The sequence below is a fragment of the Mycobacterium sp. E2699 genome (assembly GCF_001666745.1).
GTDB lineage: Bacteria > Actinomycetota > Actinomycetes > Mycobacteriales > Mycobacteriaceae > Mycobacterium.
Genome location: NZ_LZJH01000024.1, coordinates 1 through 47,573, shown reverse-complemented (window position 1 = coordinate 47,573; position 47,573 = coordinate 1). Strand labels below are relative to the sequence as shown.

The window sequence follows — 47,573 nt, the reverse complement described above, 5'->3', positions numbered from 1 at the left end:
GGACGAGGCGGACGGTACCGGCGCCGCCGAGCTGGCGGTGCTGTCGCTGGACCCGTTCGGCCGGCCGGCGCCGGACCTGCCGTTCGGCGTCACCGACTACGCCACCGCCGTGCGGGTCCACGGCGACCAGATCGTCGGCGAACGTCACCCGGGTCCGGCGCTGGCCGGGCGCTCGGTGGACGAGGTGCTGGCCGATTGCGAAAGATCAGCGGCCGCAAGGGGATTGACGGGCGCGGACCGGGTGCTGTCCAGCGCTTCCTGGACGCGACCCGACGATCTGGTGGACGGCCTGCTGGCCATCCTGGCCGCCGGGGCATCGCTGGTGCAGGTGGCCAATCCCGACCCGGCGGCGCGGCCGCGCAGGATCGAGACGGAAAAGGTCACCCGGGTGGATTCGTGACGGTGCGGCCCCCGTCGACAAGTTAGCTAAGCCGATGCTAACTTTGCGGGGTTAACCCAGCTCCTGGTGGGGGCGGAAGCTTGAGCAACGACGACGCCGGCCCGGTGCGGTCGCGGGCCTATCCCGGTGGCCGCCCCTCATGACGGCGCCCATCTGGATGTCGGCGCCCCCGGAGGTGCATTCCGCATTGCTCAGCAGCGGCCCGGGGCCGGCGCCGTTGCTGGCGGCGGCGGAGGCGTGGAACACGTTGAGCGCCGAATACGCGTCGGTGGCCGGGGAACTCACCGCGGTGTCGGCCGGCGTGCTGGCCGGGCCGTGGCAGGGACCGAGCGCGGAGTCGTATGTGGCCGCACATGTTCCGTATCTGGCGTGGTTGACGCAGGCCAGCGCCAACGGCATCGCGACCGCGGCCCAGCTCGAGACCGCGGCCGCGGCCTACACCGCCGCGCTGGCGGCCATGCCCACGCTGGCCGAGCTGGCCACCAACCACATCGTCCACGGCGTGTTGGTGGCGACCAATTTCTTCGGGCTCAACACCATCCCGATCGCGCTCAACGAGGCCGACTACGTGCGGATGTGGATCCAGGCCGCCACCACCATGAGCGTCTACCAGGCGATCTCCGGCACGGCCGTTGCGGCGGCGCCACAAACCACCCCGGCGCCGGCGATCGTCAATCCGCTGTCGACATGGGTCAACTCCGTGGGCAGCGCGATCGACACCGTCGAGCAGCTCGGCCACGACGCGTCCACGCTGAACCTCGTCGACCTGCAGTCGGCGTTGGTGAACTCGATTCAAAACTTCAGCGTCGCGGCCTTCATGGAGGATCCGGTCGGGTACTCGCAGCAGGTCGTCGAATCGTTCGTGGGGCAGTTTCCGCTGCTGTCGGACCTCTATTTCGGGTTCGGCGGCGACCACGTCTTCGAATTCCTGGCGAACCCGGTGGGGTACGTGGAGAACATCGTCAACAAGTTCCTGGCGGATCCGCTGCTGTATCTGAGTAATCCGTTCTTACTGGTCCTGAGCCCCGACGATTTCGCCTCCATCGGCTACAGCGTGATTTCCCCCTTCATCGCGCCCGCCGCGCTGGCGGTTGCCCCGGTCGGCGCGAGCGGGCTCGCGGGGCTGGCTCAGGCGATCGTGCCGGCCGGCCTGCCGGAACCCGCCGTTGCCCCGGCGCCGGCACCGGTGGCGGCAGCGCCCGCCGCGTTGCCCCTCGCCGCGATGGCGCCGATTTCGGTCGCGCCGGCCACGGCCCCGGCACCGCCCCCGGCGCCGACGGTGAGCACCGTCGCCGGCTCCGCGCCGCCGGCGCCGCCCGCGGCGGGGGCTTCTCCGGTGCTCCCGTACGCCGTGGGGCCGCCCGGCGTCGACGCCGGTTCGGGACACAGCGGCAGCGCCGGCTCCGGTGTGACCGTCAAAAGAGAGGCGCCGCAGCCGGATACGGCCGCCGCGCCGGCGGCCGCCCGGAATCAGGCGCGGTCACGGCGGCGACGGCGCGCGCAGCGGCGCGGGTATGGCGACGAGTTCGCAACGATGAATGTCGAGCTCGATCCGGAGTGGGCCGCGCCGCCGGACGACGGCCCGGTTGCCGACACGCTGGCCTCCGCCCGCGGCGCGGGGACCATGGGGTTCGCCGGGACGGCGGCGGACGGCATCGCCGAGGCGGCGGGCTTGACCACCATTTCCGGGGACGAGTTCGGCGGCGGACCGAGGATGCCGATGCTGCCGGCCACCTGGGATCCCGACGCGCCCGGGCCGGGCCGGGCAGACGGCTGAGCGCGGCGCTATACCGGGCGCCGTCGCGGGCCGCGGCGCCCACCGGGTCGCGCGCGCCGGATCCGGTGGAAGGCGTCGAGCAGATCCAGTTCGCGGCCCAGCGCGTCGGCGAGCGCGTCGATGCGGGGAACGGCACGGCGGCAACCCGTCAATCCGAACGAGACCTGGTGATTGATGCTCGTGCAGGTGATGTTGAGCGCCTGGCCGTCGGCCACCACCGACAGCGGGTACAGCGCATCGAAGCGGGCGCCGTTCCAGTACAGCGGGTCCTCGGGCCCGCGAACGTTGGAGATCATCACGTTCGGCGGGCGCAGCGGACCGGCCGCGCGGCCCAGCGCGACGGCGAGGGCGAGCGGGGCGGCGCCGAGCGCGCTCATCGCCAGCACCTGCACCCGGTTGCGGCCGGTTAACGCCGCCTTTCCCTCGCGCATGCTGGCCTGCACGGCCGCCAGGCGCTCGGCGGGGTCGGCCAGGTGCGTGCCCAGGCAGCAGGCCAGCGTGCCGATCTTGTTGCCCGGCACCGGGTCTGGCGGGCCGACGGGCTCGTCGCCGCGCAGCGACACGGGCACGGTCGCCATCAGCGAGGTGCCGGGCAGCGCGTGGCGGGCGAGAAGGTAGCGGCGCAGCGCCCCTCCGCACATGGCGAGCACGACGTCGTTGAGGGTCGCGTCGGTGTGCTTGGCCACCAGCCGCAGCCGATCGATCGGGAAGCTGCGTCCGGCGAAGCATCGCGCGCCCTCGATCGCCACGGTGAACGGGGTGCGCGGTGCGGCCACGGTCAGCGGACCGCCGCGCCGCCGCACCGCCCGCCACGCCGTGTCGGCGAGCGCCGGCGGGACGCTCGCGAGGTCACGAGCCGCGCCCAGTGCCCGCCGGGCGGCGGCCAGGGGCCCGATGCCGGCGCCCGGCGCGCCTCCGGTCACCTCCCACAGGGCGGGCATGCCGCGCCGATCCGGGTCGGGGCCCACGGTCTGCCGCAGCAGCCGCATCGTCGAGACGCCGTCGGCCAGCGCATGGTGGATCTTCAGATACAGCGCGTACTGCCCCTCGCCGAGGCCCTCGATCACGTGCATCTGCCACAGCGGGCGGGACCGGTCCAGCGGTTCGGCGTGCAACTCGGAAACCCTGTCCCACAGAAGGTTTCGGGCAGGGCTTCGGGCGCCCGGCCGCCGCAGCGCACCGACCTGCACGTGGTAATCCAGGTCGACCGCGGCATCGGTGTGCCAATACCACCGGCCGAGAGAGCCCGCCGAGCGGCGCGGCCTGCGCCGCCACAGCGGCGCCACCCGATCACGATCCAGCGCGGCGGCGAACTCGTCGCGCACAAAGCCGGGGCGGGCGCCGTCCGGCGGGCTCAGCAGCGCGAGCGCGCCCACGTGCATCGGCCGGTTGGGCGTCTCGGCGACCAGGAACACCGCGTCTGCGGGCGAGACGAGAACAGCCATGAGCGGCAACACCTTTCGGTAAACCGAAATGTCCCGCCGCGCAGTTGTTCCCTCCCACGGAACATGGGATATCGATTGCCGCCACCTGCTGGACAGCCCGACCCGCCGAGAACCGGCGAGCGCTCGTCAACCATATGCTCAATGGCCGGGGCGGGCAATGGTCGGCGAAGACGCATGTTGATATCGCAATATTTCGATGTTAGCGTCGTGCGAGCATGGGGTGACGCGGCGGCGACAGGAGGGTCGAGGCGATGGCGGTGTACGGGCTCTTGGCGAAGGCGGCGGGGACCGTGGTCACCGGCCTGGTCGGCGTGACGGCCTACGAGGTGGTGCGCAAGGCCCTGGCCAAGGCGCCGCTGCACGAGACCGCGGTGTCGGCGGCCGAGCTGGGGCTGCGCGGGACCCGCAAGGCGGAGGAGGCCGCGGAGTCGGCGCGCCTCAAGCTCGCCGACGTCATGGCCGAGGCCCGCGAACGCATCGGCGAGGAGGCGCCCACGCCTTCGGTCGCCGAGGCCCACGATCACGACCACTGACCCGAAGGCTCTGCCTTGCACGTGATTTCGGACGCGGCCGGGCGCATGCGGGTGTCCGTCGACTGGGTGCGCGGGGACGCCCGGCGCGCCGTGGCGGTCGAGGAGGCGGTCGCCAAACAGGCCGGGGTGCGCGTCGTGCACGCCTACCCGCGCACCGGCTCGGTGGTCGTCTGGTACTCGCCGCGGCGCTGCGACCGCCCCGCCGTGCTGGACGCGATCGGCGGCGCCGCGCGGGTCGCCGCCGAGCTGATCCCGGCGCGCGCGCCGCATTCGTCGGAGATCCGCAACGCCGATGTCCTGCGCATGGTGATCGGCGGCGCGGCGCTGGCCCTGCTCGGCGTGCGCCGCTACGTGTTCGCCCGGCCGCCGCTGCTTTCCCCGAGCGGCCGGGTGTTCGCCACCGGCGTCACCGTCTTCACCGGCTATCCCTTCCTGCGCGGCGCGCTGCGCTCGCTGCGCTCGGGCCGGGCCGGCACCGACGCGCTGGTGTCGGCGGCCACCGTGGCGAGCCTGGTGTTGCGGGAGAACGTCGTCGCCCTGACGGTGCTGTGGCTGCTCAACATCGGCGAGTACCTGCAGGACCTGACCCTGCGCCGGACCCGGCGGGCCATCTCCGAGCTGCTGCGCGGCAGCCAGGACACGGCGTGGGTCCGCCTGCCCGACGGCCAAGAGATCCAGGTGCCCATCGACAGCGTGCAGGTCGGCGACGAGGTGGTGGTCCACGACCACGTCGCGATACCGGTGGACGGCGAGGTCGTCGACGGCGAGGCGATCGTCGACCAGTCCGCGATCACCGGCGAGAACCTGCCGGTCAGCGTCGCGGTCGACTCGCGGGTGCACGCCGGCTCGGTCGTGGTGCGCGGGCGCCTCGTGGTGCGCGCCCGCGCCGTCGGCAACCAGACCACCATCGGCCGCATCATCGCCCGCGTCGAGGAGGCCCAGCACGACCGGGCGCCGATCCAGACGGTCGGCGAAAATTTCTCGCGCCGTTTCGTTCCCACCTCGTTCGTCGTGTCCGCCCTCACCCTGGCCGTCACCGGCGACGTCCGCCGGGCGATGACCATGCTGCTGATCGCGTGCCCGTGCGCGGTGGGCCTGGCCACCCCGACCGCGATCAGCGCCGCGATCGGCAACGGCGCGCGCCGCGGCATCCTGATCAAGGGCGGCTCACACCTCGAACAGGCCGGCCAGGTGAACGCGATCGTGTTCGACAAGACCGGCACCCTGACCGTTGGGCGCCCGGTGGTCACCAACATCATTGCGCTGCATAAGGATTGGCAGCCGGAGCAGGTGCTGGCCTACGCGGCCAGCTCGGAGATCCACTCGCGACACCCGCTGGCCGAGGCGGTGATCCGCTCCACCGAGGAACGCCACATCAGCATCCCGCCGCACGAGGAGTGCGAGGTGCTGGTGGGGCTGGGCATGCGGACCTGGGCCGACGGCCGGACCCTGCTGCTGGGCAGCCCGTCGCTGTTGCGCGCCGAGAAGGTGCGGGTGTCCAAGAAGGCCTCGCAGTGGGTGGACAGGCTGCGCCGCCAGGCCGAGACGCCGCTGCTGCTCGCCGTGGACGGCACGCTGGTGGGGCTGATCAGCCTGCGCGACGAGGTGCGCCCGGAGGCGGCCGACGTGCTAGGGCAGTTGCGGGCCAACGGGATTCGCCGGGTCGTCATGCTGACCGGCGACCACCCCGACATCGCCGAGGTGGTCGCCGCCGAGCTCGGCATCGACGAGTGGCGCGCCGAGGTGATGCCGGAGGACAAGCTCGCCACGGTGCGCGAGCTGCAGGACGCGGGCTTCGTCGTCGGCATGGTCGGCGACGGCATCAACGACGCCCCGGCGCTGGCCGCCGCCGACATCGGGATCGCGATGGGCCTGGCCGGCACCGACGTGGCCGTCGAGACCGCCGACGTGGCGCTGGCCAACGACGACCTGCACCGCCTGCTCGACGTGCGCGACCTGGGCGCGCGGGCGGTGGACGTCATCCGCGAGAACTACGGCATGTCCATCGCCGTCAACACGGCCGGTCTGATCATCGGCGCGGGCGGCGCCCTGTCCCCCGTGCTCGCCGCGGTCCTGCACAACGCGTCGTCGGTGGCGGTGGTGGCCAACAGCTCCCGGCTGATCCGGTATCGCCTGGACCGATCGGCCGTCACACACCCAGCAGGCGTTTGAGCACCTTCCCGCCGGCGTTGCGCGGCAGCGCGTCGACGAACTCCACATCACGGGGAATCTTGAAGCGCGCCAACCGGTTCCGCACGTATTCCTTGACATCGTGCTCGGTCAGTGACGCGCCCGGTCGCGGCACGATGTAGGCGCGCAGCCGCTGCCCGAACTCCTCGTCGTCGACGCCGACGACCGCCGCGTCGAGGATGTCGGGATGGTGCGCGAGGGCCTCCTCGACCTCGCCGGGGTAGACGTTCTCGCCGCCGGAGACGATCATCTCGTCGTCGCGGCCATCGATGAACAGCCTGCCCGCCGCGTCGAAATGGCCGACGTCGCCGGTGGACATCAGGCCCTGGATCGATTCCTTGGTGCCGCCGCCCGTGTAGCCCTCGAAGGCGAGCACGTTGCCGACGAAGATCCGCCCCGGCGTCCCGGGCGCAGCCTCCCGCCCCTCGCCGGTGAAGACCTTGACGACCGACCCGGGCACCACCGCGCCGACGCAACCCGGCGCGACGGCCAGGTCGGCGGGCGTGGCGATGGTGGCGTAGGCGACCTCGGTCGAGCCGTACATGTTGTAGACCACGGGGCCGAGCGCTTCGAGCGCCCGGGTGGCGAGAGCGGCACCGAGCTGGGACCCGCCGACGAACACGATGCGCAGCGACGACAGGTCGTGCTCGGCGAGGGTCGACCAACCCAGGTCGAGGATGCGCCGCAGCATGACCGGCACGACGATCATCGCGGTGGCCCGGTGCGCGGCCACGCTCGCCACGGCCCGCTCGGCATCGAAGTGGCGGCGCAGCACCAGCGTCGAGCCCAGCACCATCGCGTACATCGCGTGGCTGAAACCCATCGAATGAAACAGCGGCACACAGCATTCGGTGACCTCGCGCCCGCGGAACGGCACCTTGCCGAGCAGGCCGCCGACCGGGATCAGCGAGTAGGGTTCGGAGCGCTTGGCGCCCTTGGGGACCCCGGTCGTTCCGCTGGTCGAGATGACGATCTTGGGCCGGCCACCCGAGCGGGGCGGCGGGCCGGGATCGCCGCGCTCGATCAGCGCGTCCAACGTGTCGGCACCCGGCGTGTCCGCCCAGGCCCGGATCCGGCCGAGCCGCGGATGGGCGTCCGCGACGGTGGCGGCGTAGTCGTCGTCGTACACCAGCAGGTCGGCGCCCTCGCGGGCAACCACCTCGGCGAGCTGCGTGGGGCCGAAGCCGGTGTTGAGCAGGAGTACACCGGCGCCGCACTTGGCGGCCGCGTAGACCGCCTCCAAGAAGCCCCGGTGGTTACCCGTCAGGATGGCCACGCTCGCGCCGGGGCCCAGCCCGCCCGCGCGCCACTCGTTGGCCAGCGCGTTGGTCCGCTCGTCCAGCTCGCCGAAGGTCAGCGGGCCGCGCTCGTCGATCAGCGCCAACCCGTCGCGGTCCCGGGCGGCAGCGATCACCGTCGCCGCGCCCAGCAGGCCGTAGGCCCCGAGCGCCCGCAGCACCGCCGCGAGCCGGTGGGGCGGGATCAGGCGCAGCCCCCCGGCCCGGGCGTACATCAGCAAGGACGAGGCTTCCAATCCGAGACGCCTGAGCATGTTCGCGGCCATTGCCCTGACCCTGCCGACCGATCGCGGCGTCGATAAGGGCGCAACGCCACCAACGGCGGGGTCTTTGGTCACCGTTATTGTGGCTAACGAGTGGACGGGAGAAGGGAAGACATGACACGCACCGACAACGACACCTGGGACCTCGCGACCAGCGTGGGGGCCACCGCGACGATGGTGGCCGCGGGCCGGGCCCGGGCGACCCGGGACGCGCTGATCGACGACCCGTTCGCGGAGCCGCTGGTGCGCGCCGTCGGCGTCGACTTCTTCACCCGCTGGGCCGCCGGCGAACTCGACTCCGCCGATGTCGATGTGCCCGGCGCCCCGTGGGGCATGCAGCGCATGACCGACATCCAGGCGGCGCGCACGCGCTACATCGACGCGTTCTTCGCCGCGGCTCAGCAAGACGGGGGCATCCGCCAGGTGGTCATCCTGGCCGCGGGGCTGGACGCGCGTGCCTACCGGCTGCCGTGGGCGTCGGGCACCACGGTGTTCGAGATCGACCAGCCGCAGGTCATCGAGTTCAAGGCCGCGACGATCGCCGACCTCGGCGCCACGCCCACCGCCGACGTGCGGGTCGTGCCGGTCGACCTGCGCCAGGACTGGCCGGCGGCGTTGCGGCGGGCCGGGTTCGACACGCACCGCCCCGCCGCGTGGGCCGCGGAGGGCCTGCTGGGGTTCCTGCCGGCCGACGCCCAGGATCGGTTGCTGGACAACGTCACCGAGCTCAGCGCCGACGGCAGCCGGCTGGTGGCCGAGGTGTTCCTCAACTCCGGGGCCAACCTGGAGGCGCTGAACGCCGCCACCCGGAAATGGCAGGAGAACGGCCTCGACGTCGAGTTGCAGAACCTGGGCTTCCCGGGCGACCGCAACGACGTCGCCGCCTACCTGGAGGGCCGCGGCTGGCGACCGGTTCGCACCTCGTTGAACCAGCTGTTGGGCGACAACGGGTTTCCGCTGCAATCCGCCGACGAGAACGACCCGTTCAACCGGAACTACTACTGCACCGCGGTGCTGCACAAGGCAGGCTGAAGGAAGGCCCCACGATGACCGACAGGCCGAACGCCAAGCCCGCCAAGCCACTTGACGGCTACCGCGTGCTCGACTTCACCCAGAACATCGCCGGCCCGCTGGCCGGGCAGGTGCTGGCCGACCTGGGCGCCGAGGTCATCAAGATCGAGGCGCCGGGCGGCGAGGCGGCCCGGCAGATCACCGTGGTGCTGCCCGGCCGCCCGCCGCTGCCCACGCTGTTCTGGCCCCACAACCGGGGCAAGAAGTCGGTGGCGGTCGATCTGACGTCCGAGGACAACAAGCAGCGGATACTGCGGCTGGCCGACACCGCCGACGTTGTCCTGGAAGGGTTTCGGCCCGGGGTCATGGAACGGATGGGCCTGGGCCCCGACGACCTGCGGGCGCGCAATCCGAGGCTGATCTACGCGCGCCTGTCGGCGTACGGCGGCAACGGGCCGCACGGCAGCAGGCCGGGCGTCGACCTCATGGTGGCCGCCGAGTCGGGCATGACCACCGGGATGCCGACTCCCACCGGCAAACCGCAGATCATCCCGTTCCAGCTGGTCGACGCCGCCAGCGGTCACGTGCTGGCCCAGGCGGTGCTGGCCGCTCTGCTCAACCGCGAGCGCCACGGGGTGGCCGACGTCGTCCGGGTCGCGATGTACGACGTCGCCGTCGGGCTGCAGGCCAGCCAGCTCACCATCCACCTGAACAAGCCCGAGCCGAAACCGGAAGCCGAACCAAGACCCAAGAAGCGCAAGGGGGTTGGCTTCGCCACCCAGCCGTCGGACGCCTTCAGGGCCGCCGACGGCTACCTGGTGATCAGCGCGTACGTGCCCAAGCACTGGGCGAAGCTGTGCCGGATCATCGGCCGGCCGGACCTGCTGGAGGACGAGCGGTTCATCGACCAGCGTTCGCGCGCAATGAATTACCCCGAATTGACCGAGGAACTCGAGGCGGCGCTGGCCGCCAGGACCGCGGCCGAATGGGTCGAGCTGCTGCAGGAGGGCGGCCTGATGGCGTGCCTGGCCTACACCTGGAAGCAGGTGGTCGACACCCCGCTGTTCGCCGAGAACGAGCTGGCGCTGCGGGTCGGCGGCGACTCCGACCCCATCACGGTGGTGCGCATGCCGGCGCGCTACTCGAGCTTCGACGCCGCGGCGACCGATCCCCCGCCCGCCCCGGGGCAGCACAACGCGGAATTCCTCACCGCGCCGGAGCCCGCGTCCTAGGACCAGGCTCCGTCACGACACGTAAACCTCTGCGATGACACGCCGAAAAGGCTTGCAATGGTTTATATCTCGCGGATCCGAGCCGCCGTGCCGCGGGCTACAGGCCCGGAAGCCGCACCACCTGGATGAAGAACTCGTCGATCTGCCGAACCGCGTTGATGAACTGGTCGAGGTCGACCGGCTTGGTGACGTAGGCGTTGGCATGCAGCTCGTAGCTGCGCAGGATGTCCTCCTCCGCCGACGAGGTAGTGAGCACGACGACCGGGATGCGGGACAGGTCGGGGTCCGACTTGACCTTCTCCAGCAGCTGGCGGCCGTCGTATTTCGGCAGGTTCAGGTCGAGCAGGATGAGGTCGGGCCGCGGCGCGCCCTCGTACGGGCCCCGCTGGTACAGGAAGTCCAGGCCCTCCTCGCCGTCGTGCGCGACGTGCAGGTTGTTCTTGAGTTTGTTGTGCTCGAACGCTTCCCGGGTGATGAGCTCGTCGCCCGGGTCATCCTCGACGAGCAGGATCTCGATTGCTCTGCCGGCGGAGGTCGCTGATGTCATTCGTGTGCTCCTTGTGACGTGGCCGGGCTTGTCGGGCCCGCACCCACCTGCGCGGGAACGGGCAGGGTGAACCGTAAGCGGGTCCCGTCGGTGTAGGACGTGTCGACCCAGATGGTGCCGCCGTGGTGCTCGACGATCTTCTTGCACAGCGCGAGGCCGACGCCGGTTCCCGAGTACACCTCGCGGCCGTGCAGGCGCTGGAAGATGACGAACACCTTCTCGGTGAACTCTTCGGCGATGCCAATGCCGTTGTCCGACACGGACAACAGCCATTCATCGCCGTGCTCGCCGGTGCGCCGTTCGCAGTCGACGACCACGCGCGGCCGGCGATCCTGGTGCCGGAACTTGATCGCGTTCCCGATCAGGTTCTGCCACAACATCGTGAGCAGCGTCGGATCCCCGATGATCTGCGGGAGGGGCCCGGGCGGCCGCACGATTTCCGCGTCGGCCTCCTCGACAGCGGCGGCGAGGTTGGCCAGGCCGGCCTCCAGCGCCACATCGAGCTCTACCTCGGTCTGCATGGTGCCCAGCCGGCCGACGCGGGAGAAGGTGAGCAGGTCGTTGATCAGCACCTGCATGCGCTTGGCCCCGTCGACGGCGAATCCGATGTATTCGATTCCGCGGCCGTCGAGCTGGTCGCCGTATCGCTTTTCCAGCAACTGGCAGAACGAGGCGACCTTGCGCAGCGGTTCCTGCAGGTCGTGCGACGCGACGTAGGCGAACTGCTCGAGTTCGGCGTTCGAGCGCCGCAACTCCGCCGCCTGCTCGTCCAGCAGCGCTCGGGCCGAGCGTGACACCTCGAGTTCCTCGACGAGCCGTTCCCGCATGTTCTCCACATCGACGGCCATGTTGCGGATGTCTCGGGGCCGCCTCGGCCGGGAAATGGTCTCGCCGAAGTTGCCCTCGGTGATCCGCCGGCACGCGGCGGTCAGCGCCGCGATCGGGCGGGTGACGGCGTTACGCATCAAGATGCCGAGCGCCGCGGCCGTGCCGAAGAACAGCAATACCATCGCGCCCAGCACCCGGTCCCGCCAGACTTCGGTGTACTGGAAGTCGTCGATTGCGCTGGTGCGCGCGGCCGCGAGGTTCGCGTTCTGCGTGTCGAAAAGGGTTCGCAGATGGTCGAATTCGGCCTTGCCGCGCTCAGCCGCCGGCCGGTTCGTGACGTTCCGGCCGTTCGGGGCCACGCTCTCGATCGACGGCTCGGCATAGGTCGCCCGCCACTTGGCGGCCGCCTTCTCGATCGCGTCGAGATCGGCCGTCAGGTCGGGGCGCCGGTCCAGCCGGTGCCGCATCTCCGCGGCGGCCGCCTGTTCCTCGTGTTGCCCGTCGTAATACGGGGTGAGGAACTGGCGATCGTCGGTGATCACATAACCGCGAATTCCCGTTTCCTGGTCCCGCAGCGCCGCCTGCAGCTGGCCGGCGGCCACCCGCGCCGGCCCGATGCCGTCGATCACCGCGCGGGACATCTGGTCGGTGCGGTGCAGCAACGCCCACCCGACGAGCGCGCCGGCGAGCACCATCACGCCCATCGTGAACAGCACCAGGAACTGCCAGCCGCGCACGGTGAGCCGTTCCAGGCGCAGCGGGTGCAGGACGGGGCTCACGCCGTCATCCGCCCGACGCGCAGCACGGCGATGTCGTCGGTGAGCCCGCCGCGCGGCTCGGCGAGTTGCTGGGCGCCGTCGATGAGCGCGTCGACGAACGCCGGGCCGGGCAGGTGCGCGTGCCTGCGCGCCAGCGCGAGCAGGCCGTCCTCCCCCAGACGTTGGTTGCCCTGCCCCGAATATCCCTCGAAGAGCCCGTCGGTCAGCAGCAGCAGCCCCTGGCCCGCCGGCAGTGCCAGCTCGTGCCGCGGCCAGTCGCCGGCGCGCAGGCCCAGCGCGGGCCCGGCCGGCGGCTCGATCCATTCGACCCCGGCGCCGTTCTGCAGCAACATCCCGGGATGACCGGCGCGCACCGCGGTGACGCGCGGGCTGTCGGGCTGGATCTCGAGGCTGAGCACCGTCGCGAAGATGCCCGTCCCGGTCCGTTCGGAGTGCAGCACCCGTTCGAGTTGGCGCATCAGTTCGACTCCGCGCACACCCGCGAAGGTGAGCGCGCGAAACGCGATGCGCAACGCCGCGCCCAGCGCCGCCTCGTGCGGTCCGTGGCCGGCGACGTCGCCGATCAGGACGTGCACCACCCGGTCGGGCGTCTGCACGACGTCGTAGAAGTCCCCGCACAACAACGCGTCCTCGCGGCTCGGCCGGTACCGGGCCACGATGTCGACGCCGGGCTCGTCGAGCAGCAGCGGCGAGGGCAGCAGGCCTCGTTCCAGCAGCGCGTTCTCGCGGGCCCGGAGCTGGCTGGCCCGCAGGTCGGCGGAGATGAGCTCGGCGCGTTTGCGCTCGATCGCGTAAAGCAGCGCCCGCCGCAGCATTTCGGGCTCGACGCGCCCCTTGACCAGGTAGTCCTGCGCCCCGGCCGCGACCGCGGAGGCGCCGAAGTATTCGTCGTTCAGCCCGGTGAGCACCACGATGGGAACGGTCGCGTCACGCTTGGCGATGCGGTCCAGCGCGTCCATCCCGCTGGCGTCGGGCAGGTGCAGGTCCAGCAGCACGCAATCGGGGCGGGCCGATGCGAGCTCGCGTTCCGCGTGCGCCATCGACTGCGCCCAGATCACCCGGATGTCGGCGACCGCGTCCGCGATCAAATCTTCCACGAGCACCGCGTCGGCGCGGTCGTCCTCGACCAGCAACAACGACAGTGACTGCCAATGCGTCGCCGGGATGACCGGAGCTCCTACCGGCATCAATTCCCGATCATCCGCGAATGCACCGGGGAAGCCACGTTTCTCAATACACCTCCAGGCGGCAAGACCCTTTGCTCTTTGTCGACCTTCCGGCTCGCCGGCCGGCGCACCGACATCGACTTTACGTAGCGGCCTTACCACCCCGAATGGTTTGCCGCGGCGAATCCTATTCGGTGTAGCTGTGAGCGCCCAACCGGGTGTCCCTTCCGACCGCTTCGACCTGCGGGGACGTCGGCGCGCACGGTAAGGGCCGCCGCGCCGGCGACCTCGCGAGGACTTAGGACCCTACGCCGGCGCGCCGTCCGGCGCGACGATTACATGCGGACAAACCCTCCTGAGCACCAAGGAGCTTCTCATGGCCGACAACGGACTGAGCGAACAATTCCGGAAGATCTCCGCCGCCGCCCACGAGGCCGACGACAAGATCCGCGCCGCGGGCCAGCAGGCTCGCGATCAGGTCGAGGCGGACGCTTCCCGAGCGCAAGACCGGGCGAAGCAGGCCGCCGACCATCTCAAGGACCGCGCCGAGGCCGCCCACGACAAGGCCTCCGAGCACTGGCAGGACCTGGCGGACAAGTGGAACGACCACATCGCCAAGATCCGCAAGGACCTCAGGAAGAAGAAAGAGGAACACGACGCCAAAGAGATGCGGGCCTATGCCGAGATGGCGGAAGGCTACGCCTACGACGCGATCGACTTCGCGCAGGCCGCGATCTACGAGGCCGAATACGCCGTGCTCGACGCCATTTCGGCGCGCGCTGCCGCGACCGCGATGGCCAACTGACGGACGGCCCGGTCAGCCCGGCCTCAGCACTCGGCGCCCTCGAGGAGCGTGAGCTCCCAGTCCAGCCATGCCGTCGCATAACGGATTCGCTTTTTCACGTCGTCGACGTGCGGCTTGACGGCCAGCCCCTCGACGATCTCCTCGGCCACGTGGCGGGAATGATCCGACACGCCTTCGGCACCGCAGCTACACGGCGACGTTCCATCGGGGCCCGGATTGCCGGCACGGTGATCGTCGATGATATGGCGGACCCGTTCCACCAGTCGTCGCTCGAAATGCTCCAACGGATCTGCCATGTGCCCTCCCGCCTGGTAGGTAGCCTCCATGCTGGCCCGCACCCGCACGCGGGTGATAGGGGCAAAAGCCATTTGAAGGGCCATTCGAAGACCCGTGCCGGATCACCCGCCCGAGCGGGCCTCCGTGCGCGCGTGCCCGGCCGCGGCCTGCGCGAGCCCCACCGAGACGGTCAGGATGCCGTCGCGGTAAGCGACCTTGATGTCGTCTTGGTTCGCGCCCGGCGGCAGGGTGACGGAACGAACGAACGAACCGTAGGAGAATTCCGATCGGCCGTTGGACTCGGCTCGTTGGCCACGCTGCGCCCTGATCGTCAGCACCCCGTCGCGCGTGGTGACATCGACGTCCTTGGCGGGATCGAGCCCGGGCAGTTCGGCCCTCACCTCGTAGCGGCCGTCGGCCATCCCGTCCTCGAGGCGGATCGGCTGCCCGCCGAACACCGGCGGCAGCGTGGACCACGACGGGAATCCGCCCAGCCACTGCGATACGTCGGGCCAGTGCGGGCCCGATTGCGACGCAAGGTGATTCGGCGGGGCCTTCGCCTCCTTCGCGGCGCGTGCCGCCGGGCTCTCCCAGGTGGCGACCGCCCAGATGACGAAGATGTCCAGCGCGATCACCACGATCGCCCAGACCGGGTAGTGCGGAAGCCACAGGAACTGCGTCACGATCGACAACGAGGCGATGATGATGGCGGCCACGCGCGCCCACGTCGTGCTCCAGAACAGTCCGACGGCGACCACCCCGACGAGCACCCCCACGATGATGTGGATCCAGCCCCAGGTGTTGGCGCTCAACTCGTAGACGTATCCCGGTCTCACGACGATCACCCCGTCGGGGCCCAACGCGGAAATCCCCTCGAAAATCGTCACCACCGCGGCGACCACCAGCACGGCGGCCGCCCCATAGGTTCCGATGCCGGCCACCACTTCTCGCGCCGAATAGTCCTTGTTTCTCGACTGCTGTGCCACGACTGCCTCCTAAGCCTGCCGTGCTGTGATGGTCGCGCAGATCGCCCCGCGGTATTAGGGCAGAAAGTCATTGATTCAGGGGGTTGGCACTGACTTCAGATCCGTGCGCCACCAGGCCTCGGCTATGCCCGATGGCCGGCGCGACCTTGCGCGGCAAGCGATTTCGAACGCTGACGACTGGAGTCGCCGGGGGATTCCCGTGCCGCGGCCGGCCGGTGCCGTCGGGCCCACAGTTGTTCGGGACCTTCGGCCCTTGGTGCGATCGTCGGCCGTCTCGCAGTCTGGAGGGGTGACGGCGATGACCGTGCGTGCCAGACGCTCGGTGCGCGACCTGTGGAAGCTCATGCTCGGGTGGGGCGTGTTGATACTCGTTTTGGGCATCCTGATGCTGGTCCGGCCGCACGCGTCCATCGTTTTCGCGGCGACGCTCCTGGCGTCCTTCCTGGTGCTGTCGGGCATCGCCGAGATGGTGCTGGCGGCCGTCGTCGATGCCTCGGCGGCCGGCCGCGCCCCGTTGTTCTTCACCGGAGCGCTGTCAATGGCCTTGGGTGTGCTGGCATTTCGGCATTTCGGTTATGCCTCCGCGGTGCTGTTGCTGGCCCTTGCGATCGGGGCGGTCTTCGTCTTCGAGGGCATTTCCGACATCGCGTTGGCCCTCGAGGACCCGTCGCTCCCCGACCGGGGGTGGTACATCGTCCTGGGCATCATCGAGGTGACTGCGGGCATCGTGATGCTCGCCTGGCCGTTCAGGTCCCTGGCCGCGGCGACGGTCGTCGCCGGGGTCTGCCTGGTGGCCATCGGGCTGGACAGGATCTGCTGGGCCCTGCTGGCCCGTCGAGCGCTGAGCCGCGTGCAGACCCACGCCGGACGGCTGGCCGCCAGCTCAGCCCCGAGCGCTCAGCGCAGCAGCGCCCGCGACATCACCACGCGCTGAATCTGATTGGTGCCCTCGTAGATCTGGGTGATCTTGGCGTCGCGCATCATCCGCTCGACCGGGAAATCGGTCGTGTAGCCCGCGCCACCGAACAGCTGCACCGCGTCCGTGGTCACCTCCATCGCCACGTCGGAGGCGAAGCACTTCGAGGCCGCGGAGATGAAGCCGAGATTGGATTCGCCGCGCTCGGCGCGCGCGGCCGCCTGGTACACCATCATCCGCGCGGCCTCGACCTTCATCGCCATGTCGGCCAGCATGAACTGCACGGCCTGGAAGCTGCTGATCGACTCCCCGAACTGCTTGCGGTCCTTGGTGTAGGCGATCGCGGCGTCGACCGCGCCCTGGGCGATGCCGACGGCCTGGGCGCCGATGGTGGGACGGGTGTGGTCCAGCGTCGCCAGCGCGGTCTTGAAGCCGGTGCCCGGCTCGCCGATGATCCGGTCGCCGGGGATGCGGCAGTTCTCGAAATACAGCTCGGTGGTCGGCGAGCCCTTGATGCCGAGCTTTTTTTCCTTGGGACCGACGGTGAACCCCTCGTCGTCGATGTGCACCATGAACGACGAGATGCCGTTGGCGCCCTTGTCCGGGTCGGTCACCGCCATCACGGTGTACCAGCTCGACTTGCCGCCGTTGGTGATCCAGGCCTTGGCGCCGTTGAGGATCCAGTCATCCCCGTCGGCCTTGGCCCGGGTCCGCATCGACGCCGCGTCGCTGCCGGCCTCGCGCTCGGACAGCGCGTAGGACGCCAGCGCGCTGCCGTCGGCGATCGAGGGCAGCACCTGCTTCTTGAGCTCCTCGGAGCCCCGCAGGATCAGGCCCATCGTGCCGAGCTTGTTCACCGCCGGGATCAACGACGCCGAGGCGTCCACCCGCGCGACCTCCTCGATCACGATGCAGGCCGCCACCGAATCCGCGCCCTGCCCGCCGTACTCCTCCGGCACGTGCACGGCGTTGAACCCCGAGGCGTTCAGCGCGTCGAGCGCCTCCTGCGGGAACCGCGAGTTCTCATCGACGTCCGCGGCGTGCGGGGCGATCTCCTTCTCCGCCAGCGCCCGGATCGCCGCCCGCAGCTCCCGGTGCTCCTCGGGCAGTTGGAACAAATCGAACGACGGGTTTCCGGCCCATCCAGCCATCTCGGCCTCCTCGTACTCTTCCCGTTACTGGCCGGTAACTTTACCCTGACGCTCTTGCAGCGCCGCATCCTTGGCGCGCACCGTCTCGGCCAGCCGCTCCTGGAACGCCACGATCCGCGCCCGCAGCGCCGCGTCCGACGCCGCCAGGATGCGGACGGCCAGCAGCCCCGCGTTGCGGGCGCCGCCGATGGAGACCGTGGCCACCGGAACGCCGGCCGGCATCTGCACGATCGACAGCAGCGAGTCCAGGCCGTCGAGGCGGGCCAGCGGTACCGGCACCCCGATCACCGGCAGCGGCGTCGCGGAAGCGACCATTCCGGGCAGGTGGGCGGCTCCGCCGGCGCCCGCGATGATCACCTGAAGGCCCCGTTCGGCCGCGCCGCGGGCGTAGTCGAACATCGCCTGGGGCGTGCGATGCGCCGAGACCACCCGGACCTCGGCCGGGATGTCGAACTCGGCGAGCGCCTCGGCCGCGTCGGACATCACCGACCAGTCGCTGTCGCTGCCCATGATCACCCCGACGCGAGGCGGCTCGGTCATATTGCGCCGCTCCTCTCCCCGGCAAGCGGGTGGGGTCCCCGCAGGGCTGGGGAGTGCTCCCACATCGCTTCGTCCCCCTCGGCGCTCCGCGCCCGGGGGTGCCCCCACTGCATCGTCGGCGGCGCTAGTCATGCGGATCCCATCCGTCCGTCCACTGCCCGTGTGACAACCAGTGTGCCGCCCGCGCGGCGCGTTCGCGCAGCTCGGCCACCTGGGTAGCGGACCCGACGAAATTGATGTGCCCCACCTTGCGCCCCGGCCTTTCGGCCTTGCCGTAGAGGTGCACCCTGGCGTCGGGCATCCGGGCGAACAGGTGGTGCAGCCGCTCGTCGATCGCCATCGCGGGCCGCTGCGGGGCGCCGAGCACGTTGGCCATCACGGTCAGCGGCGCGATGGCGTCGGTGTCGCCGAGCGGGTAGTCCAGCACCGCGCGCAGGTGCTGTTCGAACTGGCTGGTGCGCGCCCCGTCCATGGTCCAGTGGCCGGAGTTGTGCGGACGCATTGCCAGCTCGTTGACCAGCAGGGCGCCGTCGGTCGTCTCGAACAGCTCGACCGCCAGCACACCGACGACGCCGAGCTCGGCGGCCAGCCGCAACGCCAGCCGCTGGGCCGCCGCGGCCGTGTCGTCGCTCAGCTCGGGCGCCGGCGCGATCACCTGCACGCAGATCCCGTCCCGCTGCACGGTCTCCACCACCGGCCAGGCGGCGCCCTGCCCGAACGGCGAGCGGGCCACCAGCGCCGACAGTTCGCGCCGCAGGTCCACCTGCTCCTCGGCCATCACCGGCACGCGCGAGGCCAGGAAGTCGGTCGCGATCTCGCGGGCGTGCGAAGGGTCGCGGGCCATCCGCACCCCGCGCCCGTCGTAGCCACCGCGGACCGCCTTCACGACCACGGGGCCGGCGATGCGCCGGGTGAAGTCGTCGAGTTCGTCCAGGCTGCGAATCTCCGCATAACGGGGCACCGCCGCACCGAGGGCCTCCAGCCGCCGGCGCATCACGAGCTTGTCCTGCGCGTGCACCAGGGCGTGCGGCGGCGGTGCGACGTTGATGCCCTCGGCGACCAGCTTCTCCAGCAGCTCGGTCGGGACGTGCTCGTGGTCGAACGTCAGCACCTCGGCCCCGGCCGCGACCCTGCGCAGGTCTTCCAGGTCGGTGTGCGAACCGATCACCACGTCGGGCGTGACCTGCGCGGCCGATTCGTCGGGCGCGGTGGCCAGCACCCGCAGCGTCTGACCCAGCGCGATCGCGGCCTGGTGGGTCATGCGGGCGAGTTGTCCGCCGCCGACCATCGCGACTGTGGGGGTTCCTCGGGCCGTGCGTCTATTCGGCACGGCCATCATGGTGTCACGGCGCCCGGCCGCGTGGTGACCGGCCGAGACGCCCGATCGTTATGCAGCATTTTGCGTCGTTTTCGCGTCGATCCGTACACTGACGTGTTGTGTCCTTCGCCGATGCCGCAATCTCGCGCCTGCCAGAGGCGATTCAGCCGTATTTGCTGCGCCATAGCGAGCTGATCAAATTCGCCATCGTCGGCGGCACCACGTTCATCATCGACTCGGCGATTTTCTACACCCTGAAGCTGACGATCCTCGAACCGAAGCCGGTCACCGCCAAGGTTATCTCGGGCATCGTCGCGGTGATCGCGTCCTACGTCTTGAACCGGGAGTGGAGCTTCCGCCATCGCGGCGGCCGCGAGCGCCACCACGAGGCGCTGCTGTTCTTCGCCTTCAGCGGTGTGGGGGTGCTGCTGTCCATGGCGCCGCTGTGGTTCTCCCACTACGTGCTGCAGCTGCGCGTGCCCATGGTCTCGCTGACCGTGGAGAACATCACCGACTTCATCTCGGCCTACATCATCGGCAACCTGCTGCAGATGGCGTTCCGCTTCTGGGCGTTCCGGCGCTGGGTGTTTCCCGACGAGTTCGCCCGCACCCCCGACAAGGCGCTCGAATCCGCGCTCACCGCAGGCGGTTTCGCCGAAGTGCTGGAGGACGCCATCGAGGGCGGCCTGGACGACGGCTCGCCGACCGGGAACGTCACCCTGCTGCGGTCCTGGCGCAGGAGGGCGAGCCGGTCCGGTCAGCTCGGCGACGCGTCGGGCCCGGCGGAACCCAGGGCGTCGAAAACCTCGTGATATAGCAGCGAGTGCACCTCGCGCAGGCGCGGGATGTCGTAGAACTCCAACGGATCCTGTGACGCCGATTCGATGATCAGCGTCCCGGTGCGAAACATTCGCTCGAAAAGCTTGTCCCGGAACTCCACGCTGTTGATCCGCGCCAGCGGGATGTCGATACCGCTGCGGGTCAGCACCCCGTGCCGGAACATCACCCGCCGGCTGGTGACGACGAAATGCGTTGTCAGCCAATCCAAGAACGGCCACAGCGTCAGCCAGCCGACGACCACCAGCCAGATCCCCCAGATCACCCCGTAGATGATGTTCTTGGCGAGCTGCTCCCAGTGCGTCGAGTTGAGGTAGCCGGAGCCGAACGCGGCCAGCGCGGTCGCGAGCAAGAGCGCGAGCACGGGCCCGATCAGGCGCTTCCAGTGCGGGTGACGGTGCAGCACCACCTGTTCGCCGGCGGCCAGCGCGTTGTCCGGGTAGCCCACGTGCCCGAAGCTACCGCTACTGGCGCAGATGCACCACGTCACCGGCCGAAACGACGACGGTCCGGCCTCCCGCCGCCCCTTCCGTTTCCAGGCACAGCCGGCCCTGGTCGTCGACGGCGGTCGCGGTGCCGACCACCTCCTTGCCGCCGGGCAGCGGCGCCCGCACGGCGCGGCCGACGGTCAGGCTGCGCGACCGGTAGTCGGCCGCGAGCGCCCAGTCGGCCCCGCGCGCCGCCCGCCAGCCCACGATCCGCCTGCCGAGCTCGGCCAGCACCGCGCAGACCAGCCGGTGGCGGTCCGGCGCCGCCACGCCGAGGTCGAACAGCGAGGTGGCGCCGGGGCCGTCGGTCTCCTCGGGGGCCTGAGTCACGTTGAGCCCCAGGCCGATCACCACGACCGGCCGCGACACCTCGGCGAGGATGCCGGCCAGTTTGCCCGGGGACTCCGGCGGGCCGGCCAGCACGTCGTTGGGCCACTTGAGGCCCGCCCGCACCCCGGTCTCCGCCCAGACGGCGTCGACCACCGCCACACCCGTGGCCAGCGGCAGCCAGCCCCACCCCTCGGTCGGCACGTCGACGACGCTGACGCCCACCGACATCGTGACCTGGGCTCGCGGCGCCGCCCCCCACCCGCGGCCGTGCCGGCCCCGGCCGGCCGTCTGGTGCTCGGCGATCAGCACCGCCCCGGCGACGTCGGCCCCGGATGCCGCGCGGGCCAGCAGGTCGGCGTTGGTGGACCCGGTCCGCTCCACGACGTCGAGTTGGCGCCAGCCCAGTCCCGTCCCGATCAACTCGGCGCGCAGCGCGGCCTGATCCAACGGTTGCCGAAGCGAATCGCGATCCGTCACTGGACCCAGCCTAAAACTCCGGCCCGCCGGCGGCCGATACCATCGGGTCCCATGACAAGCGTTACCGACCACTCTGCTCATACCGCAGAGCCCGCCGCCGAGCACACCATCGACATCCACACCACCGCGGGCAAGCTGGCCGAGCTGCACAAGCGGCGGGAAGAGTCGCTGCACCCGGTGGGCGAAGAGGCCGTCGAAAAGGTGCACGCCAAGGGCAAGCTGACCGCCCGCGAGCGCATCTACGCCCTGCTGGACGAGGACTCCTTCGTCGAGCTCGACGCGCTGGCCCGGCACCGCAGCAAGAACTTCGGCCTGGAGAACAACCGCCCGCTCGGTGACGGCGTGGTGACCGGCTACGGCACCATCGACGGCCGGGACGTGTGCATCTTCAGCCAGGACGCCACGGTGTTCGGGGGCAGCCTCGGCGAGGTGTACGGCGAGAAGATCGTCAAGGTCCAGGAGCTGGCCATCAAGACCGGCCGGCCGCTCATCGGCATCAACGACGGCGCCGGCGCGCGGATCCAGGAGGGCGTCGTCTCGCTGGGCCTGTACAGCAAGATCTTCCGCAACAACATCCTGGCCTCCGGCGTCATCCCGCAGATCTCGCTGATCATGGGCGCCGCCGCCGGCGGGCACGTCTACTCCCCCGCCCTGACCGACTTCGTCGTCATGGTCGACCAGACCAGCCAGATGTTCATCACCGGTCCCGACGTCATCAAGACCGTCACCGGCGAGGACGTCACCATGGAGGAGCTGGGCGGCGCCCACACCCACATGGCCAAGTCGGGCACCCTGCACTACGTCGCCTCCGGCGAGCAGGACGCCTTCGACTGGGTCCGCGACCTGCTCAGCTACCTGCCCCCGAACAACGCCACCGACGCGCCGCGCTACGCCGAGGCCGTCCCCGAGGGCGCGATCGAGGAGAACCTCACCGCCGAGGACCTCGAGCTGGACACGCTGATCCCCGACTCGCCCAACCAGCCCTACGACATGCACGAGGTGATCACCCGCATCCTCGACGACGACGAGTTCCTGGAGATCCAGGCCGGCTACGCGCAGAACATCGTCGTCGGGTTCGGCCGCATCGAGGGCAGGCCGGTCGGGATCGTGGCGAACCAGCCCACCCAGTTCGCCGGCTGCCTGGACATCAACGCCTCGGAGAAGGCGGCCCGGTTCGTGCGAACCTGCGACTGCTTCAACATCCCGATCATCATGCTGGTCGACGTCCCCGGGTTCCTGCCGGGCACCGGCCAGGAATACAACGGCATCATCCGGCGCGGCGCCAAGCTGCTGTACGCCTACGGCGAGGCCACCGTTCCCAAGATCACCGTGATCACCCGCAAGGCCTACGGCGGCGCGTACTGCGTCATGGGCTCCAAGGACATGGGCTGCGACGTCAACCTGGCCTGGCCGACCGCCCAGATCGCGGTGATGGGCGCGTCCGGCGCGGTGGGCTTCGTCTACCGCAAGCAGCTGAGCGAGGCGGCCAAGGCGGGCGAGGACGTCGACGCGCTGCGCCTGCAACTGCAGCAGGAGTACGAGGACACGCTGGTCAACCCCTACGTCGCGGCCGAGCGGGGATACGTCGACGCGGTGATCCCGCCGTCGTACACCCGCGGCTACATCGGCACGGCGCTGCGCCTGCTGGAACGCAAGATCTCCCACCTGCCGCCCAAGAAGCACGGGAACATTCCGCTGTGAGTCGAGCGAGCGGAGCGAACGCAGTGAGCGACGGGAGAGACGAACAATTGAACGCTGTGACAGACGAAACGCCCCACGCGCACGAGCCGCACATTCACGTGCTCAAAGGCAAACCGAGCGACGAGGAGCTGGCCGCGCTGATCGCCGTGCTGGGCGGCGTCGGCGGCGGCGCCCCCGAGCCCACCGAGCCCGAGCGCACCCGCTGGGGCCTCCCGGTCGACCGCCTGCGCTACTCGATGTCCAACTACCAGCGGCTCACCCTGCAGCAGATGACGCACATGAAGCAGTGACCCGGCTGGTGCTGGGGTCGGCCTCTTCGGGTCGCCTGAAGGTGCTGCGCCAGGCCGGCGTCGATCCGCTGGTCGTGGTGTCCGGGGTCGACGAGGATGCGATCACCGCGAGTCTGGGATCGGGCGCTTCGCCCGCCGAGGTGGTGTGCGCGCTGGCGGCCGCCAAGGGCGACCGGGTGGCCGGTGACCTCGATTCCGCCGTCGCGGCGGATTGCGTTGTGCTGGGCTGCGATTCGATGCTCTGCATCGACGGCACGCTGTGCGGCAAGCCCGGCTCGGCCGAAGCCGCCGCGAGCCAGTGGCGGCTGATGGGCGGCCGGTCCGGCCTGCTGCACACCGGGCACTGCCTGCTGCGGCTGAGCGGCGGGGCGATCACCCACCGCGAGGTCGAATCCGCTTGCACCACAGTGCGTTTCGCGCGACCGGCGGAAGCCGATCTGCGAGCGTACGTCGCGGCCGGCGAGCCGCTGGGCGTGGCCGGCGGATTCACGCTCGACGGCCTGGGCGGCTGGTTCGTCGACGGAGTCGACGGCGACCCGTCGAACGTGATCGGCGTGAGCCTGCCGCTGCTGCGGTCGCTGCTCGGGCGGGTGGGGCTGTCGGTGGCCACGCTGTGGGCCGGCAATTTCCCCGAAACATAATCCGTTGCGACCCGCCTCGGCGTGTCGTCGCAAACGTTTACGTGTCGCGGATGGGTTACGGCGGCCGCGGCGCTTTCGGCCCCGGCGGTAGGCTCGACTTCGTGTCATTACCCCCCGATCCAGACCCCTCCCTGACGGAATACGCCCACCCCGAACGACTGGTCACCGCCGACTGGCTGTCCGCCAACATGGGCGCCCCCGGACTGGTGATCGTCGAATCCGACGAGGACGTGTTGCTCTACGACGTCGGCCACATCCCCGGCGCGGTCAAGATCGACTGGCACACCGACCTCAACGACCCGAGGGTCCGCGACTACATCAACGGTCAGCAGTTCGCCGAGTTGATGGACCGCAAGGGCATCGCCCGCGACGACACCGTGGTGATCTACGGCGACAAGAGCAACTGGTGGGCGGCGTACGCGCTGTGGGTCTTCACGCTGTTCGGCCACCCCGACGTCCGCCTACTCAACGGGGGGCGCGACCTCTGGCTGGCCGAGCGCCGCGAAACCACCCTGGACGTCCCGACCAGGACGACGACGGGATACCCCGTCGTGCAGCGCAACGACGAGCCCATCCGCGCGTACAAGGACGACGTGCTGGGCATCCTCGGCAGCCAGCCGCTGATCGACGTGCGTTCGCCCGACGAATACACCGGCAAGCGCACCCACATGCCCGAGTACCCCGAGGAGGGCGTGCTGCGCGGCGGGCACATCCCCACCGCCCGGTCGATCCCCTGGGCCAGGGCCGTCGACGAGAGCGGCCGCTTCCGCAGCCGCGCCGAGCTCGAAGAGATCTACGGCTTCCTGCGGCCGGACGACAAGACCGTCGTCTACTGCCGCATCGGCGAGCGTTCCAGCCACACCTGGTTCGTGCTCACCTATCTGCTGGGCAAGCCCGGGGTGCGCAACTACGACGGATCCTGGACCGAGTGGGGCAACACCGTGCGCGTGCCCATCGTCGGGGGCCCCGAACCGGGAGCCGTGCCGGTCCCATGAGCCTGCCCGCGCCGCTGGCCGAGGTGGTGTCCGACTTCGCCGAGGTCGAGGGCCAGGACAAGCTGGCGTTGCTGCTGGAGTTCGCCAACGACCTTCCGGCGCTGCCGCCCGAGCTGGAAGAGGCGGCGATGGAGCCGGTGCCCGAATGCCAGTCGCCGCTTTTCCTGCACGTCGACGCCAGCGACCCGGACCGGGTGCGGCTGCACTTCAGCGCGCCCGCCGAGGCGCCCACCACGCGGGGCTTCGCGTCGATCCTGGCCGCCGGGCTCGACGAACAACCCGCCGCCGACATCCTGGCGGTGCCGGAGGATTTCTACACCGATCTCGGGCTGGCCGCTCTGATCAGCCCACTGCGGCTGCGCGGGATGTCGGCGATGCTGGCCCGGATCAAGCGGCGCCTGCGCGAGACGGCCTGATCAGAAACGGATTTGGAGACCGGGTATCAGCGCGTTCGGCGCGGCGCATAAACTTCCCCGGACAAGACTTGTAAGAAATTCTCTTAGAGACGAATAGACGTCCAGCCGACAGGAGGCGCAGTGGCTAGTCACGCCAGCTCGAGGATCTCCAAGGTGCTCGTCGCCAACCGCGGTGAGATCGCTGTCCGGGTGATCCGCGCGGCCCGCGACGCGGGCCTGCCCAGCGTGGCGGTGTATGCCGAACCCGATGCCGACGCGCCGCACGTGCGGCTGGCCGACGAGGCGTTCGCCCTGGGCGGCCAAACCTCCGCGGAGTCCTACCTGGACTTCGGCAAGCTGCTGGACGCGGCGGAGAAGTCCGGCGCCAACGCGGTCCACCCCGGCTACGGCTTCCTGTCGGAGAACGCCGACTTCGCCCAGGCGGTGATCGACGCCGGCCTGATCTGGATCGGCCCCAGCCCGCAGTCGATCCGCGACCTGGGTGACAAGGTCACCGCCCGGCACATCGCGGCCCGCGCGCAGGCCCCCCTGGTGCCCGGCACCCCGGACCCGGTGAAGGACGCCGCCGAGGTGGTGGCGTTCGCCGAGGAGTATGGCGTGCCGGTCGCGATCAAGGCCGCCTTCGGCGGCGGCGGCAAGGGCATGAAGGTGGCCCGCACCATCGAGGAGATCCCCGAGCTGTACGAGTCGGCCGTCCGCGAGGCGACGGCCGCGTTCGGCCGCGGCGAATGCTTCGTCGAGCGCTACCTCGACAAGCCGCGCCACGTCGAGGCGCAGGTGATCGCCGACCAGCACGGCAACGTCGTCGTCGCCGGCACCCGCGACTGCTCGCTGCAGCGCCGCTTCCAGAAGCTGGTGGAGGAGGCGCCCGCGCCGTTCCTGACGGACGCGCAGCGCAAGGAGATCCACGAGTCGGCCAAGCGGATCTGCAGGGAGGCCCACTACTACGGCGCCGGCACCGTCGAGTACCTGGTCGGGCAGGACGGCCTCATCTCCTTCCTGGAGGTCAACACCCGGCTGCAGGTCGAGCACCCGGTCACCGAGGAGACCGCGGGCATCGACCTGGTGCTGCAGCAGTTCAAGATCGCCAACGGCGAGAAGCTCGACATCACCGAGGACCCGACCCCGCGCGGGCACGCGATCGAGTTCCGGATCAACGGCGAGGACGCCGGCCGCGGCTTCCTGCCGGCGCCCGGCCCGGTCAGCAAGTTCCACCCGCCCGCCGGGCCCGGCGTGCGGCTGGACTCCGGCGTGGAGACCGGCTCGGTGATCGGCGGCCAGTTCGACTCGATGCTGGCCAAGCTGATCGTGTACGGCGCCAACCGGCAGGAGGCGCTGGCGCGCGCCCGGCGGGCCCTGGACGAGTTCGAGGTCGAGGGCCTGGCGACGGTGATCCCCTTCCACCGCGCCGTGGTGAGTGACCCGGCGTTCATCGGCGACGACAACGGCTTCTCGGTGCACACCCGCTGGATCGAGACCGAGTGGAACAACACCGTCGAACCGTTCACCGGCGGCGAACCGCTCGACGAAGAGGACACCCGGCCCCGCCAGAAGGTGGTCGTCGAGGTCGGCGGCCGCCGGCTCGAGGTGTCGCTGCCGGGCGACCTGGCGCTGGCCAACGGTTCGGCCGACCCGGCCGGCGTCATCCGGAAGAAGCCCAAGCCGCGCAAGCGCGGGTCGCACGCCGGCGCCGCGGCCTCGGGCGACGCCGTCACCGCGCCCATGCAGGGCACCGTGGTCAAGGTCGCCGTCGAGGAGGGACAGGAGGTCGCCGCCGGCGACCTGGTCGTGGTCCTCGAGGCGATGAAGATGGAAAACCCCGTCACGGCCCACAAGGACGGCACCATCACCGGGCTTGCGGTCGAGGCGGGCGCGGCCATCACCCAGGGCACGGTGCTCGCCGAGATCAAATGACTGCGGTCGCCTGACCTGGGTTCCTGGGAACCAGTTAGGTAAACGTTGTCGCCCCCCTGAACCGGGGGTAGGGTTCAGGTCAGGTTGAGTTCACAGCCGCCCGGATAACGTCGAGGGCACGGGGAATTGCGAACTCCCGGGTTTCGAACCATCACTCACCGCCTGACGTCATCCGCAGCAGATCCTCCCGATGATGGAGACAAGCATGTCTGTGGCCCAATCTTGGCAACAGAGCCGCACGGCTCAATTCACCGCCCGCTCGAGCGCGCTGGGCACCCTGATCACCGTCGACGGTGAGCTCGATGCGGCCAACGCCGATCAGCTCGCGGCCTACGCGCAACGCAGCATCAGGCGATCCCGGCGAGTGATCCTCGACCTGCGCGGCCTGGAATTCATCGGCACAGCCGGCTTTTCGGCGCTGCACCGGATCAACGTCGCGTGCTCGGCCGCCCAGGTCCGCTGGGCCATGGTGCCCAGCGCGGTGGTGGAGCGCCTGTTGCGCATCTGCGACCCCGACGGCACGCTCCCGGTGACGACGCCGGGCGCGGAGCAGCTGCTGAGGCCTGCCGGGGCCGACCGCGGGCCGGCGCGGCCGCTACTGCAACTGGTCCCGCAGCCGCGCTAGCGACTTGGCCAACAGCCGGGACACGTGCATCTGCGAGATGCCGACCCGCTCGGCGATCTGTGTCTGCGTCATCGACTCGAAGAACCTGAGCACCAACACCATTCGTTCCCGCTCGGGTAGCGCCTCGAGCAGGGGCCGCAACGCCTCCCGATCCTCGATGCGGTCGAGGCCGACATCGACGTCACCCAGGGTGTCCGCGATGGCACGGGCGTCGTCGTCGTCGCTGCCACCACCGGTGTCGATGGACAGCGTGTTGTAGGAGCTGCCCGCCACCAGGCCCTCGACCACCTCGTCGCGCTCCATCCCCAATTCGGAGGCGAGTTCGGTCGCTGTCGGCGCCCGGCCGAGCCGTTGCGACAGGTCGGCGGTGGCGGTGCCCAGTCGCAGGTGCAGTTCCTTCAGCCGCCGCGGAACCTTGACCGACCAGCTGTTGTCGCGGAAGTGCCGACGGACCTCCCCCATGATCGTGGGCACCGCGAAGGAGACGAAGTCCGAGCCGGTTTCGACGTCGAAGCGGACGACCGCGTTGACCAGCCCCACCCGCGCCACCTGAACCAGGTCGTCGCGGGGTTCGCCCCGGCCCTCGAAGCGCCGGGCGATGTGATCGGCCAGCGGCAGGCACCGCTCCACGATCTTGTCGCGCTGGCGCTGGAATTCCATCGAGTCGGGGGCTACGCCGGCCAGTTCGCGGAACATGTCCGGAACGTCGGCATACTCGTTCGGCCGCGAGACCGAACCGCCTGCAGCTCGCGCTGTCACCTGCTAGAGGCCGCCCTTCGCGCGGTCAGCGTGATACCGAAGACACTGCCGGCTTCAGCGGGTTCCCGACCGTCGTGGAAGGTCTGCACCTCGTCGGCCAGCGACGTCAGGACATGCCAGCTGAAGCTGCCCGGCGCCACCACGTCGTGGGTGTCGCAGGCCGCGGACGCCTCCACCACCAGTTCGTCGTCGTGCGGGTCGACCACGACCACCAGCGTCGCGTCCGGCGTGGCCGAGCGGATCAGGCGGGTGCACACCTCGTCCACCGCGAGCCGCAGGTCGGCGACCGCATCGAAATCCAGGTCCTCGAAGGTGCCGATGGCACCCACGAGCGTGCGCAGCATCGCCAGGTTCTCCAGGCGTGCCGCCACGTGCAATTCGACGGCGCGATGGCCGCGCTGCCGCTTGTTCGCGCGCGATCCCGCATCGGTCATATGGTCTCCCGGCAATGTCGGCTCGACATTACTACTGCCGCGCAGCCCGCCGTCGACCGTAGGTTCCAACCGGTTGGTCATGCGGCACGACCGGGAACGCGCTGATCATGGCGATCGTCGGGGCAGTGAACGACGTTGGGGCAATAAACGAAGTCGGTGTCTTCGCGATTCCGCCCCCGGCGGGGCGAGCACGCTGACGCAACGCTTCCGGCACTCATCATGGTGTAGAGCTGATACCCATTTACGGCTGCGAATAACCTGGCAGGCCGAGTCGGCTCCTTAACACCGGCAACCTGTCGACCTACACTTATCGCATGAAGCAGGCTCTGCTTCGCGCGGTTGTTCTTCTGGCATCGTGGTCGATCGGACTGCTGGTGGCGGCCCGGGTCGTTCCCGATGTCTCGGTGTCGGTGTCCGGGTTCGTCGTCGCCGTGCTGTTGTTCACCGTCGCGCAGGCGGCGCTGTCTTTGCCGATCGTGCGATTGCCCCGCGCGTATGCGTCGCTCCTGCTGGGGGGCACCGGCCTGGTACTGACCCTGGTGGCGCTGGCGCTGGCCTCGGCGTTGACGCACGGGCTGACCATTCGCGGCGTCGCCTCCTGGGCCGCCACCACCGTCGTCGTATGGCTGATCACGACGGTCGGGGCGATATCGCTGCCCGAGGTGCTCGCGCGCGATCGGGCCGTCCCGACCTGAGGCGAAAATCCGACAACGGAAGGGGAAGCGATGGGCGACAGGCATCGCGATCCGACGGATCATTTCCGGACCACTCAGCCGCATGCCGGTTTCACGATGAAGAACAACCTCTACTGGCCCGGCTTCATCCTGCTGGCCGTCGCGGTGGGCGGGATGATCAGCACCACGGCCGCCGCAGCCTACGGCCACTACGAGTGGCTGGCCACGACGAGCCTGGTCGCGGTGCTCGGAACGATCGCGGGGGCGTTGTGGTTCGTCGTGGAGCATCGGCGGGTGGCCCACATCGACGAGCAGTGGCAGCTGACCGCGGAGGCCGCGCCGCAGCGGCGCGCCGTCACCCAGGGACCCCCCGGGTCCTGAGCTACAGGGCCAGCACCGGGCCTGCGATGGGCGACACGGCCAGGCCGAGCGTCGCCACCATCAACGTCCACAAGAACCAGCCGGCGCCGTGCCAACCCCACCACGTGCCGTGCGCCCGCCAGACCCGATAGGTGCGCAGGAACGCCCAGAGCCCACCGGCCATCAGGATCAGCGGACCGCCGAACGCGAGCATCGTCCGCTGCGGCGCGCCACAGGCCACCGTGTCCACCCCGGTTCCCGGGCAGGTGCTGACCCACAGCGCCGCGAGCACGACGAAGCCGACGCCGGCGGTCGCGGCGAGCGCGGCAAAGCGGATGGCGGCGTGCACCTCGCCGTCCTCCTGCCCCAAGCGGTCGCCGGGTGACCGCTCCCCCGCTCGCTGCATCAATGCCCCTCACGCTCGCTGCACTTGAGTTCCATCGCTGGTGGTTCCATCGCTCGCCGCGTCGCATTTATTACCGCGCCACGAATGCTTTTTTGTGTTTTGCGCTTCGTGCGCAGAGTGTGCGATCCGCGCGGGCCGGTGCCCCTCGCGAGATGCCGCATGGGGACATATACCCGGCGGCGTCCCCGGGCAAACTCCGCCGGCCCGTCCGCGCGTTACCGCTGGCCAGCATCATCGCTGCGCGGGAGGCGTCTCATTTCATATGAGTACTATCTGACACATGGTGACAGCCAGGAGGAGGCTATCCCCTGAGGACCGGCGGGCTGAGCTGCTCGCTTTGGGGGCAGAAGTCTTTGGGAAGCGACCCTATGACGAGGTCCGCATCGACGAGATAGCCGAGCGCGCGGGGGTGTCGCGCGCGCTGATGTATCACTACTTCCCCGACAAGCGGGCGTTCTTCGCCGCGGTCGTCAAGGACGAGGCCGACCGGCTGTACGAGGCCACCAACAACCCGCCGCCCGCGGGCCTGACGATGTTCGAGGAGATCCGGACCGGCGTGCTGGCCTACATGGCCTACCACCAGCAGCATCCGGAAGCCGCGTGGGCCGCCTACGTGGGTCTCGGCCGGTCCGACCCGGTCCTGCTCGGCATCGACGACGAGGCCAAGAACCGCCAGATGGAACACATCATGTCCCGCATCGGTGAGGTCGTCAGCGGGATGCCGGACACCAGCGCGCTGCGACCGGAGGTCGAGCGCGACCTGCGGGTGATCATCCAGGGCTGGCTGGCGTTCACCTTCGAGATCTGTCGTCAGCGCATCATGGACCCCACCACCGACGCCGAGCGGCTGGCCGACGCCTGCGCGCACGCGCTGCTCGACGCCATCGCCCGGGTCCCGGAGATTCCGAAGGAACTGTCCGAGGCGATGGCGACCGCGCGGCTGTAGAAACCCGCCGGTCCGGTGTCGGTGGGTGTTGGCACCATGGTGAGGTGAGCACTCGCGCCGATTCCCCGCCGGGGCCCCCACCGGGGCCGCTGCGCCGGTTCAGCGCGACCACGCGCGAGTGGTTTGCCAGCACCTTCGCGGCGCCGACCACCGCGCAGGCGCAGGCCTGGGACGCCATCGCCGAGGGCGCCAACACCCTGGTGATCGCGCCGACCGGATCCGGCAAGACGCTCGCGGCGTTCCTGTGGGCGCTGGACAGTCTTGCCGGTGCCGCCGAACGCCCGCGCGGCACGCGCGTGCTGTACGTGTCCCCGCTCAAGGCGCTGGCGGTCGACGTCGAGCGCAACCTGCGCACCCCGCTGGCGGGGCTCACCCGGATCGCCGAGCGCCATGGGCACCCCGCCCCCGACATCAGCGTCGGCGTCCGCTCCGGCGACACCCCGCCCGCCGCGCGCCGTCAACTCATCGCGCACCCCCCCGACGTGCTGATCACCACCCCGGAGTCGCTGTTCTTGATGCTGACCTCCGCGGCCCGCGAGACCCTGGCGGGGGTGGACACGGTGATCGTGGACGAGATCCACGCCATCGCGGGCGGCAAGCGCGGCGCGCACCTCGCGCTGTCGCTGGAGCGGCTGGACGACCTGCGGGCGGGGCGTCCGGCGCAGCGCATCGGGTTGTCGGCCACCGTGCGCCCGCCCGAGGAGCTGGCGCGGTTCCTGTCCGGCGGGGCCCCCACCACGATCGTGGCCCCGCCGTCGGCCAAGACGATCGAGCTCACCGTGCAGGTGCCGGTGCCCGACATGGCCAACCTGGCGAACAACACCATCTGGCCCGACGTCGAGGCGCGCCTGGTCGACCTGATCGAATCGCACGGCTCGACGATCGTGTTCGCCAACTCGCGGCGGCTGGCCGAGCGACTCACCGCCCGGCTCAACGAGATCCACGCCGAGCGCGCCGGCCTGAACGTCGGCGCGGCGCCGTCCGGGTCGAACCCCGGCGTGCCCGGCGGGGCGCCGGCCCACATCATGGGCAGCGGCCAGACCCTGGGCGCCGACGCGGTGCTCGCGCGCGCCCACCACGGCTCGGTCAGCAAGGAGCAGCGCGCCCTGGTCGAAGAGGACCTCAAGCGCGGGCTGCTCAAGGCGGTGGTGGCGACGTCGAGCCTGGAACTGGGCATCGACATGGGCGCCGTCGACCTGGTGATCCAGGTGGAGGCGCCGCCGTCGGTGGCCAGCGGCCTGCAGCGCATCGGGCGGGCCGGCCACCAGGTCGGCGAGGTGTCCCGGGGGGTCGTCTTCCCCAAGCACCGCACCGACCTGATCGGGTGCGCGGTGACCGTGCAGCGCATGCTCGCCGGCCAGATCGAGACGATGCGGGTCCCCGCCAACCCGCTGGACATCCTGGCGCAACAGACCGTGGCGGCCGCCGCGCTGGAGCCACTCGACGCCGACCGGTGGTTCGACACCGTGCGGCGGGCCGCCCCGTTCGCGACGCTGCCGCGCAGCGTTTACGAGGCCACCCTGGACCTGCTGAGCGGCAAGTACCCCTCCACCGAGTTCGCCGAGCTGCGGCCGCGCCTGGTCTACGACCGCGATGCGGGCACGCTGACCGCGCGGCCCGGCGCGCAGCGGCTCGCGGTGACGTCCGGCGGCGCCATCCCCGACCGGGGGCTGTTCACGGTCTATCTCGCCACCGACTCGGAAAAGCCGTCGCGGGTGGGCGAACTCGACGAGGAGATGGTCTACGAGTCGCGCCCCGGCGACGTCATCTCGCTGGGCGCCACCAGCTGGCGGATCACCGAGATCACCCATGACCGGGTGCTGGTGATTCCCGCGCCGGGACAGCCCGCCCGGTTGCCGTTCTGGCGCGGCGACGACGCCGGCCGCCCGGCCGAGCTCGGCGCCGCGCTCGGCGCGTTCACCGGGGAGCTGGCGGCACTGAAGCGGGCCGACTTCGACAAGCGTTGCGGCGCTTTGGGTTTCGACGCCTACGCGACCGACAACCTGTGGGGTCTGCTGGACGAGCAGCGCACCGCGGCCGGGGTGGTGCCCACCGACACCACCCTGCTGGTCGAGCGGTTCCGCGACGAGCTGGGCGACTGGCGGGTGATCCTGCACTCGCCGTACGGGCTGCGGGTGCACGGGCCGCTCGCCCTGGCGGTGGGCCGGCGGCTGCGCGAACGCTACGGCATCGACGAGAAGCCGACCGCCTCCGACGACGGCATCGTGGTGCGGCTGCCCGACACGGAGTTCTCCGGCGACGACGGTGCGCCGCCCGGCGCCGAACTGTTCGTCTTCGACCCCGACGAGATCGACCCGGTCGTCACCGCCGAGGTGGGCGGCTCGGCGCTGTTCGCGTCGCGGTTCCGGGAGTGCGCGGCCCGCGCGCTGCTGCTGCCCCGCCGGCACCCGGGCCGCCGCTCGCCGCTGTGGCACCAGCGCCAGCGCGCGGCCCAGCTGCTGGACGTGGCGCGCAAGTACCCCGACTTCCCGGTGGTGCTGGAGACCGTCCGCGAATGCCTGCAGGACGTCTACGACGTGCCCGCGCTGACCGGGCTGATGACCCGCATCGCCCAGCGCCGGGTGCGGGTGCTGGAAGCCGAGACGGCGCGGCCGTCCCCGTTCGCGGCGTCCCTGTTGTTCGGCTACGTCGGCGCGTTCATGTACGAGGGCGACACCCCGCTCGCCGAGCGCCGGGCCGCGGCGCTGTCGCTGGACAGCACGCTGCTGGCCGAGCTGCTCGGCCGGGTGGAGCTGCGCGAACTGCTCGATCCCGACGTCATCGCCGCGACCGGCCGGCAGCTGCAGCACCTGTCGGCCGACCGGGCCGCGCGCGACGCCGAAGGCGCCGCCGACCTGCTGCGGCTGCTGGGCCCGCTGACCGAGGAGGAGCTGTCCGCGCGGGCCGGCGGCGCCGACGTCGGCGGCTGGCTGGAGGGGTTGCGGGCCGCCAGGCGGGCGCTGACGGTGTCGTTCGCCGGCCGCAGCTGGTGGGTCGCCGTCGAGGACATCGGCCGGTTGCGCGACGGCGTCGGCGCCGCCGTTCCGCTGGGCGTGCCGACGGCCTTCACCGAGGCGGTGGCCGACCCGCTGGGCGAGCTGCTGGGCCGCTATGCGCGCACCCACACCCCGTTCACCACGGCCGAGGCCGCCGCCCGGTTCGGCCTGGGACTGCGGGTCACCGCCGACGTGCTGGGCCGGCTCGCCGACCCCTCCAGTTCCAAAGGCAAGCTGGTGCGCGGCGACTTCGTCGTCGCGCCCGACATCCCCGGGGTGCCCGGCGGCGGCGAGCAGTGGTGCGACGCCGACGTGCTGCGCATCCTGCGACGGCGCTCGCTGGCGGCGATGCACGCGCAGGTCGAGCCCGTGAGCACCGCCGCCTACGGGCGGTTCCTGCCGGCCTGGCACCACGTGTCGGCACCCCAGGCGGGCCTCGACGGGCTGGTCTCGGTGATCGACCAGCTGGCCGGGGTCCGGGTGCCGGCCTCGGCGCTCGAGCCGCTGATCCTGGCGCCGCGTGTCCGCGACTACTCCCCCGCGCTGCTCGACGAGCTGCTGGCCGGCGGCGAGGTCACCTGGTCGGGCGCCGGGTCGATCTCGGGCAGCGACGGCTGGGTCGCGCTGCACGCCGGCGAGTCCGCCCCGTTCACACTGGCCGGCCCCGCCCCGCTCGAGCTGACCGACGTCCATCGCGCGATCCTGGACACGCTGGCCGGGGGCGGCGCGTACTTCTTCCGCCAGCTCGCCGGCGGCGGGCCGCCCGGCGAGGGATCGGCGGCGCTCAAAGACGCGCTGTGGGAGCTCATCTGGGCCGGCTGGGTCACCGGCGACACGTTCGCGCCGGTCCGCGCCGTGCTGGGTGGCGCGGGGGCCCGGAAGCGCTCGCGACCGTCCCAGCCGGCGCACCGGGTGCAGCGGCCGCCGCGGCTGAGCCGCTACAGCGTCGCGCATGCCCAGCACCGCAGCACCGACCCGACCGTGGCCGGGCGGTGGTCGGTGCTGCCGGCCCCCGAGCCGGATTCCACGGTGCGGGCCCACTATCAGGCCGAGCTGCTGCTGAACCGGCACGGCGTGCTGACCCGGGGCGCGGTGGCCGCCGAGGGGGTGCCCGGCGGTTTCGCCACGGTCTACAAGGTGCTGAGCACGTTCGAGGAGGCCGGCAGGTGCCAGCGCGGTTACTTCGTCGAGTCGCTGGGCGGCGCCCAGTTCGCCGTCGCCTCCACCGTCGACCGGCTGCGCAGCTACACCGACGGGATCGACCCCGAGCGCCCGGAGTACCGGGCGGTCGCGCTGGCCGCCGCCGACCCGGCCAACCCGTACGGCGCCGCGCTGCCCTGGCCGGCCTCGGGCGCCGACGCTGCCGGCGGCCAGGGCACAGCGGCGCGGCCGGGCCGCAAGGCGGGGGCGCTGGTCGTGCTCGTCGACGGCGAGCTGGCCTGGTTCCTCGAGCGCGGCGGGCGGTCACTGCTGACGTTCACCGAGGATCCCGCGGCCGCCCATGCCGCGGCCGCGGCGCTGGCCGACCTGGTCGCGGCCCGGCGCGTCGCGTCGATCCTGGTCGAACGCATCGACGGGGCGCCGGCGTTGCAGGGCGGCCGGGTCGGCGAGGCGCTCTCGGACGCCGGATTCGCCCGGACCCCGCGCGGAATGCGGTTGCGATGACCCCCGGGAAATAATGCCCGAGGGCGACACCGTCTGGCACACCGCGGCCGCGCTGCGCGAGCACTTGGCCGGGCGCACCCTGACCCGTTGCGACGTCCGGGTTCCGCGGTTCGCCACCGTCGACCTGACCGGGCAGGTCGTCGACGAGGTGCTCAGCCGCGGCAAGCACCTGTTCATCCGCGTCGGACGGGCCAGCATCCACTCGCATCTGAAGATGGACGGCAGCTGGCGCGTCGGCACCCGGCCGGGCCGGATCGACCATCGGGCGCGAATCATCTTGGAAGCCAACGATGTTCGCGCCGTGGGCGTCGACCTTGGCGTGCTGGAGATCCTGGAGCGTGACCGCGACACCGACGCGGTCGCGCACCTGGGGCCCGACCTGTTGGGCCCGGACTGGGATCCGGAGCGCGCGGCCGCCAACCTGGCGGCGCGCCCGGACCGGCCGCTGGCCGAGGCGCTGCTGGACCAGCGGGTGCTGGCCGGGATCGGCAACGTCTATTGCAACGAACTGTGTTTCGTCAGCGGGCACCTGCCCACCGCGCGGGTGGGCGCGGTCGCCGACCCGCACCGGTTGGTGTCGCGGGCCCGGGACATGCTGTGGATCAACCGCTTCCGATGGAACCGCTGCACCACGGGCGACACCCGGGCCGGCCGGCAGCTGTGGGTGTACGGGCGGGCGGCACAACCCTGCCGCCGCTGCCGCACCCCCATCAGCTACGACGACGGCGGTGAGCGGGTGACGTACTGGTGCCCGTCCTGCCAGCGCTGAACTTCCGGTCGCGGCGTGCAATGATCTTGGGTGTCAGCGGCCCGGAGTGCCGGCAGCGATGGTCCACGGGGAGGTCTCAGCGGTGCCGACCAGCCGGATGTTGCGCGGCCTCGGCGCGCTGGTCACGCTGCTCGGCCTTGCGGCGCCGGCCGCCCCGGCCGCCCGCGCGGACGCGGTCGACAACGCGTTCGTGGCGGCGGTGAAGCTCAAGGGCATCCAGTTCGCGTCGCCGCAAGCCGCCATCGTCGCCGGCCACGAGGTCTGCGACGAACTGGATCTCGGTAAGCAGAAGTCCGACATCGCCTCCGAGGTGATGTCCAACAGCAACCTGGACGGCTACCGCGCCGGGTACTTCATCGGCGCCAGCGTGGCTGCGTACTGCCCGAGGTATCGCGGGTCATGAGATGGCGTCGATCGCGGTCGACAGCCGGGATTTGAACTCCTGCGGAATCGGGATGTACCCGTTGTCCGCCAGCCCGTCCTGCCCGGCGCCGATCGTGCTGCGCAGGAACGCCTTCACGGCGGTGCCGACCTGGGAGTCGGGATACTTCGAGCAGACGATCTCGTAGGTCGCCAGCACGATCGGGTAGGAGTCGGGCTGGTTGGGCCGGTAGAACGAGATCGTGTCGAGGGCCAGGTCGTTGCCCTGCTTGATGAACCAGGCGGCCGAGATCGTCTTGCCCACCGAGTCCGCGCCGATCGCCACCGGGTCCGGGCCGGCCGACGTGATGACCTTGGCCATGCCCAGGTGTTGCGCCTGGGCGAACGACCATTCGTTGTAGGTGATCGACCCCTCGGTGCCCTTGACGGCCGCGGCGGCGCCGTCGTTGCCCTTGGCGCCCTCGCCGACACCGCCGTTGAATGTCTTGCCGGCGCCCTTGCCCCACGCGCCGTTGGACGCGCTGTCGAGGTAGCGCTGGAAGTTGTCCGTGGTGCCGGACTGGTCGCTGCGGAACACCACATGGATCGGCTCGGCCGGCAGGGCGGCACCGGGGTTCAGCGCCTGGATCGCCGGATCGCTCCAGGTGGTGATGCCGCCGTTGAAGATTCGGGCCAGGGTGGGGCCGTCGAGGCTCAGCGCCGTCACGCCGTTGACGTTGAAGGCGATCGCGATGGGGCCGAACACCACGGGCAGATTCCACGCGGGCGAGCCGCACCGCTGTTGCGCGCGGGTGTACTCGTCGGCGCTCAGCGGCGAGTCCGAGCCTGCGAAATCGGTCTGGTTGCCCAGGAATTCGCCGATCCCCGCGCCCGAACCGTTGGGTGTGTAGTTCAGCGACTGCCCGGGGCAGGCCTGCTCGAAGGCCTTGACGAAACGGGTCATCGCGTTCTGCTGGGCGGTCGAGCCGCTCGCCCGCAGCGTCGGCTTCCCGCCGCAGGACACCTTGGCCGGCGGCGCGCTCGTCGTCGCGGTGCCCCCGGCGGTGTGGTGTTCGCCGCCGCACGCCGACAACACCGTCGCGCCCGCGGCCAGGATGCTCAGGGCGGCGCCAAATCGTTTGAGCTTCAAGTGAATTCCTGCGGAGTGCCTAGAGGGGACGATCGCCGCCATGAGGCATAGTAACAGGGCTAATCGCGGGCGTGCGCGACGAAAAACCGGGCGATGACCTCCGACGCGTCCAGCGCCCGCGAGGTGCGCCCGATGACCGCCTGGGGCAGATATTGTTTGCCGCCCGGCCAGGTGTGCCCGCCGTTGTCGATCTGGTAGAAGACCACCTCGGTCGACGCCGCGCACGCCGTCGAGTCGAAGCGGTGCACGACGGTGCCGTCGCCGACGTTGGGCAGCACCTGCGTCGCCGGGTCGCCCCGGCAGCCGTCGACAGACCGCCACATGCCCACCATGGCGGTCGCGGCGACGGAGTGGCTGACCCCGCCGCGTCCCCGCACGTCCCCGCCGTTGAACGGCACCAGCGGGTCGGCGGTGCCGTGCGCCGCCAGGACGGCCACCGGCCGCGACGGATGGCAGGCCACGCCCGCGCCCAGCGTCCCCGCGACCGGCGCGATGGCGGCGAAGACGTCGGCGCGCTCGCAGGCCAGCTTGTTGGTCATGAAGCCCCCGTTGGACATGCCGGTGGCGAACACATGCCCGGGCGGGATGTGGTAGTCGCTTTGCAGCTTGCCGGCCAGCGCGACCAGGAACCCGACGTCGTCGACGTGGTCGCGATCCGCCGGTGACGCCCCCCGCCCGTCGGCCCAGCTCTTGTCGAAGCCGTCGGGATAGGCCACCAGCAGGTCGGTGGCGTCGGCGACGGCGTCGAAGTCGGTCAGGCCCTGCTGCCCGGTTCCGCGGCCGCCGCCGCCGTGCAGGCTGAGCACCAGGCCGACCGGTTCGCGGGGCGGCACGTGCAGCGTGTACGTGCGGTCCATGCCGCCGGACCGCAGCGTGCCGGACACCTCCCTGGCGCTGGCCGTCGAGACCAGCCGCACGCCGCAGCCCGCCGCGCTCACCGCGCATGCCGCCACGACGGCGAGCGTCAGCCAGCGCGCGTACGGCATGCCGTCAAGCTACCGATCGCGCTCGGACGACATAACCAATGTTGCGATGTTCGCAATATCCACGATGATTGAACGATGCCAAGCTGTAACCTGCCTGCAACGTTCTAGGTCGAACCTTCAGTCGTCGAACTCGGATCTTTTTGGAAGACCCTTGGGGGTATTAGAAATGACGAGCACCCGCAGCCGCAAGCCCCGCCTGCTGCTCCCGCTGTTGGCGGCCGGGTTCATCCCGGCCGTCGCGCTGCTGGGCCCGCTGTTGCCCGCGCCGAATGCCCAGGCCGACGGCAACGACGACGCGTTCATCGCGGCCCTGCACGCCCACGGCATCGAGCACGACAACGCCAAATCGGCGATCGCGGCCGGTCACCTGGTCTGCCACCAGCTCGACATGGGCAAGACGCAGGAGCAGATCGCGACCGACGTGATGAACAGCAGCAAGCTCGACGGCGACAACGCCGGCTACTTCGTCGCGATCGCCGAGCGCGCGTACTGCCCGCAGTACGCCGACATCCCGTCGTAGCGCAACACGACGGCACCTCGCGCAACGCCGTTACTTTCCCTCGCCGTGATCGCAAATTTGCGGTCGGTACCGTGTGCGAAGCTGTAACGTCCAGCATTCGCGGCTGAGGAAGGATGGGTGATGTCACGGGTCTGGGCCCCCGTCCTGGCCGTGCTGGCCGCGCTCGGACCCCTCGCGGCCGCCCCGATCGCCCGCGGCGACGCGAACGACGACGCCTTCCTGGCCGCGCTGACCGCCAAGGGCATCCGCTTCGGATCACCCGACAAAGCCATCATCGCCGGTCACGAGGTCTGCGACGAGATCGACAACGGCAAGACGCCCGCCCAGGTCGCGTCCACGGTGCAGGCCAACAGCGGCCTGGACGGCTACCACGCCGGTTTCTTCGTCGGCGCGAGCATCCGCGCTTACTGCCCGACGCATTCGTCTTAACGCAATCGAAACGCCGCGCTAGCAGATCAGCGATTTTCGGCGCCTACCATTTCGCATACCAACTAGCGCGGAGAACAACGAGTGGTATCGAAAATCCTTGCCGGCGCTGCCCTTGCCGTCGGGGCAGCGGTGGCGATGGCGGTGCCCGCCGGCGCCGACCCCAGCGTATTCAGCGAACTCAGCTGCAGCTGCCCGGAGACCGTCTCCAACGGCGGGCCGCCCGTCGCCGACCAGATCGACCGCGGCATCCAGTCCGGCCTCGCCGGGGCGAACGTCGTCCTGGCCCAGCAGTAGTCAGCGCCTCAGCCCGCGGCGCCCCGGCCGACGGCCTGCACCGCCGCGTGCTCGTGCAGCGCCTTCTCCGCTTCGGGCGCAACGGGTTTGAGGTCGAAGACGACCTCCTTGACGGTGCCGGTGAACGCGTAGGGCGCCTTGTCCTCGTACTCGCGGTCCACCACCAGGCCGTTGTCGCGGCCGATGTCCATCCCGGCGTACGAGGTGAACGCCAGCGGCACCGTCTTGGCCATCTCGCCCGCACCGATCTGCCGATCGCCGGCCCACAGCGTCACCCGGCCGCCCGAGCCGGGGACCGGCTGCTCGGACTCGAACAGCATCCGGACCGTGACGTCGCCGGTGGGAATCGGCTCGTCCGAGACCTGCTTGTAGGTGTCGACACCCAGATACGAGTACGTGTGGCGCAGGCGCCGCCCCTCGTCGACCCATAAGGCGAACCCGCCGATGAAGTCGGCGTCGGCGACGATCACGCCCTGCGCGCCGTCCTCGGGGACCGTCAGGCGGGCCTCGATCGCATAGGAGCGGCCGAAGATGCGGGGCACCATGCCGCGCTGGATGTTCTGCACGCCGCCCTTGAAGGTGAACCGCGTGGTGGTGGGCAGCGGCGGCAGGCTGCCGAACATCACCGCGAGCCCGCCCAGCAACGGCAGCACCCGGTTGCGTTCGGCCTCGGCCCACCACAGCTGTGTGAGTTCGGCGAGCTTGTCGGGATGTTCGGCCGCCAGGTTGCGCGCCTGGGAGAAGTCGTCGGGCAGGTGATACAGCTCCCAGACGTCCTCGTCGGGATCGTAGCTTCCGGGCGCGAACCGTTGCAGCGTCTCCGGCGAGAAGTCCCACGGCGCCTTGTCCAGCCGGGCGCACGCCCACCACCCGTCTTTGTAGATGGCGCGGCTGGCGAACATCTCGAAGTACTGGACGGTGTGGCGTTCCTCGGCCGCCGCGTCGTCGAAGGTGTGCACGAAACTGGTGCCGTCCAAGGGCTCCTGATCGATGCCGTCGACGCTGACCGGCTGCGGTAAACCGATGGCCTCCAACACCGTTGGGGCGATGTCGATGCAGTGGGTGAACTGGTCACGAACCACCGCGTCGGGCCGGATCCGGGCCGGCCAGGCGACCGCCATCGGGTCGCGCGCCCCGCCCAGGTGGCTGGCCATCTGCTTGCCCCACTGGAACGGGGTGTTGTTGGCGTGGGCCCACGCGCTGGCGAAATGCGGTGCGGTGAACTCGTTGCCGAGCGCCTCGATCCCGCCGTACTGCTCGATGAGCTCCAGCTGATGGTCGGCGTCGAGCAGTACCCCGTTCAGAAACGTCATCTCGTTGAACGAGCCGGTGACCGTGCCCTCCATGCTGGCGCCGTTGTCGCCCCAGATGTAGAAGACCAGCGTGTTGTCCGACTCGCCGAGATCATCGATCGCGTCCAGGAGCCGGCCGACGTTCCAGTCGGCGTTTTCCGAGAAGCCGGCGAACACCTCCATCTGGCGGGCGAACAGCTTCTTCTGGTTGTCCGACAGGCCGTCCCACGCCGGGAACAGGTCGGGCCGCTCGGTGAGCTCGGCGTCCGGCGGAATGACGCCGAGCTGCTTTTGCCGTTCGAATGTCTTGCGCCGGTAGACGTCCCAGCCCTCGTCGAACTGGCCGCGGTACCTGTCGGCCCACTCTTTGAACACGTGGTGCGGCGCGTGGGTGGCGCCGGTCGAGTAGTACATCATCCACGGCTTCTCGGCGTCCTGGGCCCGCACGGCGTGCAGCCATTCGACGGCCTTGTCGGTGAGGTCGTCGGGGAAGTAATAGGGCTTGCCGTCCTTGCCCTGCGGCACGCCGATCACGGCGTTGTCCTGGGTGATGATCGGGTCGTACTGGCCGGCGGCGCCGGACAGGAATCCCCAGAAGTGGTCGAATCCCCAACCCAGCGGCCAGTTGTCAAACGGCCCCGCCGCCCCCTGGACGTTGTCCGGGGTCAGATGCCACTTGCCGAAACCGCCTGTCACATAGCCGTTGTCGCGCAGGATGCGGGGCAGCGCGGCGCAGCTTTGCGGCTTCACCGACGAATAGCCCGGGAAGGGGCCGGGAAACTCGGTGACCGATCCGAAGCCCACCCGGTGGTGGTTGCGCCCGGTCAGCAGCGCCGCGCGGGTGGGTGAGCAGACCGCGGTGACGTGAAAGCGGTTGTAGGTCAACCCGTTTTGCGCCACCCGGGTCAGCGTGGGCGTCCGGATGCCGCCGCCGAAGGTGTCCGGACCGCCGAACCCGGCGTCGTCGATGAGCACGATCAACACGTTGGGCGCGCCGTCGGGCGCCTTCGGCCCGGGCACGATGGTCCAGTCACCGACCGAGTCCGCCATGGTGCGGCCGATGGTGCCGCCGAACGCGCGTTGCGGCAACGGCAGCCGGGTGCGGTCCGGATTGAACTTGCCCATCGCCTCTTCCAGCGCCGCGCTAAGGCTCCTCAGCGTCGAATGGCTGAGCTCCGCAACCGATTTCATCGGCGAGCCGCCCAGCGCCTGCTCGACGGCGAGCCGGCCGCCCGCCGGCGTCACCGCGATGACCAGGCCGCTGCCCGCGGCCAGCGCCTGCCCGATCTTGTCGGCCAGTCCGCTTTTGATCCGGTGGTCGGCGAAGGTGCCCGCCAACGCGCCCGCGGCCGCGCCGACCACCGCGGTGGCCAGCAGCGCCGGCGAGAACAGGCCGACGGCCAGGCCCGCCCCGGCGCCCCACGCGGCGCCGCGGCGGCCGAGCCGGTTGCCCGTGTCCACCAGCACGGGGGTGCCGTCGGCGTCCTTGCCGACCAGCACCGCGCCCCGCAGCGGCACGTCCTTGGCCTTCGTCCGCTCGGCCAGGGATTCGAAGTCGCGGCGGGCCGACTCGAGGTCCTGATACCCGGCGACGATGACCAACGCGTGCTCTTCGCTCATGACGCGGAAATATAGCCCGCAATGGGCTTGGCGGGCGGCTGTTTACCACCGATTCACCCAGCGGACGGCCGGATCGGCTCACGGGTGGTGCAATGGTGTCGCTTGCGACACCATTGGCGAAATGACCGTGCTGCGCCCATTTCCCGGCCGTGGTGCCGCAGTCGTGGCCCGGCCGGCGCGCAGCTGGGCAGCCGATGTCGCCGTGTTCGTCGGGGCTGCGGTGCTGCTCTGGGTGGTCGTCCGCGTCGGCCGCGGGGCGACGGTGCCGTGGACGGTGCCCAACGCGCCGTCGTCGGTGTCCACCGACCCCGCCAACCTGCCCTATTACGCCGCACGCTCATTGTTGCGAATGTTCGCCGCACTGGGCCTATCCCTGGTGTTCACGTTCTCCTACGCCACCGCGGCGGCGCGTTCCCGCCGTGCCGAAAAAGTGCTCATCCCGCTGTTGGACTTCCTGCAATCCGTGCCGGTTCTGGGATTCCTCGCGATCACCATCACCGGTTTCATCGCGCTGTTTCCGGGCTCGCTGTTAGGTCTGGAATGCGCATCCATCTTCGCGATCTTCACCTCACAGGCGTGGAACATGACCTTCGCGTTCTACCAGTCGTTGATCACTCAGCCCCACGATCTCGACGAGGCGTCCCGGTTGTTGCGGCTGTCGCGCTGGCAGCGGTTCTGGCGGGTCGATCTGCCCAGCGGTGTCATCCCATTGGTCTGGAACGGCATGATGAGTTTCGGCGGGGGCTGGTTCTTCCTCACCGCGTCGGAAGCCCTCAGCGTCAACAACCACAGGTTCGCCCTGCCCGGGATCGGCGCCTATGTCGCATCGGCCAGCGACCAGGGAAGCCTCACCAGGGTCCTGCTGGCCGTCGCGACCATGGTCGTGGTGATCATCGGGGTGAACGCGCTGTTCTGGCGCCCGCTGACGGCGTGGGCCGAACGATTTCGCATCGAGGAATCCGAGTCGCTGGAAGCGCCGCGCAGCGTGACACTGGACGTCCTGCGGCGCTCACGCGTACCCGGCATCGTCGCCCGTCCCCTCGGGCGGCTGGTGTACCCGGTCGACCGGGTGATGGCGGTGTTCGGCACAACCGGACGTCCGCTCAAGACGTCAGCCGCGCGACGCAGTTTTGGCGACGCAGTATTCATTCTCGCGTTGTGTGGTGCGCTCGGCTACGGCGCGTTCCGAATGATCGAGTACATCGCCCACAGCGTGGGCTTCGCGGAGGTCGGCCACGCGGCGCTGCTCGGCTTGGCCACTTTCGCCCGCGTTGTGGTGGTGGTCGTGGTCTCGACGTTGATCTGGGTACCCATTGGGGTGTGGATTGGCTTGAATCCCAAGGTAACTCGCTTTGCCCAGCCGGTGGTCCAGGTGCTGGCGTCCTTCCCGGCGAACTTTTTGTTTCCGTTGTTCACCGCCCTGCTGCTGATGACCGGAATCAGCATCAACTGGGGCGGCATCCTGCTGATGGCGCTCGGCACGCAGTGGTACATCCTGTTCAACGTCATCGCCGGCGCGAGTGCGATCCCCAATGACCTTCGCGACGCCGCTGCCAACCTTCGACTGCCGACGGTACTGAGGTGGCGCAACCTGATACTGCCCGGGATCTTCGGGAGCTACGTCACCGGCGGCATCACCGCGGCCGGCGGCGCGTGGAACGCCTCGATCGTCGCCGAGGTGGTCCAGTACCACGGCACCACGTTGTCCGCCGTCGGGCTCGGTTCCTACATCACGCACGCCACCGCGGTGGGCGATGCCCCGCGCCTGCTGATCGGCGTGATCGCGATGAGCATGTACGTCGTGACCATGAACATCGTGCTGTGGCAGCCGCTCTACCGCCTGTCCGAGCGTCGCTTCTCCCTATCCTGATCCCGGAAGGCTTGACCGGAGGTTCCCATGACCGGAAATGACGTGATCATTCACTTGGAACACGTCAGCAAGAGCTTCCCCAAGCCCGACGGTGGCACGTTGCCGGTCCTCGATGACATCAATCTCGACATCCGGGCGGGCGAGGTGGTCGCGCTGCTCGGGCGTTCCGGATGCGGCAAGTCGACGCTGCTGCGCGTGATCGCCGGATTGATCCCTGCCACCAGCGGGGTGGCGAGCTACGACGGTGCCGAACTGACCGGCGCCAACCCCGGTACTGCGATGGTCTTCCAGAACTTTGCTCTGATGCCCTGGCTGACCGTGCAGAAGAATGTCGAACTCGGTTTGGCGGCACGCAAGATCGCGCCCGCCGAACGGAGCAGGCGCGCGGTGGAGGCCATCGACCTGATCGGCCTCGACGGTTTCGAATCCGCTTACCCCAAAGAACTGTCCGGCGGCATGCGCCAACGCGTCGGGTTCGCCCGGGCGCTGGTGCTGCAACCCGATCTGCTGCTGATGGACGAACCCTTTTCCGCGCTCGATGTCCTCACCGCCGAGAATCTGCGCAACGAGTTGATGACACTGTGGACCGGCCAAGAGTTCCCGACAAAAGCGATCTGCCTGGTCACCCACAACATCGAAGAAGCGATCATCTTGGCCGACCGTGTCATCGTGCTCAGCAGCAACCCCGGCCACATCCTGGCCGAGCTCCCCATCGAGCTCGAGCGTCCCCGCGACCGCCGATCCCCCTCGTTCGAAGCGCTCGTCGACAAGCTCTACGGACTGCTGACCGGCACCGGAGCGGGCACATCGCCCGTCGAGCCCATCACGGCCACCCCCACCAGCCTTCCGCTACCGAGAGCAACCGTTGGCGGGCTGGCGGGGCTGGTCGAAATCGTCTACGGGAAGGGCGGGCGAGTCAACATCCCGGACATCGCCGCCGACCTCACCATCGTCCCGCAAGACCTGCTGCCACTGGTGGATGCCGCAGTGCTGCTCGATTTCTTGCGCGTCAACGGCGCAGACCTCGAACTCACCTCCGTTGGAAAGGATTTCACCATCGCCGACATCCAAGCCAGCAAACGGATCTTCGCTCGGCAAGTACGGACCCGGGCACCCTTGGTGCGCACCATTTGTCATGCCCTGCATGACTGTCCCGACGGCAACCTGCGCGCCGGATTCTTCCTCGACATCCTGCAACGAGAATTCGCCCCGCAGGACGCCCAACAACAACTGGATATCGCCATCGGCTGGGGGCGCTACGCCGAACTCTTCGACTACAACGCCGACACCGACGAGATCACAGCCGATCCTGACCTCTGATACCTAAACATGCGTGAGACGACACGCCATCACGGTGCGCCCGTCGATCATCCGCGAGCGGCGGTCGAAACGCCGTTGATGTAGTGGAAACGTGCCGCGCGCCGCCGGATGCGATGGGCGTCCCCGCGGGTGCGATGCGGTAGGTGGTTTGTCGGCTCGGCGTAGAACATCAGCTTGGCCAGCTCCACCAGGACGAGATAGATGGCGACGAACCCGGCCAGCGCGGCGAAGAACTGCCAGGGCAGCGGCGTGAATCCGAGGGTGGCGGCGAGCGGCGAGATGGTGAGCGCGACGCCGACCGCGACCACGGTGAGGCTGGTGATGGTCAGCGGAACGCTGGCGCGGCTGCGGAAGAACGGCACCTTGCGCGTGCGGATGGCGAAGATGATCAGCGTCTGCGTCGCAAGCGATTCGACGAACCAGCCGGTCCGGAACTCGATCGCGCCGGCGTGCAGCACGCCCAGCATCAGGCCGAAGGTCAAGAAGTCGAACAGCGAGCTGATCGGGCCGAAGATCAGCATGAACCGGCGAATGAAGGCGACGTTCCA

The 47,573-nt window shown here is 70.1% G+C and carries 45 protein-coding genes and 1 pseudogene; 27 read left to right on the top strand and 19 right to left on the bottom strand.

All coding sequences use genetic code 11. The features are described from left to right. On the top strand, nt 1–400 hold a 400-nt coding region (locus tag A5696_RS01770; RefSeq protein WP_255380887.1), incomplete at its 5' end, for a TIGR03089 family protein. Between the two features lie 139 nt (nt 401–539). Next, nucleotides 540–2,177, top strand: coding sequence for a PPE family protein (locus A5696_RS01765; protein WP_067872440.1), 1,638 nt, complete (start codon nt 540–542; stop codon nt 2,175–2,177). An 8-nt stretch (nt 2,178–2,185) separates the two neighbouring features. Here the strand turns inward: A5696_RS01765 and A5696_RS01760 are convergent, their stop codons facing one another. After that, a complete protein-coding gene (locus A5696_RS01760; RefSeq protein ID WP_067872438.1) occupies nt 2,186–3,622 on the bottom strand; it encodes a wax ester/triacylglycerol synthase family O-acyltransferase in 1,437 nt (478 codons plus the stop codon). A gap of 251 nt (nt 3,623–3,873) precedes the next feature. Here A5696_RS01760 and A5696_RS01755 point away from each other — a divergent pair, with 251 nt between their 5' ends. Then, nucleotides 3,874–4,155, top strand: coding sequence for a DUF1490 family protein (locus A5696_RS01755; RefSeq protein WP_067872435.1), 282 nt, complete (start codon nt 3,874–3,876; stop codon nt 4,153–4,155). Nucleotides 4,156–4,200: 45 nt separating this feature from the next. Then, nucleotides 4,201–6,327 carry a manganese-exporting P-type ATPase CtpC gene (gene ctpC / locus A5696_RS01750; RefSeq protein ID WP_156738214.1) on the top strand — a complete coding sequence of 709 codons (2,127 nt, stop codon included), beginning with the start codon at nt 4,201–4,203 and terminating at the stop codon, nt 6,325–6,327. Here ctpC and A5696_RS01745 read toward each other — a convergent pair. Then, nucleotides 6,305–7,909, bottom strand: a complete 1,605-nt coding sequence (locus tag A5696_RS01745; protein ID WP_067872420.1) for an AMP-binding protein — start codon at nt 7,907–7,909, stop codon at nt 6,305–6,307. The two genes, ctpC and A5696_RS01745, sit on opposite strands and share 23 nt — an antisense overlap. Nucleotides 7,910–8,020: 111 nt before the next feature. Between A5696_RS01745 and A5696_RS01740 the strand changes: the two genes are divergently transcribed. Continuing rightward, nucleotides 8,021–8,938, top strand: a complete 918-nt coding sequence (locus A5696_RS01740) for a class I SAM-dependent methyltransferase (RefSeq protein WP_067872417.1) — start codon at nt 8,021–8,023, stop codon at nt 8,936–8,938. A 14-nt stretch (nt 8,939–8,952) separates the two neighbouring features. After that, the gene (locus A5696_RS01735) at nt 8,953–10,149 is read left to right on the top strand and encodes a CoA transferase (RefSeq protein ID WP_067872414.1); all 1,197 of its coding nucleotides are present in this window, start codon (nt 8,953–8,955) and stop codon (nt 10,147–10,149) included. Nucleotides 10,150–10,246: 97 nt separating this feature from the next. On the opposite strand, the gene A5696_RS01730 is transcribed toward A5696_RS01735, so the two are convergent. The 3 genes from A5696_RS01730 to A5696_RS01720 all read right to left on the bottom strand — a co-directional run bounded on the left by A5696_RS01730 (nt 10,247) and on the right by A5696_RS01720 (nt 13,490). Continuing rightward, entirely contained in the window at nt 10,247–10,696 is a 450-nt protein-coding gene (locus tag A5696_RS01730; RefSeq protein WP_067872411.1) for a response regulator, read from the bottom strand. Further along, nucleotides 10,693–12,228 (bottom strand): CHASE3 domain-containing protein, encoded by a 1,536-nt coding sequence (locus tag A5696_RS01725; RefSeq protein WP_082956291.1) that lies wholly within the window; start codon nt 12,226–12,228, stop codon nt 10,693–10,695. Before A5696_RS01725 ends, A5696_RS01730 begins: the two co-directional genes overlap by 4 nt. Before the next feature lie 71 nt (nt 12,229–12,299). Then, nucleotides 12,300–13,490: a PP2C family protein-serine/threonine phosphatase gene (locus A5696_RS01720; RefSeq protein WP_067872407.1), complete on the bottom strand. Its 1,191-nt coding sequence runs from the start codon at nt 13,488–13,490 to the stop codon at nt 12,300–12,302. Between the two features lie 355 nt (nt 13,491–13,845). Between A5696_RS01720 and A5696_RS01715 the strand changes: the two genes are divergently transcribed. Next, the gene (locus A5696_RS01715; RefSeq protein WP_067872404.1) at nt 13,846–14,274 is read left to right on the top strand and encodes a hypothetical protein; all 429 of its coding nucleotides are present in this window, start codon (nt 13,846–13,848) and stop codon (nt 14,272–14,274) included. 23 nt (nt 14,275–14,297) lie between these two features. Here the strand turns inward: A5696_RS01715 and A5696_RS01710 are convergent, their stop codons facing one another. Both A5696_RS01710 and A5696_RS29020 read right to left on the bottom strand, forming a co-directional pair. Beyond that, nucleotides 14,298–14,642, bottom strand: coding sequence for a hypothetical protein (locus A5696_RS01710; protein WP_156738213.1), 345 nt, complete (start codon nt 14,640–14,642; stop codon nt 14,298–14,300). Nucleotides 14,643–14,672: 30 nt separating this feature from the next. Further along, complete coding sequence (locus tag A5696_RS29020) at nt 14,673–15,536, bottom strand: Hsp20/alpha crystallin family protein (protein WP_369803272.1); 864 nt, start codon at nt 15,534–15,536, stop codon at nt 14,673–14,675. A 298-nt stretch (nt 15,537–15,834) separates the two neighbouring features. Between A5696_RS29020 and A5696_RS01700 the strand changes: the two genes are divergently transcribed. Next, on the top strand, nt 15,835–16,470 hold the full coding sequence (locus tag A5696_RS01700; protein ID WP_067872451.1) for an HdeD family acid-resistance protein: 636 nt from the start codon (nt 15,835–15,837) through the stop codon (nt 16,468–16,470). Here A5696_RS01700 and A5696_RS01695 read toward each other — a convergent pair. The 3 genes and pseudogenes from A5696_RS01695 to A5696_RS01685 all read right to left on the bottom strand — a co-directional run. Continuing rightward, nucleotides 16,434–17,603 carry an acyl-CoA dehydrogenase gene (locus A5696_RS01695; protein ID WP_067872399.1) on the bottom strand — a complete coding sequence of 390 codons (1,170 nt, stop codon included), beginning with the start codon at nt 17,601–17,603 and terminating at the stop codon, nt 16,434–16,436. The genes A5696_RS01700 and A5696_RS01695 overlap by 37 nt on opposite strands. 24 nt (nt 17,604–17,627) lie before the next feature. Next, nucleotides 17,628–18,143 carry a 5-(carboxyamino)imidazole ribonucleotide mutase gene (gene purE, locus A5696_RS01690; protein ID WP_067872396.1) on the bottom strand — a complete coding sequence of 172 codons (516 nt, stop codon included), beginning with the start codon at nt 18,141–18,143 and terminating at the stop codon, nt 17,628–17,630. 63 nt (nt 18,144–18,206) lie between these two features. After that, a pseudogene (locus A5696_RS01685) lies at nt 18,207–19,482 on the bottom strand (5-(carboxyamino)imidazole ribonucleotide synthase); the annotation flags it as partial. Between the two features lie 98 nt (nt 19,483–19,580). Here A5696_RS01685 and A5696_RS01680 point away from each other — a divergent pair. Next, on the top strand, nt 19,581–20,273 hold the full coding sequence (locus A5696_RS01680; protein ID WP_067872391.1) for a GtrA family protein: 693 nt from the start codon (nt 19,581–19,583) through the stop codon (nt 20,271–20,273). Here A5696_RS01680 and A5696_RS01675 read toward each other — a convergent pair. Continuing rightward, complete coding sequence (locus A5696_RS01675; protein WP_067872388.1) at nt 20,219–20,746, bottom strand: PH domain-containing protein; 528 nt, start codon at nt 20,744–20,746, stop codon at nt 20,219–20,221. The two genes, A5696_RS01680 and A5696_RS01675, sit on opposite strands and share 55 nt — an antisense overlap. 16 nt (nt 20,747–20,762) lie before the next feature. Further along, a complete protein-coding gene (locus tag A5696_RS01670) occupies nt 20,763–21,593 on the bottom strand; it encodes a biotin--[acetyl-CoA-carboxylase] ligase (protein ID WP_067872385.1) in 831 nt (276 codons plus the stop codon). A gap of 51 nt (nt 21,594–21,644) precedes the next feature. Here A5696_RS01670 and A5696_RS01665 point away from each other — a divergent pair, with 51 nt between their 5' ends. The 7 genes from A5696_RS01665 (at nt 21,645) to A5696_RS01635 (ending at nt 28,175) form a co-directional block, all read left to right on the top strand. After that, a complete protein-coding gene (locus tag A5696_RS01665) occupies nt 21,645–23,294 on the top strand; it encodes an acyl-CoA carboxylase subunit beta (RefSeq protein ID WP_067872381.1) in 1,650 nt (549 codons plus the stop codon). Nucleotides 23,295–23,350: 56 nt separating this feature from the next. Then, nucleotides 23,351–23,584 carry an acyl-CoA carboxylase subunit epsilon gene (locus A5696_RS01660; protein ID WP_231964192.1) on the top strand — a complete coding sequence of 78 codons (234 nt, stop codon included), beginning with the start codon at nt 23,351–23,353 and terminating at the stop codon, nt 23,582–23,584. Continuing rightward, on the top strand, nt 23,581–24,225 hold the full coding sequence (locus A5696_RS01655; RefSeq protein ID WP_067872375.1) for a nucleoside triphosphate pyrophosphatase: 645 nt from the start codon (nt 23,581–23,583) through the stop codon (nt 24,223–24,225). The genes A5696_RS01660 and A5696_RS01655 overlap by 4 nt, the downstream gene beginning before the upstream one ends. Nucleotides 24,226–24,326: 101 nt before the next feature. Beyond that, complete coding sequence (locus tag A5696_RS01650; RefSeq protein WP_067872448.1) at nt 24,327–25,220, top strand: sulfurtransferase; 894 nt, start codon at nt 24,327–24,329, stop codon at nt 25,218–25,220. Beyond that, nucleotides 25,217–25,636 carry a SufE family protein gene (locus A5696_RS01645; protein WP_067872373.1) on the top strand — a complete coding sequence of 140 codons (420 nt, stop codon included), beginning with the start codon at nt 25,217–25,219 and terminating at the stop codon, nt 25,634–25,636. Before A5696_RS01650 ends, A5696_RS01645 begins: the two co-directional genes overlap by 4 nt. A gap of 120 nt (nt 25,637–25,756) precedes the next feature. After that, entirely contained in the window at nt 25,757–27,550 is a 1,794-nt protein-coding gene (locus tag A5696_RS01640; RefSeq protein ID WP_067872370.1) for an acetyl/propionyl/methylcrotonyl-CoA carboxylase subunit alpha, read from the top strand. Nucleotides 27,551–27,743: 193 nt separating this feature from the next. Beyond that, complete coding sequence (locus tag A5696_RS01635) at nt 27,744–28,175, top strand: STAS domain-containing protein (RefSeq protein ID WP_067872445.1); 432 nt, start codon at nt 27,744–27,746, stop codon at nt 28,173–28,175. Here A5696_RS01635 and A5696_RS01630 read toward each other — a convergent pair. Then, nucleotides 28,146–28,934 carry an RNA polymerase sigma factor SigF gene (locus A5696_RS01630; RefSeq protein ID WP_067872367.1) on the bottom strand — a complete coding sequence of 263 codons (789 nt, stop codon included), beginning with the start codon at nt 28,932–28,934 and terminating at the stop codon, nt 28,146–28,148. The genes A5696_RS01635 and A5696_RS01630 overlap by 30 nt on opposite strands. Further along, nucleotides 28,931–29,368: an ATP-binding protein gene (locus A5696_RS01625; RefSeq protein ID WP_067872364.1), complete on the bottom strand. Its 438-nt coding sequence runs from the start codon at nt 29,366–29,368 to the stop codon at nt 28,931–28,933. The genes A5696_RS01630 and A5696_RS01625 overlap by 4 nt, the downstream gene beginning before the upstream one ends. Before the next feature lie 314 nt (nt 29,369–29,682). Here A5696_RS01625 and A5696_RS01620 point away from each other — a divergent pair, with 314 nt between their 5' ends. Together A5696_RS01620 and usfY are read left to right on the top strand one after the other, a co-directional pair. Then, nucleotides 29,683–30,063, top strand: a complete 381-nt coding sequence (locus A5696_RS01620) for a hypothetical protein (protein ID WP_067872361.1) — start codon at nt 29,683–29,685, stop codon at nt 30,061–30,063. 30 nt (nt 30,064–30,093) lie between these two features. Continuing rightward, a complete protein-coding gene (gene usfY / locus A5696_RS01615; protein WP_067872358.1) occupies nt 30,094–30,423 on the top strand; it encodes a protein UsfY in 330 nt (109 codons plus the stop codon). A gap of 1 nt (nt 30,424) precedes the next feature. Here the strand turns inward: usfY and A5696_RS01610 are convergent, their stop codons facing one another. Beyond that, on the bottom strand, nt 30,425–30,808 hold the full coding sequence (locus A5696_RS01610) for a hypothetical protein (protein ID WP_067872356.1): 384 nt from the start codon (nt 30,806–30,808) through the stop codon (nt 30,425–30,427). Between the two features lie 280 nt (nt 30,809–31,088). Here A5696_RS01610 and A5696_RS01605 point away from each other — a divergent pair, with 280 nt between their 5' ends. The 4 genes from A5696_RS01605 to A5696_RS01590 all read left to right on the top strand — a co-directional run bounded on the left by A5696_RS01605 (nt 31,089) and on the right by A5696_RS01590 (nt 37,587). Continuing rightward, a complete protein-coding gene (locus tag A5696_RS01605) occupies nt 31,089–31,754 on the top strand; it encodes a TetR/AcrR family transcriptional regulator (RefSeq protein WP_067872353.1) in 666 nt (221 codons plus the stop codon). 44 nt (nt 31,755–31,798) lie between these two features. Further along, nucleotides 31,799–36,415: an ATP-dependent helicase gene (locus A5696_RS01600; RefSeq protein WP_067872349.1), complete on the top strand. Its 4,617-nt coding sequence runs from the start codon at nt 31,799–31,801 to the stop codon at nt 36,413–36,415. 13 nt (nt 36,416–36,428) lie between these two features. After that, a complete protein-coding gene (gene nei2 / locus A5696_RS01595) occupies nt 36,429–37,184 on the top strand; it encodes an endonuclease VIII Nei2 (protein WP_067872346.1) in 756 nt (251 codons plus the stop codon). 82 nt (nt 37,185–37,266) lie between these two features. Then, complete coding sequence (locus A5696_RS01590; protein WP_231964191.1) at nt 37,267–37,587, top strand: DUF732 domain-containing protein; 321 nt, start codon at nt 37,267–37,269, stop codon at nt 37,585–37,587. On the opposite strand, the gene pstS is transcribed toward A5696_RS01590, so the two are convergent. Further along, nucleotides 37,582–38,694 carry a phosphate ABC transporter substrate-binding protein PstS gene (gene pstS, locus A5696_RS01585; RefSeq protein ID WP_067872339.1) on the bottom strand — a complete coding sequence of 371 codons (1,113 nt, stop codon included), beginning with the start codon at nt 38,692–38,694 and terminating at the stop codon, nt 37,582–37,584. The two genes, A5696_RS01590 and pstS, sit on opposite strands and share 6 nt — an antisense overlap. Before the next feature lie 59 nt (nt 38,695–38,753). Continuing rightward, on the bottom strand, nt 38,754–39,680 hold the full coding sequence (locus A5696_RS01580; protein ID WP_067872336.1) for a PHB depolymerase family esterase: 927 nt from the start codon (nt 39,678–39,680) through the stop codon (nt 38,754–38,756). A gap of 166 nt (nt 39,681–39,846) precedes the next feature. Here A5696_RS01580 and A5696_RS01575 point away from each other — a divergent pair, with 166 nt between their 5' ends. The 3 genes from A5696_RS01575 to A5696_RS27515 all read left to right on the top strand — a co-directional run bounded on the left by A5696_RS01575 (nt 39,847) and on the right by A5696_RS27515 (nt 40,923). Continuing rightward, entirely contained in the window at nt 39,847–40,200 is a 354-nt protein-coding gene (locus A5696_RS01575; protein WP_067872333.1) for a DUF732 domain-containing protein, read from the top strand. A 120-nt stretch (nt 40,201–40,320) separates the two neighbouring features. Continuing rightward, complete coding sequence (locus A5696_RS01570) at nt 40,321–40,629, top strand: DUF732 domain-containing protein (protein ID WP_067872328.1); 309 nt, start codon at nt 40,321–40,323, stop codon at nt 40,627–40,629. An 81-nt stretch (nt 40,630–40,710) separates the two neighbouring features. Then, nucleotides 40,711–40,923, top strand: a complete 213-nt coding sequence (locus A5696_RS27515) for a hypothetical protein (protein WP_067872325.1) — start codon at nt 40,711–40,713, stop codon at nt 40,921–40,923. Between the two features lie 8 nt (nt 40,924–40,931). On the opposite strand, the gene A5696_RS01560 is transcribed toward A5696_RS27515, so the two are convergent. Next, on the bottom strand, nt 40,932–43,835 hold the full coding sequence (locus tag A5696_RS01560) for an arylsulfatase (protein WP_067872322.1): 2,904 nt from the start codon (nt 43,833–43,835) through the stop codon (nt 40,932–40,934). A gap of 121 nt (nt 43,836–43,956) precedes the next feature. On the opposite strand from A5696_RS01560, the gene A5696_RS01555 reads away from it, so the two are divergent. After that, nucleotides 43,957–45,705, top strand: a complete 1,749-nt coding sequence (locus A5696_RS01555) for an ABC transporter permease subunit (RefSeq protein ID WP_067872319.1) — start codon at nt 43,957–43,959, stop codon at nt 45,703–45,705. 27 nt (nt 45,706–45,732) lie between these two features. Then, entirely contained in the window at nt 45,733–47,025 is a 1,293-nt protein-coding gene (locus A5696_RS01550) for a nitrate/sulfonate/bicarbonate ABC transporter ATP-binding protein (RefSeq protein ID WP_067872317.1), read from the top strand. A 47-nt stretch (nt 47,026–47,072) separates the two neighbouring features. Here A5696_RS01550 and A5696_RS01545 read toward each other — a convergent pair. Continuing rightward, the coding region (locus tag A5696_RS01545; RefSeq protein WP_197516870.1) for a cation transporting ATPase C-terminal domain-containing protein at nt 47,073–47,573 on the bottom strand (501 nt) is incomplete at its 5' end.

Bases quoted from the DNA above. Each gene is read 5' to 3' on its own strand.
- A5696_RS01765 (WP_067872440.1), top strand. From the start codon at position 540: ATGACGGCGCCCATCTGGATGTCGGCGCCCCCGGAGGTGCATTCCGCA.
- A5696_RS01760 (WP_067872438.1), bottom strand. From the start codon at position 3,622: ATGGCTGTTCTCGTCTCGCCCGCAGACGCGGTGTTCCTGGTCGCCGAG.
- A5696_RS01755 (WP_067872435.1), top strand. From the start codon at position 3,874: ATGGCGGTGTACGGGCTCTTGGCGAAGGCGGCGGGGACCGTGGTCACC.
- ctpC (WP_156738214.1), top strand. From the start codon at position 4,201: ATGCGGGTGTCCGTCGACTGGGTGCGCGGGGACGCCCGGCGCGCCGTG.
- A5696_RS01745 (WP_067872420.1), bottom strand. From the start codon at position 7,909: ATGGCCGCGAACATGCTCAGGCGTCTCGGATTGGAAGCCTCGTCCTTG.
- A5696_RS01740 (WP_067872417.1), top strand. From the start codon at position 8,021: ATGACACGCACCGACAACGACACCTGGGACCTCGCGACCAGCGTGGGG.
- A5696_RS01735 (WP_067872414.1), top strand. From the start codon at position 8,953: ATGACCGACAGGCCGAACGCCAAGCCCGCCAAGCCACTTGACGGCTAC.
- A5696_RS01730 (WP_067872411.1), bottom strand. From the start codon at position 10,696: ATGACATCAGCGACCTCCGCCGGCAGAGCAATCGAGATCCTGCTCGTC.
- A5696_RS01725 (WP_082956291.1), bottom strand. From the start codon at position 12,228: ATGGGCGTGATGGTGCTCGCCGGCGCGCTCGTCGGGTGGGCGTTGCTG.
- A5696_RS01720 (WP_067872407.1), bottom strand. From the start codon at position 13,490: ATGCCGGTAGGAGCTCCGGTCATCCCGGCGACGCATTGGCAGTCACTG.
- A5696_RS01715 (WP_067872404.1), top strand. From the start codon at position 13,846: ATGGCCGACAACGGACTGAGCGAACAATTCCGGAAGATCTCCGCCGCC.
- A5696_RS01710 (WP_156738213.1), bottom strand. From the start codon at position 14,642: ATGGCTTTTGCCCCTATCACCCGCGTGCGGGTGCGGGCCAGCATGGAG.
- A5696_RS01700 (WP_067872451.1), top strand. From the start codon at position 15,835: ATGACCGTGCGTGCCAGACGCTCGGTGCGCGACCTGTGGAAGCTCATG.
- A5696_RS01695 (WP_067872399.1), bottom strand. From the start codon at position 17,603: ATGGCTGGATGGGCCGGAAACCCGTCGTTCGATTTGTTCCAACTGCCC.
- purE (WP_067872396.1), bottom strand. From the start codon at position 18,143: ATGACCGAGCCGCCTCGCGTCGGGGTGATCATGGGCAGCGACAGCGAC.
- A5696_RS01665 (WP_067872381.1), top strand. From the start codon at position 21,645: ATGACAAGCGTTACCGACCACTCTGCTCATACCGCAGAGCCCGCCGCC.
- A5696_RS01645 (WP_067872373.1), top strand. From the start codon at position 25,217: ATGAGCCTGCCCGCGCCGCTGGCCGAGGTGGTGTCCGACTTCGCCGAG.
- A5696_RS01635 (WP_067872445.1), top strand. From the start codon at position 27,744: ATGGAGACAAGCATGTCTGTGGCCCAATCTTGGCAACAGAGCCGCACG.
- A5696_RS01625 (WP_067872364.1), bottom strand. From the start codon at position 29,368: ATGACCGATGCGGGATCGCGCGCGAACAAGCGGCAGCGCGGCCATCGC.
- A5696_RS01620 (WP_067872361.1), top strand. From the start codon at position 29,683: ATGAAGCAGGCTCTGCTTCGCGCGGTTGTTCTTCTGGCATCGTGGTCG.
- usfY (WP_067872358.1), top strand. From the start codon at position 30,094: ATGGGCGACAGGCATCGCGATCCGACGGATCATTTCCGGACCACTCAG.
- A5696_RS01610 (WP_067872356.1), bottom strand. From the start codon at position 30,808: ATGCAGCGAGCGGGGGAGCGGTCACCCGGCGACCGCTTGGGGCAGGAG.
- A5696_RS01605 (WP_067872353.1), top strand. From the start codon at position 31,089: ATGGTGACAGCCAGGAGGAGGCTATCCCCTGAGGACCGGCGGGCTGAG.
- nei2 (WP_067872346.1), top strand. From the start codon at position 36,429: ATGCCCGAGGGCGACACCGTCTGGCACACCGCGGCCGCGCTGCGCGAG.
- A5696_RS01580 (WP_067872336.1), bottom strand. From the start codon at position 39,680: ATGCCGTACGCGCGCTGGCTGACGCTCGCCGTCGTGGCGGCATGCGCG.
- A5696_RS01575 (WP_067872333.1), top strand. From the start codon at position 39,847: ATGACGAGCACCCGCAGCCGCAAGCCCCGCCTGCTGCTCCCGCTGTTG.
- A5696_RS01570 (WP_067872328.1), top strand. From the start codon at position 40,321: ATGTCACGGGTCTGGGCCCCCGTCCTGGCCGTGCTGGCCGCGCTCGGA.
- A5696_RS01560 (WP_067872322.1), bottom strand. From the start codon at position 43,835: ATGAGCGAAGAGCACGCGTTGGTCATCGTCGCCGGGTATCAGGACCTC.
- A5696_RS01555 (WP_067872319.1), top strand. From the start codon at position 43,957: ATGACCGTGCTGCGCCCATTTCCCGGCCGTGGTGCCGCAGTCGTGGCC.
- A5696_RS01550 (WP_067872317.1), top strand. From the start codon at position 45,733: ATGACCGGAAATGACGTGATCATTCACTTGGAACACGTCAGCAAGAGC.